General features: G+C 43.1%; 50 protein-coding genes and 2 tRNA genes (2 of these 52 running past the window's edge). 22 read left to right on the top strand and 30 right to left on the bottom strand.

The window, feature by feature from the left end:
* Window positions 1–636 carry the 3' portion of a calcium/sodium antiporter gene (locus tag B3Q63_RS11810; RefSeq protein WP_296176969.1) on the top strand. The gene continues 378 nt to the left of window position 1, outside the view, so the window shows 636 of its 1,014 coding nt (coding positions 379–1,014); its start codon lies beyond the left edge, outside the window; its stop codon occupies window positions 634–636.
* Window positions 637–705: 69 nt separating this feature from the next.
* Here the strand turns inward: B3Q63_RS11810 and B3Q63_RS11805 are convergent, their stop codons facing one another.
* From B3Q63_RS11805 to B3Q63_RS11795, 3 genes are all read right to left on the bottom strand, one after another.
* Window positions 706–1,359 carry an RDD family protein gene (locus tag B3Q63_RS11805; protein ID WP_296176967.1) on the bottom strand — a complete coding sequence of 218 codons (654 nt, stop codon included), beginning with the start codon at window positions 1,357–1,359 and terminating at the stop codon, window positions 706–708.
* A 266-nt stretch (window positions 1,360–1,625) separates the two neighbouring features.
* Window positions 1,626–1,702: transfer RNA gene (locus B3Q63_RS11800), tRNA-Arg, on the bottom strand.
* 186 nt (window positions 1,703–1,888) lie between these two features.
* Window positions 1,889–1,978, bottom strand: a tRNA-Ser gene (locus B3Q63_RS11795).
* Between the two features lie 355 nt (window positions 1,979–2,333).
* On the opposite strand from B3Q63_RS11795, the gene B3Q63_RS11790 reads away from it, so the two are divergent.
* Entirely contained in the window at window positions 2,334–3,128 is a 795-nt protein-coding gene (locus B3Q63_RS11790) for a hydroxymethylpyrimidine/phosphomethylpyrimidine kinase (RefSeq protein WP_296176965.1), read from the top strand.
* A gap of 121 nt (window positions 3,129–3,249) precedes the next feature.
* Here B3Q63_RS11790 and B3Q63_RS11785 read toward each other — a convergent pair whose 3' ends face one another.
* From B3Q63_RS11785 to ppx, 5 genes are all read right to left on the bottom strand, one after another.
* Window positions 3,250–3,819 (bottom strand): YggT family protein, encoded by a 570-nt coding sequence (locus tag B3Q63_RS11785; RefSeq protein WP_201564470.1) that lies wholly within the window; start codon window positions 3,817–3,819, stop codon window positions 3,250–3,252.
* Between the two features lie 174 nt (window positions 3,820–3,993).
* The gene (proC, locus tag B3Q63_RS11780; protein WP_296176962.1) at window positions 3,994–4,827 is read right to left on the bottom strand and encodes a pyrroline-5-carboxylate reductase; all 834 of its coding nucleotides are present in this window, start codon (window positions 4,825–4,827) and stop codon (window positions 3,994–3,996) included.
* A gap of 168 nt (window positions 4,828–4,995) precedes the next feature.
* On the bottom strand, window positions 4,996–6,606 hold the full coding sequence (gene tilS / locus B3Q63_RS11775) for a tRNA lysidine(34) synthetase TilS (RefSeq protein WP_296176958.1): 1,611 nt from the start codon (window positions 6,604–6,606) through the stop codon (window positions 4,996–4,998).
* A gap of 178 nt (window positions 6,607–6,784) precedes the next feature.
* Window positions 6,785–7,588, bottom strand: coding sequence for an acetyl-CoA carboxylase carboxyltransferase subunit alpha (locus tag B3Q63_RS11770; protein WP_296176955.1), 804 nt, complete (start codon window positions 7,586–7,588; stop codon window positions 6,785–6,787).
* 314 nt (window positions 7,589–7,902) lie between these two features.
* Complete coding sequence (gene ppx / locus B3Q63_RS11765; protein WP_201618976.1) at window positions 7,903–9,438, bottom strand: exopolyphosphatase; 1,536 nt, start codon at window positions 9,436–9,438, stop codon at window positions 7,903–7,905.
* Window positions 9,439–9,949: 511 nt separating this feature from the next.
* Between ppx and B3Q63_RS11760 the strand changes: the two genes are divergently transcribed.
* The gene (locus B3Q63_RS11760; RefSeq protein WP_296176951.1) at window positions 9,950–10,354 is read left to right on the top strand and encodes a DUF962 domain-containing protein; all 405 of its coding nucleotides are present in this window, start codon (window positions 9,950–9,952) and stop codon (window positions 10,352–10,354) included.
* Between the two features lie 136 nt (window positions 10,355–10,490).
* On the opposite strand, the gene hemL is transcribed toward B3Q63_RS11760, so the two are convergent.
* Window positions 10,491–11,792 carry a glutamate-1-semialdehyde 2,1-aminomutase gene (hemL, locus tag B3Q63_RS11755; RefSeq protein ID WP_296176950.1) on the bottom strand — a complete coding sequence of 434 codons (1,302 nt, stop codon included), beginning with the start codon at window positions 11,790–11,792 and terminating at the stop codon, window positions 10,491–10,493.
* 61 nt (window positions 11,793–11,853) lie between these two features.
* Complete coding sequence (locus B3Q63_RS11750) at window positions 11,854–12,207, bottom strand: zinc ribbon domain-containing protein YjdM (protein WP_296176948.1); 354 nt, start codon at window positions 12,205–12,207, stop codon at window positions 11,854–11,856.
* 334 nt (window positions 12,208–12,541) lie between these two features.
* Between B3Q63_RS11750 and B3Q63_RS11745 the strand changes: the two genes are divergently transcribed.
* On the top strand, window positions 12,542–13,282 hold the full coding sequence (locus B3Q63_RS11745; protein ID WP_296176945.1) for a YgfZ/GcvT domain-containing protein: 741 nt from the start codon (window positions 12,542–12,544) through the stop codon (window positions 13,280–13,282).
* A 74-nt stretch (window positions 13,283–13,356) separates the two neighbouring features.
* Window positions 13,357–14,682 (top strand): D-amino acid dehydrogenase, encoded by a 1,326-nt coding sequence (locus tag B3Q63_RS11740; protein WP_296176941.1) that lies wholly within the window; start codon window positions 13,357–13,359, stop codon window positions 14,680–14,682.
* Window positions 14,683–14,754: 72 nt separating this feature from the next.
* On the opposite strand, the gene B3Q63_RS11735 is transcribed toward B3Q63_RS11740, so the two are convergent.
* Both B3Q63_RS11735 and B3Q63_RS11730 read right to left on the bottom strand, forming a co-directional pair.
* Window positions 14,755–16,977, bottom strand: a complete 2,223-nt coding sequence (locus B3Q63_RS11735) for a molybdopterin oxidoreductase family protein (protein WP_296176937.1) — start codon at window positions 16,975–16,977, stop codon at window positions 14,755–14,757.
* 124 nt (window positions 16,978–17,101) lie between these two features.
* Entirely contained in the window at window positions 17,102–17,791 is a 690-nt protein-coding gene (locus tag B3Q63_RS11730; protein ID WP_296176935.1) for a TetR/AcrR family transcriptional regulator, read from the bottom strand.
* Window positions 17,792–18,364: 573 nt separating this feature from the next.
* Here B3Q63_RS11730 and B3Q63_RS11725 point away from each other — a divergent pair.
* From B3Q63_RS11725 to B3Q63_RS11715, 3 genes are all read left to right on the top strand, one after another.
* A complete protein-coding gene (locus tag B3Q63_RS11725; RefSeq protein ID WP_201564442.1) occupies window positions 18,365–18,568 on the top strand; it encodes a CsbD family protein in 204 nt (67 codons plus the stop codon).
* 1,072 nt (window positions 18,569–19,640) lie between these two features.
* Window positions 19,641–20,303, top strand: a complete 663-nt coding sequence (locus B3Q63_RS11720) for a hypothetical protein (RefSeq protein ID WP_296176932.1) — start codon at window positions 19,641–19,643, stop codon at window positions 20,301–20,303.
* 308 nt (window positions 20,304–20,611) lie between these two features.
* Complete coding sequence (locus B3Q63_RS11715) at window positions 20,612–20,983, top strand: hypothetical protein (protein WP_296176929.1); 372 nt, start codon at window positions 20,612–20,614, stop codon at window positions 20,981–20,983.
* Window positions 20,984–20,992: 9 nt separating this feature from the next.
* On the opposite strand, the gene B3Q63_RS11710 is transcribed toward B3Q63_RS11715, so the two are convergent.
* Both B3Q63_RS11710 and B3Q63_RS11705 read right to left on the bottom strand, forming a co-directional pair.
* Window positions 20,993–21,304, bottom strand: coding sequence for a YqfO family protein (locus B3Q63_RS11710; RefSeq protein ID WP_296176926.1), 312 nt, complete (start codon window positions 21,302–21,304; stop codon window positions 20,993–20,995).
* 52 nt (window positions 21,305–21,356) lie between these two features.
* Window positions 21,357–22,013, bottom strand: coding sequence for a DNA-3-methyladenine glycosylase (locus B3Q63_RS11705; RefSeq protein WP_296176925.1), 657 nt, complete (start codon window positions 22,011–22,013; stop codon window positions 21,357–21,359).
* A 212-nt stretch (window positions 22,014–22,225) separates the two neighbouring features.
* Here B3Q63_RS11705 and B3Q63_RS11700 point away from each other — a divergent pair, with 212 nt between their 5' ends.
* Entirely contained in the window at window positions 22,226–22,666 is a 441-nt protein-coding gene (locus B3Q63_RS11700; RefSeq protein WP_296176922.1) for a hypothetical protein, read from the top strand.
* 105 nt (window positions 22,667–22,771) lie between these two features.
* Here B3Q63_RS11700 and purC read toward each other — a convergent pair whose 3' ends face one another.
* The 4 genes from purC to B3Q63_RS11680 all read right to left on the bottom strand — a co-directional run bounded on the left by purC (window position 22,772) and on the right by B3Q63_RS11680 (window position 27,033).
* Entirely contained in the window at window positions 22,772–23,485 is a 714-nt protein-coding gene (purC, locus tag B3Q63_RS11695; RefSeq protein ID WP_271133796.1) for a phosphoribosylaminoimidazolesuccinocarboxamide synthase, read from the bottom strand.
* A 135-nt stretch (window positions 23,486–23,620) separates the two neighbouring features.
* Entirely contained in the window at window positions 23,621–23,941 is a 321-nt protein-coding gene (locus B3Q63_RS11690) for a hypothetical protein (RefSeq protein ID WP_201618962.1), read from the bottom strand.
* A 123-nt stretch (window positions 23,942–24,064) separates the two neighbouring features.
* Entirely contained in the window at window positions 24,065–24,970 is a 906-nt protein-coding gene (gene dapA / locus B3Q63_RS11685; RefSeq protein ID WP_201564411.1) for a 4-hydroxy-tetrahydrodipicolinate synthase, read from the bottom strand.
* 608 nt (window positions 24,971–25,578) lie between these two features.
* The gene (locus tag B3Q63_RS11680; RefSeq protein WP_414706352.1) at window positions 25,579–27,033 is read right to left on the bottom strand and encodes a Do family serine endopeptidase; all 1,455 of its coding nucleotides are present in this window, start codon (window positions 27,031–27,033) and stop codon (window positions 25,579–25,581) included.
* Between the two features lie 886 nt (window positions 27,034–27,919).
* Here B3Q63_RS11680 and B3Q63_RS11675 point away from each other — a divergent pair.
* Window positions 27,920–30,220: a cation:proton antiporter gene (locus tag B3Q63_RS11675; protein WP_296176916.1), complete on the top strand. Its 2,301-nt coding sequence runs from the start codon at window positions 27,920–27,922 to the stop codon at window positions 30,218–30,220.
* A gap of 127 nt (window positions 30,221–30,347) precedes the next feature.
* Here B3Q63_RS11675 and tmk read toward each other — a convergent pair whose 3' ends face one another.
* Window positions 30,348–30,980: a dTMP kinase gene (tmk, locus tag B3Q63_RS11670; RefSeq protein WP_296177055.1), complete on the bottom strand. Its 633-nt coding sequence runs from the start codon at window positions 30,978–30,980 to the stop codon at window positions 30,348–30,350.
* 209 nt (window positions 30,981–31,189) lie between these two features.
* A complete protein-coding gene (mltG, locus tag B3Q63_RS11665) occupies window positions 31,190–32,488 on the bottom strand; it encodes an endolytic transglycosylase MltG (protein WP_296176914.1) in 1,299 nt (432 codons plus the stop codon).
* A 171-nt stretch (window positions 32,489–32,659) separates the two neighbouring features.
* On the opposite strand from mltG, the gene B3Q63_RS11660 reads away from it, so the two are divergent.
* Complete coding sequence (locus B3Q63_RS11660; protein WP_296176912.1) at window positions 32,660–33,424, top strand: DpnI domain-containing protein; 765 nt, start codon at window positions 32,660–32,662, stop codon at window positions 33,422–33,424.
* Here B3Q63_RS11660 and B3Q63_RS11655 read toward each other — a convergent pair.
* On the bottom strand, window positions 33,416–33,913 hold the full coding sequence (locus tag B3Q63_RS11655) for a hypothetical protein (protein WP_296176909.1): 498 nt from the start codon (window positions 33,911–33,913) through the stop codon (window positions 33,416–33,418). The genes B3Q63_RS11660 and B3Q63_RS11655 overlap by 9 nt on opposite strands.
* A 242-nt stretch (window positions 33,914–34,155) precedes the next feature.
* On the opposite strand from B3Q63_RS11655, the gene B3Q63_RS11650 reads away from it, so the two are divergent.
* Window positions 34,156–34,353: a DpnD/PcfM family protein gene (locus B3Q63_RS11650; RefSeq protein WP_227673547.1), complete on the top strand. Its 198-nt coding sequence runs from the start codon at window positions 34,156–34,158 to the stop codon at window positions 34,351–34,353.
* Here the strand turns inward: B3Q63_RS11650 and B3Q63_RS11645 are convergent.
* A complete protein-coding gene (locus tag B3Q63_RS11645; RefSeq protein WP_296176905.1) occupies window positions 34,350–35,369 on the bottom strand; it encodes an aminotransferase class IV in 1,020 nt (339 codons plus the stop codon). The genes B3Q63_RS11650 and B3Q63_RS11645 overlap by 4 nt on opposite strands.
* Before the next feature lie 15 nt (window positions 35,370–35,384).
* Window positions 35,385–36,056 (bottom strand): hypothetical protein, encoded by a 672-nt coding sequence (locus B3Q63_RS11640; RefSeq protein ID WP_201624469.1) that lies wholly within the window; start codon window positions 36,054–36,056, stop codon window positions 35,385–35,387.
* A gap of 533 nt (window positions 36,057–36,589) precedes the next feature.
* Between B3Q63_RS11640 and aroE the strand changes: the two genes are divergently transcribed.
* Window positions 36,590–37,450, top strand: a complete 861-nt coding sequence (gene aroE / locus B3Q63_RS11635; protein ID WP_296176903.1) for a shikimate dehydrogenase — start codon at window positions 36,590–36,592, stop codon at window positions 37,448–37,450.
* A gap of 123 nt (window positions 37,451–37,573) precedes the next feature.
* On the opposite strand, the gene B3Q63_RS11630 is transcribed toward aroE, so the two are convergent.
* Window positions 37,574–38,701: an FUSC family protein gene (locus tag B3Q63_RS11630; RefSeq protein ID WP_296176901.1), complete on the bottom strand. Its 1,128-nt coding sequence runs from the start codon at window positions 38,699–38,701 to the stop codon at window positions 37,574–37,576.
* Window positions 38,702–39,155: 454 nt separating this feature from the next.
* On the opposite strand from B3Q63_RS11630, the gene B3Q63_RS11625 reads away from it, so the two are divergent.
* The gene (locus tag B3Q63_RS11625) at window positions 39,156–40,976 is read left to right on the top strand and encodes an acyl-CoA dehydrogenase C-terminal domain-containing protein (RefSeq protein ID WP_296176898.1); all 1,821 of its coding nucleotides are present in this window, start codon (window positions 39,156–39,158) and stop codon (window positions 40,974–40,976) included.
* A gap of 317 nt (window positions 40,977–41,293) precedes the next feature.
* The gene (locus tag B3Q63_RS11620) at window positions 41,294–41,770 is read left to right on the top strand and encodes a hypothetical protein (RefSeq protein WP_296176895.1); all 477 of its coding nucleotides are present in this window, start codon (window positions 41,294–41,296) and stop codon (window positions 41,768–41,770) included.
* Window positions 41,771–41,846: 76 nt separating this feature from the next.
* Here the strand turns inward: B3Q63_RS11620 and B3Q63_RS11615 are convergent, their stop codons facing one another.
* On the bottom strand, window positions 41,847–42,221 hold the full coding sequence (locus B3Q63_RS11615; RefSeq protein WP_296176893.1) for a 5-carboxymethyl-2-hydroxymuconate Delta-isomerase: 375 nt from the start codon (window positions 42,219–42,221) through the stop codon (window positions 41,847–41,849).
* Window positions 42,222–42,260: 39 nt separating this feature from the next.
* A complete protein-coding gene (ybaK, locus tag B3Q63_RS11610; protein ID WP_296176890.1) occupies window positions 42,261–42,749 on the bottom strand; it encodes a Cys-tRNA(Pro) deacylase in 489 nt (162 codons plus the stop codon).
* Between the two features lie 303 nt (window positions 42,750–43,052).
* On the opposite strand from ybaK, the gene plsB reads away from it, so the two are divergent.
* Window positions 43,053–45,899: a glycerol-3-phosphate 1-O-acyltransferase PlsB gene (plsB, locus tag B3Q63_RS11605; protein WP_296176887.1), complete on the top strand. Its 2,847-nt coding sequence runs from the start codon at window positions 43,053–43,055 to the stop codon at window positions 45,897–45,899.
* 136 nt (window positions 45,900–46,035) lie between these two features.
* Here plsB and ettA read toward each other — a convergent pair whose 3' ends face one another.
* On the bottom strand, window positions 46,036–47,697 hold the full coding sequence (gene ettA / locus B3Q63_RS11600) for an energy-dependent translational throttle protein EttA (protein WP_201565938.1): 1,662 nt from the start codon (window positions 47,695–47,697) through the stop codon (window positions 46,036–46,038).
* Window positions 47,698–48,230: 533 nt separating this feature from the next.
* On the opposite strand from ettA, the gene B3Q63_RS11595 reads away from it, so the two are divergent.
* On the top strand, window positions 48,231–48,521 hold the full coding sequence (locus tag B3Q63_RS11595) for a GNAT family N-acetyltransferase (RefSeq protein WP_201565939.1): 291 nt from the start codon (window positions 48,231–48,233) through the stop codon (window positions 48,519–48,521).
* A gap of 384 nt (window positions 48,522–48,905) precedes the next feature.
* Window positions 48,906–49,199 (top strand): 4a-hydroxytetrahydrobiopterin dehydratase, encoded by a 294-nt coding sequence (locus tag B3Q63_RS11590; protein ID WP_183619515.1) that lies wholly within the window; start codon window positions 48,906–48,908, stop codon window positions 49,197–49,199.
* 172 nt (window positions 49,200–49,371) lie between these two features.
* Here the strand turns inward: B3Q63_RS11590 and B3Q63_RS11585 are convergent, their stop codons facing one another.
* The gene (locus tag B3Q63_RS11585; RefSeq protein ID WP_068407724.1) at window positions 49,372–49,527 is read right to left on the bottom strand and encodes a DUF1328 domain-containing protein; all 156 of its coding nucleotides are present in this window, start codon (window positions 49,525–49,527) and stop codon (window positions 49,372–49,374) included.
* A gap of 434 nt (window positions 49,528–49,961) precedes the next feature.
* On the opposite strand from B3Q63_RS11585, the gene B3Q63_RS11580 reads away from it, so the two are divergent.
* Window positions 49,962–51,260, top strand: a complete 1,299-nt coding sequence (locus B3Q63_RS11580; RefSeq protein ID WP_296176876.1) for a saccharopine dehydrogenase family protein — start codon at window positions 49,962–49,964, stop codon at window positions 51,258–51,260.
* Between the two features lie 484 nt (window positions 51,261–51,744).
* A complete protein-coding gene (locus B3Q63_RS11575) occupies window positions 51,745–52,200 on the top strand; it encodes a hypothetical protein (RefSeq protein ID WP_296176873.1) in 456 nt (151 codons plus the stop codon).
* A 208-nt stretch (window positions 52,201–52,408) separates the two neighbouring features.
* Here the strand turns inward: B3Q63_RS11575 and B3Q63_RS11570 are convergent, their stop codons facing one another.
* The gene (locus tag B3Q63_RS11570; RefSeq protein ID WP_296176871.1) at window positions 52,409–54,943 is read right to left on the bottom strand and encodes a Tex family protein; all 2,535 of its coding nucleotides are present in this window, start codon (window positions 54,941–54,943) and stop codon (window positions 52,409–52,411) included.
* 444 nt (window positions 54,944–55,387) lie between these two features.
* On the opposite strand from B3Q63_RS11570, the gene ompR reads away from it, so the two are divergent.
* Window positions 55,388–56,152: a two-component system response regulator OmpR gene (ompR, locus tag B3Q63_RS11565; RefSeq protein WP_201565950.1), complete on the top strand. Its 765-nt coding sequence runs from the start codon at window positions 55,388–55,390 to the stop codon at window positions 56,150–56,152.
* A 91-nt stretch (window positions 56,153–56,243) separates the two neighbouring features.
* Window positions 56,244–57,377: a CobW family GTP-binding protein gene (locus B3Q63_RS11560; RefSeq protein WP_296176867.1), complete on the top strand. Its 1,134-nt coding sequence runs from the start codon at window positions 56,244–56,246 to the stop codon at window positions 57,375–57,377.
* Between the two features lie 141 nt (window positions 57,378–57,518).
* On the opposite strand, the gene B3Q63_RS11555 is transcribed toward B3Q63_RS11560, so the two are convergent.
* Window positions 57,519–57,671, bottom strand: the 3' portion of a protein-coding gene (locus B3Q63_RS11555) for a DksA/TraR family C4-type zinc finger protein (RefSeq protein ID WP_183619498.1). Its footprint extends 114 nt past the window's final position; 153 of the gene's 267 nt are visible here — the last part of the coding sequence; its start codon lies beyond the right edge, outside the window; it ends in the stop codon at window positions 57,519–57,521.

The following is a 57,671-nucleotide window of genomic DNA, read 5'->3' as shown; positions in this document are numbered from 1 at the left end:
AATGATGGATTGGTGCTGTTGGCATTGCTTGTGGTGGTTTTGGCTATTCAAATCGTGATGAGCCTACGTGAAGGCAGCTCAAAACACGTAAATGAAATCAGTAACGGTAATATCGTAGATAGTGAGTTATTAGAAAGCCAAGCAGGAAAATCAGATAATACCGAACCCAGTTTAATACGGGGTTTGGGTGGGCTATTTCTTGGATTATTGATGTTGGTTGCCAGCTCACGGGCGATTGTTTGGGGTGCGGTTGAATTGGCGACTTTTTGGGGATTGAGCGAGCTGATTATTGGCTTGACCATCGTCGCTATCGGGACGTCATTGCCTGAACTGGTCGCAAGCTTATCCGCCGCTCGTAAAGGCGAGCATGATATGGCATTGGGCAATATTATTGGCTCTAATATCTTTAATACCTTGGGCGTTGTTGGGCTTGCAACACTCATCGCACCAATTACCGCCAATCCAATCATCTTATCGCGTGATGTGCTGACGATGGGCGTCATCACCTTATTGCTTGTCGTTTTATCTCTCTTTGCCTTTATCAGCAAACGCCCATTTGGTCGCACATCTGGCGCAACGCTGATGCTGTTCTTTGTCGGCTATACGCTATGGCTGATGCAAACCGCTAATCTGTAAAGCCGTTTGATTTTATAACCTTTTAACATTAAAGCCGTTTGATTTTATAACCTTTAAATACTAAACATATTATTTATTGGCTTTGCGATTTCTAATCACCCGCCACAGCCCTTCATTTTCGGTTTTTGGCATCTTTAAGGTGATGGTATTCGAGAGCATATCTTGTACCGCAAGACCGCGGCGGTTAAACAGACAAAAGGCATAGTTAAAAATAAAGCCCAAAAAGGCACTGGTCAATAAGATAGCCCGTGAGCCGCCGATGACACTACCAATAAGGCCAAATATAAGCGGCATCAGACTTGCGGCCAAGATACGCTTAAACGACTGCCCCCACGTTAGCAGGTGACCACTATTATTGACCGTCTTTAAGCGCCACGTTTGCATACCTAATGTTTGCCCGCCGCGGCGCCAAAACAGCCCATAGAAGCCCACTAGCGTCAGTATAAATGACGGTGTCATTATGGCATTCTGATACCACGTCGGCAGCGATCTGGCTTGTTGCGATTGCGTGCCCGTCTCCATCGTCAATAGCGTACCAATCACGGTCAGTATGGTCCCGACCAAAAACAATAAAGCCAAAATCAACATACCATCATAAAGAATAGCCGCCAAGCGCGTGCTAGGTTTGGCAACCATCGCTTCTTCAACGGCAGAGGTTTGATGCGCTGATTGTTTGCGTGGCGATTTTGCTTTAGGAGCAGCTTTTGGTGACGATTTTGACATGATACAAGCCCATAACAAGCGGAAAATAGAGCGCTCATTGTACCGTAATTCAGGCACTTAGCGTACATTATGATAAGACAAGACTTCTGATGCAAAAGGCTGTTGACTGAAACTTAGAAGGAAGGCTACAAATTGAGATAGAAGCTCATTAAAATAGCAACTCTACAAAAACGACAGACATAAAAAAATCGCCAAATTGTCATAAGACAGGCGATTGATTTAGTTTTAGCTTAATAGTTACATGAACAAATAAGCTAGTATGCAAATGGTGCGCTTGGAGAGATTCGAACTCCCGACCCCTTAGTTCGTAGCCAAGTGCTCTATCCAACTGAGCTACAAGCGCGTACTTTGCACATTATCTACTGAATTATTCAAGAACAATTGCAGTAAATTAGGTTGGTCATTATATAGATAATCTCGCTTGTGTCAACATCTTTTTTAGTTAAATTCAAATTATTTTTAAACTTGATACTAAAAAAACCATTAACGCCAATTTCTGCGTTATTACTCTTTATAACAACTGAATAAATGGCGGTGAAGGAGGGATTCGAACCCTCGATACGCTTACACGTATGGTTCCTTAGCAGGGAACTGGTTTCAGCCACTCACCCACTTCACCGAACGATTTAAGACACTTATCGGAATATTCTTATTAAAAGATGCTTTTTAAGCCAAATATCCTTTTAAACACAGTATCGATGCTAATGATACGTCTTATGCCGTGGGCGGTATTATAGCAAAGCCGAAACGAATTGCAAGCGTTGTCTACAGATTTAACCCTACATTTGCCATAATTATCGATTTAAATGGCTTTATTATTTTTTAAGGGTGAAAATCACCTAGTTTAGCCATAAAAAGCCAATTTTATTTTAGGTTTTACTATTGATTGACGAGAATCTAATGGCTATGGCTTTTTGGGCAATGGATGGCTATAGTATTTATGATTCATTGTAGAATAAATAAAAGGAAGGCTTATGCGACCAGTGGTACTGTGTTTTTCAGGGTTGGATCCGTCAGGCGGTGCTGGATTACAAGCGGATATCGAAGCGATTGGCCAAGCAGGCGCTCATGCTGCCATCGCTTGTACAGCAATCACCATACAAAACTCGCAGCAAGTATTTGGTTTTGAGGCTTGTGCTGCCGCCTTGCTGGAAGCGCAGGCGACCACAGTGCTCGATGATTTACCTGTGCGCGTGATTAAGTCAGGTATGCTTGGCACCACTGACAATATCGCTATGCTGACGCGTTTATTTGCTGAACAGGTTATCGCTGCTGACACGCCGTTTGTACTCGACCCCGTATTGGTTGCCAATAGCGGCGGCAGCTTAGGTGATGAGCAAACCTTGGTAACGGCGTTTCGAGAGCTGCTCCCTTATGCCACATTAATCACCCCAAATACCCATGAGCTACGGGCTTTAAGCGGTGAGCAAGATTTGCATATCGGTGCGCAAAAACTATGCGCCAAAGGGTGTCATGCGGTATTGGTTAAGACCTCACACGACTTTGATAGCGGTGATATCGAGCAGTATTTATATATCAAAGGCGAGATGGTACATAAAAGTGTCTTACCACGCCTAAAAGGCGAATTTCATGGCTCTGGTTGCTCATTAGCAAGCTTTATCGCTGGACGCTTAGCGATGGGCGATGCGCTTGTCGAGGCGGTAAAAGCGGCGGATAGTTGGATTACCCAAACGCTGCGTGCCGCTGATGCGCCGCACCCTGATAATGCTAACGCCCAATTGATACCCAATCGTTTTGTAGAATTTTAGAATAATCTATAGATGGTAAATAAAAAAAGGCGCTCTATATTTTATAGAGCGCCTTTTTATTCAGTGTTCGATTTTATACTAACTTTAACTTAATGAATTTAACTTAGCCCAACATTGGCATTTAGCCCAACATTGGCATAAAGCTTGATGCCAATCCACCGATAAATATCTCAAGTAAATAAAAGGCGAAAAAGGCAACCATCGGTGATAAATCAATCATACCTAAGTTTGGCGTAATGCGGCGAAACGGCGCTAAAATTGGCTCCGCTAAATTAACAATAATGCCAATAATCGGATGCTGAGATTGGGTAAACACCACAATCCAGCTGACAATGATAGAACCAATAACCAGATAGCGGCACATACGCAAAAAGTCTAATACCAAGCTGATAGTACCAGTAAAAAATAGCGGCACAGGCGCAATGCCTTTATGTGTCAAAGCCGCCTTACCAGAGATATCAATCAGACGAATTAAAAACATCAATACAATGGCAGCAATACTAATACGACCTTGGGCGACGGTTGGGAAAATACGCCCGAACACATCGACGATATGGGTGGCTTTATAAGCAGGGGCAACCATAGGATTGCTAGCATCCATTCCAGCAAACTGCAGCATAAAACGGATAAACACCAACATCATGGCGAAGGTAGTGACCAAATCAAAAATTTGCAATAACAGGTTGTTCATGAAGTGCTACTCAATGTGACATTATTAACGGGATTTAGGATGACGAATGTCATTATCAGGCATTTTTATGACTTTAAGTTTTTTATGACTTTAAATTTTTATAATTTTAAATAGGGTATCTCATAAATCATGATATACCCTATTTATAAAGGGTTAATGACAAGTAGCGACTGGCTATTTACTCATCTCTTCACTCAGCGCTTGGCTACGGTCATAACAGGCTTGCATAGCTTGAATTATTTGACGACTGATGTCATTGGCTTGCATGGATTCAATGGCTGCTTGGGTCGTGCCGTTTGGTGATGTGACTTTACGACGTAGCTCGCTTGGTGCGTCTTCACTACCCAGCGCCATTTTTGCCGCGCCTAGCATGGTTTGCATCGCCAGTGCTGACGCTTGCTCTTTATCCAATCCTAACGCCACTGCGCCATCGACCATCGCTTCGATAAAGTAAAACATATAAGCGGGCGCTGAGCCTGATACGGCGGTGACCGCATGCATGTGTTCTTCATTATCGACCCACATGACCAAACCTGAGGCTTCCATCACTGCGGTTGCCAATTGTTTTTGTTCGGCAGAAATATCATCCGTACCGTACAGACCAGTCGCGCCCATTTGAATCATCGCCGGCGTATTTGGCATCGCACGGACGATATTGCCATAGCCACCTAGCATATTTGATAACAGCGCAGTCGATAATCCTGCTGCCACTGAAATCACCAGCTGCGTGTCCAAAACATCAGCAAAACCACTGACCACTGCTTTCATGACTTGCGGCTTCACCGCCAATACCACGATATCAGCACCGATAACCGCCGCTTTTGCATCGGCAGTTGGATCAACCGTATTCAATCCTTTAGCAGCCAATTGCTCGCGCGCTTCACTACTCGGATCAGCAACGGTAATCAGACTCGGTTTGACGCCGCAGCTGACTAGCCCGCTAATCAAAGCCTGCGCCATATTTCCGCCACCGATAAAGCTGATTTTCTTATTATCTAATACTGACATACGTGTCTCCTATTCAAAAAATGCAAAGGCATTCAAACTAACATAATGATAGGTAAAATGACACTCAGTTTACCATACTGCTACTGGCGTCGTTTGATAAATTGAAAGGCTCAGTAATGGCGTTGCTGTTTAAGTAATCATCACTATAGAACGTCGCATATTTATTATTTAACAGGTTTTATGCAGAGTTAAATGGCTGTTGATAAATGCGACAAGCTGTTTTACATCTACATTAATATTCGCCTGCTCAGCATTCAACGCCCAGTTTTCAAAAGGTGATAATAATAAAATAGGCAGTTCTATCGGGCAATCGTTCTCTAAAAGCTCATTTTCACTACTTTCCTTATTCATAAAAGCCACGCTGACTACTACCAAGCTCTCACGCATCCATAATGGAATAGCCAAGTTTTGATAGAGCTTTTTGCTCGCTTGTGGACGCGACGCCATTGCGGTTTGCACACGCTGATTGCGACCTAATGGCGCAAAGGTAATCTTAAGCTTATCTTTATCGCTTTCTACGTTATAGCTTTCTAATAGCGGCGCTACTTCATTTGGCAGAATCTGTAATTGCCAAGTAAATTTATCATCATTACGTAAATTAATTGGAACAGGTTGTCTTCCAGTTGCATGAACACCAGCCCCAATAGGATTAGATTGAGTAAAATTAAATAAGGTTTGCGTCTGCTCGGTAAGCGGCAACTCAAGCCATTTGAGCCAATCGCTGCTGAGACGAAAAAGCTGCTGACGATAGCGGCGAATGGTATAAGACGCTTTGCGACCTTGCCAAAACAGCGCCGTTTTATGGTCATTATCATCACGTTGGCTTAGACTTAAGACATCATCGACGAGCTGCTTAGCGGGCGGTAATGGCTCATCTTGAGCGAGCCAATAATGCAATAATTGGCGCTGACGATAAATCGGTAGTTTTTGCAATTTATCTATATTTAGCGCGCGCTGGGCAGGTGGTAGCTGTAATGATGCAATCTCTATCTGTTGCAAATCCTCGCCTGCTTGGGCATTGATTATTAATTGCGCATCACTTAGTAACTGCGCGCTACGAGCAATATTATCAATAACATTGGAGTTATAGCTCGCCAATATCGGCATAATATCTCGACGTAGGCCGCTACGCACATTATCACCAGCATCGTTGGTCGGGTCATCGATATAGGGCAGCTTTAAACACTGGGCATAGGCGCTGATAGTGGCGCGTTTGATAGTCAGCCACGGTCGCCATAATGCTATATGATGCGTGCCCTGCGTTTGAATGCGCCACGGCTGCATACCAGATAAACCATTTACCCCGGCGCCTTGAATCAGGCGCATTAAAACCGTTTCCGCTTGGTCATCAGCATGATGGGCTAATAATAAAACATCATCTTGATTAAGTTGCGCGCGTATCACATTATAACGCGCTTGCCGTGCCGCTTGTTCATCATGGCCGTCCACTTGGGCGCGTAAAATCCGACAAGGTATATTTTGCACCTTTGCCCACTGAGCCACATGTGTTGCCCAAGCGCCACTATCTGCTTGCAGACCATGATTGACATGCAGTAATTGCGGTAAAAATGGCAATTTACCTTGGCGATAGAGCTGTACGCAAAGTGCTGCCAGCGCCAACGAATCACGCCCACCACTACAGGCCAGCCAAAGTCGTCGACCATGTAGTTGCTCACCATATTCAGCCAGACTGCTTAATAACGCTTCTGCTAAAGCATTATCAATAGGCAGGGTGGCTATCGGCTCAATAGGATGGGAAAGGATTGCACTACTTGTCATAATCATTCTTATTTATTAGGTAGCTATATTTATTACGTACAAATCAATTGACATATAAATGAATCGGCACAAAAAAACGCGCCATAAAATGACACGTTTTTATTTTAACATTAAGCGTAAATCGATATCGTTAAAAGCTAAGTTTAAGTAACCTAGCAATATACTTTCATATAAATGCTTAGCAAGGCAACATCACTTCTGAGTTAAAGGATTTCAGCTTCTCATAACGCAGCTCGCAACGCTCATGCGCATCCATATCTTTAATCTCATCCAATTGATCAACGATTAATGATTTTAGCGCCGTCATGACTGGCTGCGGCTGGATATGTGCGCCCTCACCTTCGTCGATAACCGCATCAATTAAGCCCATTTGATAGAGATTAATGGCATTTAATTTTAATGCTTCACTGGCATCTTGGGCTTTTTCAGCGGTTTTCCACAGGATAGACGCACAGCCTTCTGGAGAGATAACCGAATAAATACTGTTTTGCAGCATATTTACCTTATCGCCAACGCCTATTGCCAATGCGCCGCCTGAGCCACCTTCACCGATAATGGTGACGATGATAGGGACTTTCAGGCTAGAAAATACCGCAATGCTTTCAGCGATGGCTTGCGCTTGCCCGCGCTCTTCCGCACCAATACCAGGGTAAGCGCCTTGGGTATCGATAAAGGTCATCACCGGAATGTTAAAACGCTCAGCCATTTTCACCAAGCGAATAACTTTACGATAACCTTCGGGGTTTGCCATGCCAAAATTATGGGCGATACGCTCGCGCGTACTACGACCACGATGCTGACCAATCACCATCACAGGCTGGCCGTCTAGGCGCGCAAGACCGCCAAGGATAGCCTTATCATCTGCATAAGCACGGTCGCCATGCAACTCATCAAATTCGGTAAACAGCTGATTCACATAGTCCATAAACAATGGACGTTTGGCATGCCGTGCAAGCTGAACGCTATCCCAGACGGTACTCATAGACGCTTCCCTTTCGTAATTCTATATAATGTAGTGATGTTTAATAATGACACTGTTAAACGACAATGTTAGATGACAAAGCTAAATAACAGGATTGTCGGCGTTATCGGCTTTTGGACAATCGATTATCAAAGTACAGTTGTAAACTCAATAGAAGCTATAGTAGCACATCTTAAATAGCATGACATTACTGACAACGCCGCTTTTGTTACGTTAATCTGTAGCGCAATTATTACAATAGTAACGGCTTAGCGTTAAACATCAATGTTAAAAATCAGTGTTAAAAGCCAGTATCAAGAATTAGCACTGATGCCTCAATCACACTCGGCCTCAACCACGCTCAGTTTCACGCCCCATTTAGCAAACTGCTCAACCTCAGTATGCAAATCTGATAATAAGAAAGCATAGTGCTCACTACTCTCGCCAACTGTGATTTGCCAGCGATTATCATCAATCACTTTCAGCTCTAATTCTGGTAACTCATGATCGCTGCGACTATGATGCGCCAGTACCGCTAAGCGTAGCAGCAAACACAGATAAACGAGCGAATCACCGCCGATGGTACACGTCTGCTCTAGCATATCAGCTTTAAGCTTACGGCGATGATTAAGCATCAATTGCGCCATACGCTTTTGATCCACTTGCGAAAACCCTGGAATATCAGAGTATTCAATCAAGTAAGCACTGTGCTTATGGTAGCTGCTATGGGCAATCGCCAAGCCTATTTCGTGTAAGGACGCCGCCCGTCTGAGCAAATCGCCATCTTCGCTATTGAGTGCAAGCTTGGCTTTGACTTGTTCAAATAAATTAAGGCTGGTTTTAACCACTTGTTTGGCTTGTTTTTTATCGCCTGAATAGCGCTTTATCAGTGCCAAAACACTGCGGTCACGCACGTCTTCACTAGCAAAGCGACCGAGCATATCGTACATGACGCCTTCGCGTAGCGCGCCATCTGAGTACACCATGGTCTCGATGCCGAGCACCTTCATGATGGCTCGCAATACCGCAACGCCCGCTGGAAAGACGGCTTTACGGTGTTCTTTCACGCCTTCTAAATCAATGTCATCAACGTTGCCAATTTTAAGCAATAATTTCTCTAACTTTTTAACACCTTTATAAGTGATGCGTTCTTGCTCGTCTGCCCAACCTTTTGAAACAAGGACGTTGCGCACCGCTTTAATCGTGCCACTTGAGCCAACGACACTACTCCAGCCGACTTTTTGATAGCGCCCATTAATCGCTAGCACCTCTTTACGCGCAGCTGAGATGGCATTATTAAAGGCGTCTTTGGTAATCAAGCCATCGGCAAAATACTTCTGGGTAAAGGCGACACAGCCCATCTGTAAGCTTTCAGTCAATAACGGATCGAACTCTTGCCCAATGATAAATTCTGTCGAACCACCACCAATATCAATGACCAAGCGTTTGTCACTACTGGCATTGGTGTGCGAGACGCCCAAATAAATCAAACGCGCCTCTTCTCGTCCGGCGATAATTTCAATCGGTTTGGGCAAAATTTTATTGGCACGAGTGATAAAGTCATTGGCGTTTTTGGCTTGGCGTAAAGCGTTGGTCGCGACGACGCGAATACGCTCAGGTGGCACCGAATCTAAACGCGCGACAAAGCGGCTTAAACATTCAAGACCGCGCTTTTCAGCAGCAGCCCCCAAGATGTTATTCTCATCGAGTCCTGCAGCAAGCTGCACCTTTTCAGACATAGACACCACTTTTCGCACCTCACCATGGTCGAGGCGTGCAATGGCTAAATGAAAACTGTTGGAGCCAATATCAATGGCTGCCATCATTTCATCATCAGCAAGTGGTGGGTTTTTCAGGTAGTCTTTGGGCATAAGCGAGATCGTTACCGTGTCAGATAAAAAGATATTTAAGAGCGCCAAGGCTTTTAAAATAGAGAATACATGGAATGGAACTTAAGTTTTTTATATAAGGGTTTTTATATAAGGTTTTCTTATATAAACCAGAGCTTTTATAATAAGGCTTTTGTATATTGAAACTATTATTATGCGGATTATAGCAAGTTTTGCCATTAAAACATTTATGCAAAACGCTGGCAAGTAAGACGCTAGCACTACTACCTACGGATTAAACCGAAAATAAACAGTCTTTCACCTTAAAAAACAGCGGCCACTTCTGATACTTTTTTAACATAGCCTATTTAACAATATGGGCTTGCTACCGCCGCAATTCTCTATATTATAATAGAGAACAAGCACTTACTTATGGCGATAAGTGTTCGATAGATATAATTCGATATATATAATAAGCACCCATTTTTACCATTAAAGCCCATCATGGAATGATGACGCGCAATCAATAACAACCTGCAAGGAAGCAGAAATCATGAATCAGACAACCGCCCAAGCCTCAAAAACCAACGCTCCTGCTGGCACGGAAAAAACCAGTCATAGCAGCCTTATCCATATAAAACGTCCAGCTAAGCTGAAATTTTACGATTTTTATTTAAACGAACATCAAAATATCGCTTGCCGCCGTTTGCATTTCGCCGGTAGTAGCTTTGGACTTTTGGGATTGGCAAAGTCTGTTAAAAACCGCTCGGCAAAGCCACTACTGAAAGGTATTGCGGCAGGATATGCCTGCGCGTGGGTCGGACATTTTTTCTTTGAAAAGAACAAACCGGCCTCTTTTAAATTTCCTCTACAAAGTTTTGCCAGCGACTTTCGCATGTATAGCGACGTGCTACGTGGCAGACTCAGCTTAAAAGACCGTAAGTTTGATAAAATTTAATTGGCCTAATTCAATAGGCTCAATTTAATTGACTTAATTTAACAAACACGAAAAAGCCAGCATAATAAATCATGCTGGCTTTTTATTTTTACCATTAAGAGCCAAATACTCTTAATGTAGTCCAATAGTTTTCAAACTAAGCGTTTGCCATTTCAGCAAAAATCTCATCAGCGGCTTTAATAGACGCTTCAATGTCTGCATCACTATGTTTGATTGACATAAAACCCGCTTCATAAGCAGATGGCGCGAGATAAATACCGCGGTCTAGCATGCCATGGAAGAAGGTATTAAACACGTTCATATCGCATTCGGTGACTTCATCGAAGTTTTGCGGTACGTTTGTTGCCTTGTCTTTAACAAAGAACATACCAAACATGCCGCCCAATTTATTGGTGCGCAAGTTAATACCATGCTTATCTGCCGCGGCTTGAAAACCATCAACAAGCTGATCTACTTTCGCTGATAATTCCGCATAAAAACCATCGACGGTTAAGTCTTCAAACATCGCAATACCGGCTCGCATTGCCAATGGGTTACCTGATAACGTACCCGCTTGATAAACGCCGCCAAGTGGCGCGATGCAAGACATCACTTCTTTTTTACCACCGAAAGCACCAACCGGTAAACCGGCACCGATGATTTTACCAAAGCAGGTTAAATCAGGGTCAATGCCAAAATACGCTTGCGCGCCGCCAAGTCCGACGCGAAAACCGGTCATCACTTCATCAAAAATCAATACCGCGCCATTGGCGGTACATTCTGCGCGCAAAGTATCATGGAATTCTTGGGTTGGAATGACCATATTCATGTTGCCAGCGATTGGTTCCACAATCACGCAGGCAATCTCACTACCCCATTTCTCAAAGCACTCTTTAATCGCTTGCGGGTCATTATAAGGAATGGTAATCGTATGCTTAGCAAAGTCCGCTGGCACGCCTTTTGACGTTGGTTCGCCAATATCCAGCATCCCTGAGCCCGCTTTTACCAGTAAGCTGTCTGAATGCCCATGGTAGCAACCTTCGAATTTAACGATTTTGTCACGCTCAGTAAAGCCGCGCGCCAAACGAATCGCACTCATAGTCGCTTCTGTACCTGAGCTTGTCATCCGAATCATCTCAACGCTTGGGACGATTTCGCAAATCTTATCAGCAACGGTGGTTTCAAATGGCGTTGGCGTACCAAAACTCAAACCATCATCAGCGGCTTTTTTAACGGCATCAATGACTTTTGGATGTGCGTGACCCAAAATCATCGGCCCCCAAGAGCCGACATAATCGATATAAGCATTGTCTTCGGTGTCATAGATTTTGCTGCCGTTAGCACGGTGCATAAAAATAGGCGTACCACCGACACCGGCAAAGGCGCGAACCGGTGAGTTTACGCCACCAGGGATATGCTTACGTGCTTGCGCAAATAGTTGTTCATTTTTAGTGCTCATAATTATTCTCTACTTATTCATTCGGTCTTATTTTATTAACAATCACTTAATTAACAACAACTTAGGCTTTTTTAACCACTGATGATTTCAGCTTCATTGGTCCATAACCATCCAGTTTACAGTCGATATCATGACCATCAGACGCATCTGGCAATAGGCGGATACCTTTTGCTCTCGTACCGACTTTGATAATGGTTGATGAACCTTTGACCTTTAAGTCTTTAATCACGGTGACGGTATCGCCATCTTGCAGCTCATTACCGACCGCATCACGAATGACCACATCTTGCGCTTCAGCTTGCGCCGCATCGGTTTCAGCCGCGGTCCACTCATGCGCACACATCGGACATACCAGTAACGCACCATCTTCGTACGTATATTCAGCATCGCATTTTGGGCAATTGGGTAAGCTCATAATTTCCTCGTCAGCCGTGATAAATTGGGTGTATTCTAACGCTAACATTGTACCGTAACTCGCCAGCTTTAACCAATCGCTTCGGCTGTGAATACTGTGCTGTGCTCAATTGTCATATTTGCTTATGCGGTAAAGCGGACATTTTTTATCACGTGGTTTTTTATGGTACTCTGCTTTAACCAAATTTGGTTTGATAGCCACTTGCCTTTAGATGGTGAAAACCTCAAACACTACTTTAAGTATTATTTTAACAACTACGTGAACAACCACTTTAATAACTCAGTATTAACCCTAATATCTGAGGCTATAGCGACTGATAAATAGGACAACAATAATGACTCAATCAACATTGCCACAATTTGCCCAGCTAACCATTCAAGGTGAGGATGCGGAAAAATTCTTACAAGGGCAGCTGACCTCTGATGTCACCAAGCTCGGACTTAGCTATCAAGCAACGGCGCTTAGCAATCTAAAAGGTCGTATCGATTTTGGGCTATGGATTAAAAAACAAGAAGAAAAGCATTTTGACGTGGTCATCAGTGCCGATTGCGCTGACGCTTTTCAAGCGCATTTAAAAAAATTCGGTGCCTTTTCAAAGTTTGATACCAGTGTGCCAACGCCCATTTATCCTTGCGTGGTTGCCGACGAGCCGACCTTTAGCCATAAAGAGGAACATAATACGCCCGCAGACACCCAAGCGTGGATGCAAGCAAGTCTTGCCATTGGTAACTATTGGATAGTTGCTGCAACGCAAGGACTGTTTCAACCGCAAGAGCTGCGTCTGCATCAGCGCGGCGGTATGGACTACGATAAAGGCTGTTACTTGGGTCAGGAAGTCATTGCCCGTATTTACTTTAAAGCGGCACCAAAAGCGTTTTTACATTATGTTAGCGGCACAGGTGATGTACCAGCAGCAGGTGATAAGTTAGAAAAGATTCAGGTGGTTAATGCGATTGCAGATAAGAGTGGCTTTAAGGCATTGGTTGTTGCCCGCCCTGAGCATCTAGCAGATAGCGAGCTTACGATATTAGACTTACCACCAGCACTGCAAGCGGATGTCGCCCGTCAAAAATAACGCGACATAATCGATAACCCAAAACGGTAAGCATCTCTTAAAGCCCTTTTACTAAAAACGCAGCAGAGCAATCTATGACCCATATTGCGGTACTCGGAGCAGGCGTGGTGGGAGTGACCACCGCATGGTATCTTCGCCAAGCAGGCTACGATGTGACCGTGATTGAGCGTGAGCCAGCCGCCGGTATGCAGACCTCATTTGCCAATGGTGGGCAGATATCCGTCTCGCACGCGACGCCTTGGGCCAATCCTGCGGCTCCTATGAAAGCGCTTAAATGGCTGTTTAAGGAAGATGCGCCGCTGCTCTACCGCTTGCGTGCTGATAAAGCGCAATTTAAATGGGCGATGCAGTTTTTACAAGAATGCCGCACAGATAAAGCCGATGCCAATTTGGTACAAATGGTACGCTTAGGATTGTATTCGCGCAATGCCCTACAACAGCTGCGTGCTGATATCGATATCGATTACGAGCAGCAAACGCGCGGTATCATGCACTTTTATACCAACCAAGCTGAGTTTGATGCCGCCATTGCGCCAACGGCACGTATGCAAGAGCTCGGCTGTGAACGTCATATCATTGATATTAATAACGCGGTTAGCCTCGAGCCTGCGCTTTATCCTATTGCTCATAAACTCAAAGGCGCAACTTATACCAGCCGTGATGAATCGGGTAATGCCCATTTATTTACCCAACATTTGGCTCAGCGCTGCATCGATGCTGGTGTGCAGTTTTTATACGATACCGACATTTTGGCGTTAAACACCGACGCTCATTCTGCTCGCCCGCATATGCATAGTATGACCATTCGACCCAAAGGTGAAAACGCGCAGACCTTTAGCGCCGATAATTATGTACTGGCACTTGGCAGCTATAGCGTATCACTCATGAAACCGCTGCATGTTCACCTGCCAATTTTCCCTGCCAAAGGCTACTCGGCTACTTATGAAATCAATCCGCGTGCACCGCATTTAGCTCCCTTTGTTAGTCTCATTGATGATGAGTTTAAGCTCGTAACCTCGCGCCTTGGCGATAAATTACGCGTAGCAGGAACCGCAGAATTCAACGGCTACAATTTGGATTTGAATGCCACCCGCTGTGAAGCTATCACGCGCCGTGTGCAGCAGTTATTCCCCAAAGGCATCATTGCCGATTCTGTGCAATATTGGACAGGGCTGCGCCCAATGACCCCATCCAATGTACCGTTAATAGGACGCGCGCATAGCGGTCAAGTCCGTCACGGCAGTCACAATACAAATGCTAGTTTTGATAATTTATGGCTCAATACTGGTCATGGCACACTTGGCTGGACCCATGCTTGCGGTTCGGCAAAGGCTCTCAGCTTATTGATACAGGGTGAGACGCCGCCAGTCGACTTTGATTTTGTTGGCTTAAGAACGTAAAAATAAGAAACGTAAAAAAAGGCACTTTTATAAGTGCCTTTTTATTTATATTAAAGACTTTTTAGAGCTATTTTATGCAGCGCTTCCTGATTTAATATCGGCATTAACGTCAGAATCAACGCTTGAATCGGTAATCTCCAAATTAGCCACTTCTAGCGGAATTGCTTCCAATTGCACAGGTACGCCATTGACCGCTGCATTACCACTTAACTGATCGATTAAGGTATCGTCCGTCAAATCATTGACACTGACGCCGGCATGCGCTTGCGCAATTTTTTGCTTCACGCCTTTACGGTCGTGACCCCAGCCATGAGGGATGCTCACCACTTTTGGCATCAGCTCATCGGTTACTTCTGCGGTAATAATCACGCTACCAACGCGCGAGGTAACTTTTACGTTTTGACCGTCCTCAATACTGTATTCTTTAGCCGTTTCAGGATGCAACATAAGCGTACAGCGCGGCTTACCTTTTACCAAGCGATAGCTATTATGTAGCCACGAATTATTACTACGGACATGGCGACGACCGATTAATAACACCTGCTTATCGTCATAGTTCTGCATCATCTCCCGTACCCGCTCTAAATCAGCTTGATAAAAATCAATATTAATATGAATCTGCTTATCTTTATGCTTTAATGCTTGCGGTAGCATCCTTTTGGGGGGCCCTAAGTCAATGCCATGCGGATTTTTCTTAAGTTTATTCAATGTCATGCCAGCATAAGGTCCACGTCTTAATCCTTGATCAAGCATAAATTTCGGTCCTAATGTCCTGACTATTCGGCGCTCGATTTTGGTTGCAAGCGCTGCTTTTTTATCTAGACGTTTTGCTAATTCTAAATAGATTTGCCAGTCATGTTTGGCACTTTTTTTCTTAGCAAACAATGCTTTTGAATACTTAGCGACGTTATGCACAGCAAAATTATTAAAGGTAACATCATAATGGTCACGCTCTAGTGGCGATACCGGCGGCAAAATGATATGGGCATGACGACTGGTTTCTGTCACAAAGTAATCAATCGCAACCATAAAATCCAAGTTGGCAAAAGCCGTATCTAACTTTTCACCATTAGGCGTACTGAGTACAGGATTGCCAGCGACGGTCATAAAGCCCTTTAACTGCCCCGCGCCTTCTACCAACATCTCATCCGCCATCGCCACGACGGGATAATCGCCATTAAAATCAGGCAAGTTACTCACGCGGCTATGACGTTTACCTAAATAACCTGGGCCTGAGTTATTGACCACATCGACCGCAGGATTGGGGAACATCAAGCCACCCACTTCATCCAAACGTCCGGTGACGATATTAATCACCATAATCAAATACTGGCTTAATAAGCCAAATTCCTGCACCGATACGCCCATGCGCCCATAGCAGACGGCGCTTTCGGCTTCGCAAAACTCTTTGACCAGTCTTTTAATCTCATTTGCGGCAATGCCAGTAATATCAGCAACTAACTCTGCGCTATAGTCTTTAGCGAAATCTGCCAAGCGCGCAATCTCTGGCGCAAGCGCCGCCGCTCTATTATTAGTCTGTGCTTTATCGGCGTAACCTTGGGCATAGATTTCATTGAGCATAGCAAGCAAAAACAAAACATCGGTTGCTGGACGTATAAAATGATGCTCGCTGGCAATGTCAGCAGTTTCGGTACGGCGTGGATCAATCACTACTACTTTGCCATCGCGGGCTTTGATGTCTTTGAGCTTTTGGCGCATATTTGGCGCGGTCATAATACTACCGTTCGATGCCAGCGGATTGCCACCAATGATGAGCATATATTGGGTGCGATTGACGTCAGGCACGGGGATACGCAGCATATGCCCAAACAGGTGCATGCTGACGATATGGTGCGGTAATTGATCGACCGAGGTTGCAGAAAAACGACTGCGGGTCTTGATACTGCTTAATAGATGCTTAATGGTCAGCATGCCGCCCAAATTATGGACGTTAGGATTGCCTAAATAAACACCAAAAGCATTTTGGCCATGTTTCTTTTGTACTGACTGTATGCCAGCAGCTACTTTATCAAGCGCCTCATCCCAGCTGACTGTTTTCCAACCGTTAGCCGTCCTCTCGATGGGATGACGCAGGCGATCTGGGTCTTCATGTAAATCTTGTAAGGCAGTTGCTTTTGGGCAAATATAACCTTTAGAAAATGGGTCATTTTTATCACCTTTAATCGATAATACCTTTGTTCCATCGTGCTTTATCTCAATACCGCACATCGCTTCGCACAGATTGCACGTTCTAAAATGTGTTTGCTCATTCGTCTTGGTTTGTTTACTGCTCATGGTCACGCTCCCTGTGATCGTTACTATCGCTTTCGCTAACTAAATTCCGTTTTATGGTTTTACGATATCAATCGATTCGTAAGTCTTAAAAATTCTGCGAGCTCCGCATTCATTAATTTGCTCACTAGCTACTTATTACTTGCTCATTATTGATAAAAAATCCGCCAAAAAGCCCATCAAAGTTTTTGCACAACATCGCAATCGCTTGCTGCTGTGAATAACGTCCTTGATGACAGCCTAATATCAACTCATGAACCTGCGCGCTCGCGCTATCCACGCAAAGATGAACGTCAGATTCTTCAAAAGAGCACTCAGCTGACTGTAATCCTTGGATAAATATCTTTGTCCATTCCTCACGTACGTCAGTAATAAGACGGCCTAAAACTTTATGTTCAGTTGGCGAACCGAGGCACAAACTGTCTTCGATTAAACGTTGGAATAACACAATATTTTGGCAGGCAGCCGCAAAAATCATTGTCAAGCAGTGCTGACAGCGTTGATTAAATTCCTCTTTAGACAGCGCTGCATAGTCTTTCAGCATATCTATCCACGCCATACGCATAGGCGACAAATAATTGTCTTTTAATTGCCTACTCAATTCACTTTGAAGCTCCTCTACGCTGTCAAAATGATTATAGAAGCTTGGCTGTGCAATTCCTGCTCCTTTAGCAATCTTATTCATGCTCATGCCGCAAGCGCCCTCTAAGCTATAAAGCTGCAACGCACTTTTTAATAAGGCACGACGGGTTTTGGCTTTTGCCAGCTCACGCTTCGTATCTAATCTTGTCGCGTTTACGGAATTAATTGGACTCACTGTTATTCTGTCCTCATTGTCTAAGGCTTATTATTTCAGCTATAAGCTTATAGTCATTTAAATAACAAGTCTATAACCAGATGCGTAAAAGGTTTGTTTGTTATCAACAATCTCAGCATCAATAGATATAAAGGAATGAAAAAATAAAAGATTCTACATATAAACGCCTGATTTCTACTTTTTTATAGAACGCTATTAGTTTGACCATCGACTTTCAACTAACTTCTACAACTTGTATTCTTTGTCATTATTAAAAAACCCTCGTTATCTTTACGTATCGCCCTGACAAAGTACCCCATCTATTACACAACTACGCCCTTCATAACAGAGCAGCGCCATTTACCATAATTAAGCAACACTACAAACATTGGCCATACAGACAAGGCGCGCTGAAATTCATATATTGGTAGCACAAGTTAGCCACTGGCTAGTTGTAGAGTACTGAAACGCAGTACTGAAGGTGTCATAAGAATCATAAATAATAATCTACATACTAAAGCGTCATACAAACTGTTGATTTAACTTTTATAACAGCTTTATCAAGACGCAATAACGAGAATAAGGAACATCACAATGAATGAACATACCCTAAAAGGTGATTGGAATCAGATGAAAGGTACAGTAAAGCAGAAGTGGGCTGACCTGACTGATGATGACTTACTACATATCGAAGGTAGCCGTGATAAGCTTGTGGGTAAAGTCCAAGAGCGTTATGGTCATAGTAAAGATGACGCTGAGCGCGAAGTTGACACATGGCGCAATGAAAACAAATATTAATTAATAATTGCTCTTATAAGACCTTGTCGTAAATACAGATTTTTATAAGTAATTAATTAAAAAAACCGCATTGATTATAATGCGGTTTTTTATTGTTCATTATTCTTTTATAGTTACTTATCTGTATCGATAAACATCGTAATCGATACATAGCACTGTCAATATATAGAAGGCTTGCTAGCTTTCATGACAGGTTTGAATAAAAAACAAACAGTGTAAAATAATTAACACCCAGACACGATAAAACCGCATAGCAATTAATTGTTATGCGGTTTTATTGTTAACGATCCTTGTTACCCATCACCACTCTAATCACTGCATCCTTGCAGGATATTGAGTACATTGTGATAGCCGGGCATCCTGCCCATTTCTTCACACTACTATTGGCATTATCTGCCTGCAACACGGGTCATGTGTCCTTATTCCAATTGCTATTATCATCCTGATGCCAGCAAATCGAACTATTATCCTTAATACGGTCAACTCAATCCTTGAGTCACATTCCCTTATGCCGTGTGTGTATAGTGTCAAATTATAAGGCTGCTGTTAAGTCGCGTAAGCGTCATTGCGTGTAAGCATATGCTTACGTCAGTTATAAAAATGGCCGATAATATCAGCCAAGTTATTGATAATAATATTATTATCGTTAAATAATATATTTAATGATTTTCTATAAACTATTTAAATACTAAAAGTGTTATCGATGTTTGCTAACGTTAGCAACACCTTGGTCACCTAAAGTGTCGAATGCTTACGCAAATATTTGCAAAATTTACAACTTATTAACACCAAAGACATGTATTAATGAGTTTTAAGTCTTACTATGTTTATGTAAGAAAATATTTCAAGATTAAGAGACAAATATCGATTCTATAAGAATGTTGTTCCGTAATCTTTTGCTTCATAACCTTTATAGAGTCTTTAGCTCTTTATATATGACAGACATATAACCAGTCACTATTAGAAATTTAAGCCCGATAAATACCAGTCTAACAAATACAAGCTGGATTATTATAAGGCTGATTAATAACAGTGCCTTACTCAGATATGCTATACCAAAGGAGATTTTATCGTGAAAATTCTACCCGCTTTCTCATTTAAGACAGCAATATCTGCCGGTCTGGCGCTGACGATGTTGGGGACGGTTGCCGGTTGTGCCGTTGTCGGTCCAGGTTACGAAGATTACCCAATATATGGCGGTAACAGCGATTATGGCAATGTTGATTATAAGCGTGTTAACCAAACCCTGCGCAATGACCTACGCCGCAAAGGCTATCAGGTTATGGATATCCGTGCTGATAACTATCGTGGCAATCGAGCCATCACTGCCATTGCTAGAAAGAACAATCAAACTTATGAGTTGAAATATACCTATCCTGACTTAAGACTCATTAGCTCAAATAAAAGAGCCTCTACTAGCATCTGGCAAGATGATAGATATGATAAAGACGACTATAAGAAAGACAAATATAAAAATAATGGCAAATATAAAAATAACAAGCATTATAAAAACGATGATATTGAAGACAGCATCAAAAGAGATTCGCGCTATCCAGCCATTAAACAACGTGCTATTAACAAGGTAAGATCGATGGGTTACCGCGTCGAAGATATTGAGCTGGAAGAAAAGAACGGTCGCGGCGTGTTTGAGATTGAAGCCAAGCGTGGTTCGCAAGAATATGAGATTTTACTTGGCTATCCAAACTTAAATGTCATCAAGGTTGAGAAAGATTAGTATTCAAGCTGTTTAAAATTTTGTGAGAAATGTTTTAAGCAGTAAGTGAGATAAGCAATAAATGCATTAGCTAGAGATTTTGGCATCGTTGACTACTTGGTGCCTTTGGTCACATAAGCCAGCCCTTGGTTTATGTGACCATTTTTTATAGCATGGCTTTTGATAACATAGCTTTTGATAACATAGCTTTTGATACCATAGCTTTTGATACCATAGCTTTTGATACCATGATTTGTATGGCAAGATTTTATATAGCACAATTTTGCTTAGCATCACTGCTAACGCCTTTAACATCATAAGAGGATATTATGAAAAAATTTACTTTATTAAAAACCACCGCTGCGAGTAGTACGATTGCCGCGTTATTAGCCATCACGACAGGCTGTGTCACCGCACCCGGTTACAACGCTTATGGCGACCTTTACGAGGACATTTATAAAGACACCAAGGTCTACAAGAAACACAAAAAAAACATCAAATCCATTGATAAAGAGCTTTATCAGCCTGCTATCGAGCAACGTGCGGCTAATAAAGTCAGTAGCATGGGTTACCGAGTCAAAGACGTCAAATATAAAAAAGGCGACAGTAAAATAAAAGTAAAAGCCCGACGCGGCAGTGAAGACTATAAAATCGAGCTTGGCTATCCGAGCTATAACGTGATTAAAATCAAAAAAGATTGATAACAGGTGTTAAAAGTCTAGCACCTCAATCACATCATAAGCAGGCGTCTCATAAGGATGCGCCTGCTTTAATGCCTCGATAACTGCTTTAATACAAGCAGTAGCAACGACCATCTCTACCCGCCATTCATCAACGGTTTCAAGTTTATCTTGCGCTCCAATATTTGGCTGACTGCCTGCCAGTGGCATAAACTGTCCGCTCCCCTGCACTTGCCAGCAGCATTGTTCATAATTGCCAATCTTGCCAGCACCCGCTGCAAACAAGGCAGATTTTACTGGTTCTAACGCCGAATCTGGAATAAAAACGGTTAATTTATACATAGATTACTTCCTTTGAGCCTATTTAGAAAAATTACTATCAGCTATAAACTTACTATTTTTTAGATAATGAAGGATGGTCGGTCCAGATATAGCGCAATAACCAATTTTTCGCCTCGCCTGCATAATCAATCCCAATCCGTGGACGCAGTGATATTGGCGGCTGACAGCCATCGTCTTCAATCCAAACTTCTGACGCAGGTGTAATGGGTTCGCCGTATAAATCACGGTTGATTTGCAAGTGTTTGGTCAACTTGCCGGGACCGGCCAATTGTTTTATTTCTTTTAGAGCATTTAATATTTTATCTGCGCTCAGTAATTGCTCGTCAAGCAAGCGCTCACTATCCTCTGTGAAAAAACCTGCCCGTATCAATACGGCTTCTGGTGACTCTGCCGGCCCACTTACTAAATTAAGCATATGATGGATACCGTAAGTCAGATAAACGTAAAACACGCCGCCTTGGTTATACATGATCTCAGTACGTGCAGTACGAGTACCAGCGTGAGCATGACAGGCGGCATCACCCTCTCCAATGTAGGCTTCAGTTTCCGAGATACGCATGCGCAGGATTTTTTGCTTGCCGTCACTATCGGTTAGCTGTCGACATAAAACCTTACCAATCAAGTCAGCCGCGACCACGCAAGTTGGACGACTAAACCATGCAGGTTCTAAAATCATGGATTGAATATCGGATGGCTTAGGTGCTAGCATCTATGATGACCTTTTGATTTATAACGGTATTTTTATATTAACAATATAAATTTAGCATAAAAACTTACCGAAAGACGTTAGGTGATAGACGCTATTACCTATTGCAACTGATGCTATACAGACAGTTAACTCATTCTAATAGTAATCTTGACTCTCGCTATTTAAGATTAAAAACATCCAATACTAAAATACATAATCAAAAGGATATAACAATGAGTAACTCTAATGCGAGTGATAATAAGCACAATAATGATGAAAAGGACACGGATCAGAACGCAGCGATGAAAGATAACGATGCTGCTAATGACTCTAAAGACAACAACGCTAATAAAAACGATAAACAGAACAATCAGTCAGACAGCAAAGACAGCAAAGACAGCAAAGACAGCAAAGATGATAAAACGTCAGATAAGAATGGTAATAAAGACGATAAATCATCAAACAAAGACAATAGTAAAGATAAAGACGCTTCTGATAAGGAAGATAAAGACAGTAAAAACAATGACTCTAAGTCTAAAGACGATAAAGAATCCTCTTTAAAAGACACTGCGACAACTAAAGCTAAAGAGGTAGTCGGCTCATTAGCTGATAAAGCCGCAGATGCGATGGAGCTGGCAGCGAAAAAAATCAAAGAAGTGCGTAAAGACAAATAATATAGCTGTCTTTAACATAACCGTTTTTAAAATGATTACCCCCATAAAAAAACTGAGCTCAGGGCTCAGTTTTTTATTACTTAAATATTGAAGGGTTGGATATATTTAGCTTAATGGCACGCCAATACGTTTTGCAACTTCTTCATAGCCTTCAATCACGTCACCCAATGACTGGCGGAAACGGTCTTTATCCAGTTTTTTCTTGGTAGCTTTGTCCCAGATACGGCAACCATCAGGCGAGAACTCATCACCTAAGACGATACGGTCATGGAATACGCCAAATTCAAGTTTAAAATCTACCAGTATTAAATCACCAGCATCAAACAAAGTTTTTAATACTTCATTTACTTGATGGCTCAGCTCTTTCATCTTCGCCAATTGTGCCTCATTAGCCCAATCAAGAGAGATAGAGATTGACTCATTGACCATCGGATCACCAAGCGCATCATCTTTATAGAACAGCTCATAAGTAGGCGGTGTCAATGCTTGCCCTTCTTCTAAACCTAGACGACGCACTAAACTGCCAGCGGCAAAATTACGTACCACACATTCAACCGGAATCATATCTAAGCGCTTAACCAGCACTTCATCATCTGATAATTGCTTTTCGAAATGGGTTTCGATACCAGCATCAGCCAATTTTTGCATGATAAAGGCGTTAAAGCGGTTGTTCACCACGCCTTTACGGGCGAGCTGCTCGATACGCTTGCCATCAAGCGCTGAGGTATCGTCACGGAAATGTAAAATCAGCAGATCGTTGTCTTCTGTTTCATAAACAGATTTGGCTTTGCCTTTATACAGCAGTTCTTGCTTTTGCATGAGGGGAGTTCCTGTTCGTTCAAGCTTATGTGGTAAAAACGCGCAGCGACCGCTAAGCGCTTTATATTAAGGTGTTAAGAAAACATGCTTAACCATAATAAAAAACCAGCGGTACAGATAGGGATAAAAAAGGGTTTATTCTGAAACTTGGGTAACGGCAACCGCACGCTGAGGTTTCGGCAATTGATACTGCTTACCTGACTCGTTTTGCAACTTTAGCGTATTTGTGCCCGCACTAGGGGTTGGGTATAACGGCACAAATGGTGCGGTTTCTTGCTCAGCAGGTAGCTGTAGCGGCGCCAGTTTTTTGCTTTGCTGATACTCAAGACTACCGTTATCACGCTTGCCAAACACTTCTTTTGTCGCTTGGCAACCGCTCAATACCAACGTACTACCCAAAACTACCGTTAGCAGCGCCGGGAATATCTTTGCAGGGGTTGATGATACTGTCATCATATTATCTCTCTGAGTTAGCCGTTATTGCTTATTTGGTGCGTATTTGGGTAATGCGCTTATAGTTAAAATACTTAATAGACTCTTGCTAAGCTATAAGCGACACTTTACTGAATTGCCAAAAATCTAGAGTAAGTTGGCACGAATCAAGGCTTCATCAATCGTTGCATGGTGCTTTTCAGCCAGCCATACCAATGGCAGACGAATACCTGTGTCTATCATGCCCATTTTATGTAGGGCATATTTGGCAGGGATAGGACTTGACTCGATAAATAGGTCGCGGTGTAAGTGTTTTACCACGTCATGGACTTTATGAGCGGCATCAAAATCACCGCGTAAACCCGCACTAAAGGTCTCGCTCATGGCTTTTGGGGCAACGTTGGCAGTCACTGAAATATTGCCTTTACCACCCAATTTCATCAATTCAAGGGCAGTACCATCATCACCAGATAACACCACCATTCTGTCACCGACCGCTTTGATTAATTGCTCGCCGCGAATCGTAGAACCTGTAGCATCTTTAATGGCGACAATATTATCGATATCAGCAAGGCGTTCAACCGTTTCTTGAGCAATATCAACAACGGTACGACCCGGTACGTTATAAAGCATCTGCGGTATTTTTACCGCTTCTGCGATGGCTTTATAATGCTGAAATAAGCCTTCTTGTGGCGGCTTATTATAATAAGGAGCAACCAATAGCGCACAGTCCGCACCCGCATCCGCTGCATCTTGAGTCAGCTTAATGGCTTCAGTGGTGTTATTGGCACCAGTACCTGCAATCACGGGGACGCGACCTTTGACATGCTGCACAAAATAGCGAATCACATCGCTGTGCTCTTGCATCGACAAAGTCGCTGATTCACCAGTGGTACCGACAGCAACAAGGCAATGCGTGCCCTGCTCAATCTGCCAATCTATGAGGTCTGCCAGACGTTTATAATCGACCGTGCCGTCAGGATGCATGGGCGTTACCAAGGCTACCATTGAGCCTTGTAGTCGGGTTTTGATATCGTCGTATGCTGTGCTCATAACCGTGCCTTACTGTATTATCCTAGCTTTTATTAAAGCTATCACATGATAAGTCGTGTGCAAGTGCCCTGATAAAGATAATCGTCATAAACACAAATGCATAATGATTTATGTTTATTGAAAATAACGTTAAAGGTCATACCTTGCTTGATGGTGATATTCATGATTTATAATAACGTCATGAACGCTATTTTTATCGGCTGCCAATCTGATTGATGCTTAGCCATAAAAACGCCTGTTAGTGTAGCATATTTTGGCTCTATCGCTATCAATCAATTAACCCCTAAGCTCTTTATAAAGCAAAAAATCGCCTGTCGATTGAGAGGATAAGCGCTACTTTATTATGCCAATTTTGCAGCAAACATCGAGAGGATTTCAATGTAAGCTTGGCATTATTTGGGACTCAAGCCTAGCCTGAAAACTAAACAGTTAGTGTAGCGTAATTACGGATTACCGATAAAACCTTTTCCGGTATTTTAACGAATCGTCAACACATCGATGGTCGGGCGATACAAGCAAGCCAATTATCGCCGTATTATTTATCTTAATCATCATCTATGATTCTAATAGCTCAGATTCTCTACTCTCTACTCTCTACTCTATATTTTCTACTCAATCCGCAAACCAATAATACCCGGAATACCTTGACGCATCATCTCAAGCGTCACCACCCCTTTTTTGGGTAATAATGAAACGGCGCTAGAAAAATCGTTGACTGTTTTAATAGGCTTTTGATGCAAGTTAGTGATAACGTCGCCCGCCAATATGCCAGAGCGTGCTGCCAATCCTGTCGGCTCAATAGCGGTGACCAATACACCCGTCTTATTATCAGACGCCAGCTCTCTTTGCTCCTCTGGCGTTAAGTTGCGCAGCGCCAACCCTAAGCTTATGCCGTTAGTTTGCTGAGCAGAACTTTGTGATTGGATATCGTTTGAGGCGTTACTGAGCTTGCCTGTTATGATAGATTGCTTACCATCGCGCTGAATCTGGACGCGAAATGTATCATTAGGTCGGGCCCGATTAATCAAGTTTAATAAGTCTGATGCTTCCACAATTTGGATATCATTATATTTTAGAATAATGTCGCCTGATTTTAGCCCAGCCTTTTGCGCTGGCGAATCTGGTGACACGCGTGTCAATAACGCCCCTTGCGGACGCGCCAAGTTATAGGCTTCAGCTAAATTACGGTCAATATCTTGGGGATAAATACCCAAATAAGCGCGTGCGACCTCACCATTATTTTTTAGCTGCTCATAAATATCCATCGCCGCATCAATCGGGATGGAAAATGACAGCCCCATATAACCGCCTGTACCACTAAAAATACGCGAGTTAATGCCAATCACTTCGCCGCGCTGATTAAATAACGGACCACCTGAATTTCCAGGGTTCAAGGCAACGTCAGTTTGGATAAAGGGCACGCTGGTCTCACGCGAAAAATTACGGGACTTGGCACTAACAATACCCGCCGATGCCGAATAATCAAAACCAAAAGGCGACCCAATTGCCAATACCGGCTCACCCACTTTTAAAGCATTGGAATCACCGATTGGCAACGAAGGGAACTGACGACCCGTGACCTTTAATACTGCCACATCAGAGCGCTCATCACTGCCTACTAAAGTCGCATCAAGCTCGGTTCGGTCATTAAGCGTGACGCTGATTTTGTCCGCGCCCGCCACCACATGATGGTTGGTCAGCATATAACCATCAGCGGTGACAAAAAATGCCGTGCCATAAGCATGCTCAATCGCTGGCGTCGCTGCTTGATCAGGAATACGCAAACGATCACCAAAGAATTTACGCAGCAGCTCAGCGGTCTGCGCTTTGGCAAGCTCAGCCTCACTAACGGTTTTGGTCACATTTACGCGCGCTACCGCTGGGGTAACTTGCTGAACCAAACCCGAAAAATCTGCGGTGGTAACGGCAGCTTCAGCATTCGGTACGGTAGCTATATTGATACCCGCAACCATGGTAGTGGCTACGGCAAGTGCCAACGTGCTCTGTTGTAACCAACGCGTCAAATTGCGCGTATTCGGTACTTTAGACATATTGATAGGCATATTTTTAGGCATGTTACCCTCCATATAATGGGTCTTATAGTCGTTATAAACTAATTGTTATAAACGGTTTAAATAGGACCGTTATTAAGCATAATTTTGGCGTATCTCATCAAGGTATCGTACTAATTTATTTATTCTAATAACTATGGCTTAGCTTGCTTATTCACTAAAATCTAAAGAAATGGTCTTTATATTTTTAGATTAAAAATATACTGAATGCTTTTATCGCAGGTTTTTATCATCAACTTTTAATAATGCAAGCTTGCAAAGTAGACTGTTTGTTAGTTTACAGTCCATTTTAGACTTATGGTATAAAACTTTCTCTTTTCTCTCATAAGGATGGTCAATGTCATTACCTACTTCTGTTTTAAAGTGAATCCACTATATGCTAGCAATGCTAAAAAATAACGCAAGCCTGCCTTATTTATAACATGCGCTTAGTAGCTGCTTTGATAAAGCTTTATGGGCAGATAGTAAAGCCGCTCAGAGCGCTCAGAAAAAGAGCCTCGAAATACATAAAATAAAACCATGTTATGATAACAAGCCAAATAATTTATATGGCAAACAAAAGTTAATTTTTGTAGGTCATTAGGTTATCAGATTGGCTATCATCACCTTATTTTTCATCTTTTGCTTTTTTAGATTATGCTTACTAATCTGGGAAAGCTTTTGTCTTTACTGCGATATCGTATATATATCATATCTCACTTTGTTTTGAGCAATGCTATGGCTCATGCTGCCATTGACGTTACTGATTGATACTTTGATTTATATGCGACAGCTCATGAAGGCGAATTTTGCCACAGCTTATGACAGCAGCGTCTATAGCCTGTGGCACGCCTCTTAATAGATATAAAATATGACAAGATTATAAAAGGATTAATTTATGGATACCGCCCTATTGTTATCCGGCGTGGTTGGGCTTGGCATCGCCGCCCAATGGTTGGCTTGGTATTTAAAGCAACCGTCCATTTTGTTTTTATTACTGATTGGTATTATTGTTGGCCCGATATTGGGCGCTTTTGACCCTGACTTGGTGCTCGGCGAGCTGATGTTCCCTTTTATCTCGTTGGGCGTGGCGATTATTTTATTTGAAGGCTCGCTGACTTTAGAGTTTGATGAGATTAAACAGCACGGCTCTGTGGTACAGATGCTGGTATCGGTCGGCGTGCTTATTACCATTGCGATTGTGGCGCTATCGACTTACCTGTTGTTTGATGTCGACCCCTTGATTGCTTTGCTATTCGGTGCGCTGGTCTGTGTGACTGGCCCAACGGTCATTATGCCGTTACTGCGCAGCGTGCGTCCCAATAAAACCATTTCTAACATTTTGAAATGGGAAGGTATTATCATCGACCCTATCGGCGCGATTGCGGTGGTATTGGTCTATGAATATATCATCTCAGGCGGTGAAGCCAGTAGTATCTTGCTGTTTGCTAAAATTGTGGTATTGGCAGTAGCGATGGGCTTAGCGGGCGCGTGGGCATTGGCATTTTTAATGCGTCGCCATATGATTCCTGAGTTTTTGCGCAATGTCTTTACCCTTGCCTTTGTGCTGCTACTGTTTTCTATCTCCAACCATTTAGAACACGAGTCTGGCTTATTAACGGTCACCGTACTTGGGGTGGCGCTGGCTAACTGGCCAAAATTCCCACGTGAGACAATTTTAGAGTTTAATGAATCGCTGACCATTTTATTGGTATCGGTATTATTTATCATTCTTGCTGCCCGTGTTGAGCTTGAAAGTTTGCTGAGCGTTGGCTTTGCTGGACTGGTGCTGCTGGCTATTGTGATGTTTGTCGCACGTCCTTTATCAGTATGGGCGTCGTCTATTGGCTCCAATCTAAAAACCAATGAAAAGCTGATGATTAGCTGGATTGGCCCACGCGGTATCGTTGCCGCTGCTATCTCATCCTTATTTGCCATTCGCTTGCAAGAGTATGATATTCAGGGCGTTGAGCTGCTAGTACCCTTGGTCTTCCTCGTCATTATTGGTACGGTAATGATTCAGGGTTTAGGTGCAAAAATGGTTGGTAATTTCTTGGGCGTACGTGAGCCTGAAACCAACGGTATCTTGGTCGTTGGCTCCAATCCTATCGCCTTATTGGTGGCGACCTCTTTAAAAGATCAAGGTTTTGATGTCATCGTCGCCCACAATAACTACACCAATATTGCCCGCGCGCGCATGAGCGGTCTGCGTACCTACTTTGGCAACCCCATCTCTGACCATGCCGACCATCACTTAGACCTTATCGGTATTGGGCGCCTGTTTGCCATGAGTATGGATAAAGAGATGAATACCTTGTCCGAGATTCATTATCGTCATGAGTTCGGCGAGCGCAAACTGTATCGCCTTAAATTTAGTGATGAAAAAGTCAAAAGTGAGCGCGATGATAAGCAAGGCAACTTTCATTCGCAGTGGTTATTTGGCAAAGATGTCACTTATACCAAGCTTGCCAGTATGCTGTCGAAAAAAGCGCGTATTAAAATCACCAATATCACGGATAGCTATAGCTTTGAGCAATATAAGGCTGATAATAAGCAATTTGTGCCGCTTTATACGGTCGACAAAGAAGGTAAGCTACACGTGATTACCGATAATTTTGATGGCACGGTACCACGTGATCGTAAGCTGATTTCATTGGTCGTTGACGATGAAGTGCAACCAAAACCGGTCGACGTAACACCGAAACAAGAACAAGCACGGGCGGCGGCAGATGCCAGCTTTGAGTCGAGCTCGAAAGCGCCTGAAAAGCGTCAAGAAACAGAGCTCACGGATGCTAGTAATGAATCCACAATGCCGGAATCTACCTCAGCAACGGCGAAAGAAGTAGATAATGAGGTCACAAAGGATACTGATATAAAAGCTGCGCAAGAAAATCAGTCCGATACTGTTACGCATACGCCTAATAAAACTCAAGCATTAGAGGTTAATGCTAAAAAAACAGATACTCAAACGGCAGAGTCTGATGCTACTGGCGCTGCTAATTCTACTAACGTTACCAATGCTCATAAAACTAAAGGAGTAATGTCGGATAATTCGACCGCAACTTCGAAAACCAAGACCTCTAGCAATACCAATGGTAATGGCAGCGCACCAAAAACCAAAAAAGGCGCGCTTGACCCCAATCGTTTACCCGACTCCAGTGGCGATAACCTTGATAGCATTGATATAAATAAAGACTAGCGCAGTTTTTAAAAATTTCCCATAAACTATAAAAGCCCCAACTCAGCAGTTGGGGCTTTTTGCTTAATTGCTGTAGGCTAACAATAATAATGCTAAATAGTATTAATCTGTTCGCTTTAAAACAACATCAAACTAATGCAAATTTTTCCTGAACGGTTTGCCAGATACGTTGACTGACTTCCTCGGCGCTACCTGACGCATCAATACGCTGGATACGCTCAGGCTGCTCGCTGGCAAGGACACTAAACCCTTGATGCACTCTAGTAAAAAACTCCGTCGCTTGCTGCTCAAAACGGTCAGCGGCGCTGCGTTTATTGGCGCGCGCCATCCCTTCTAATACTGGCAAATCCAACCACAAAGTTAGCTCTGGTAACTGTACGACAAACTGACGGATAAGCGACTCAATTTTAGCGCGTACAGCACTATCACCATGCGCACGCCCAAAACCTTGGTAGGCAACGGTCGAATCGGTAAAGCGGTCACATATCACCCAAGTACCGCGTTGCAGCGCTGGTAAAATCACTTGCTGCAAATGGTCACAGCGCGCGGCAAACATGAGTAGCAGCTCAGTATCATCGTTAATTGTGGTATCAGGGTCTAGCAAAATAGCACGTAATTGCTCAGCAAACGGACTACCGCCCGGCTCGCGAGTTCGCAGATAATCGATGCCCTTTGCTTGCAAATGGTTGCAAAGTTGCTCGATAGCGGTGGTCTTGCCAACGCCTTCAGTACCTTCAAAGCTAATAAAGCGCCCTTGAATGGACGCTGTATTAGTAGACGCTGGATTAATAGAGTGGCTAGGCGCGTTTACTTGCGATGATTTTTCTTCTGGTAATGCTGACATGATATGACCTTATGTCATTGATGAGCGTTATGCAGTTAGATAGATAGTTATATAAATAGCTATATAACTACATAACGACATAACGCTCAGTACACGATAGGTTTTTGGAAATATAGAGGACTAAATTACGGCGGCGGCGTTTGTGCTTTCTTCTGACGCATGACGCTCAGATATTCTCTGACCGCTTGGTTATGCTCATTTAAGCTATTGGTAAATTTGTGCCCGCCGTTACCGGTCGCCACAAAATATAACGCTTCGCTATCGGCAGGATGCAAGGTTGCTTCAATAGAGGCCGCAGATGGCAGCGCAATTGGCGTAGGCGGTAAACCATCGATTTGATAGGTATTATAAGCCGTCTTTTCGTCGATGTCTTTGCGGCGAATATTGCCTTCATAACGGCTACCCATACCATAAATAATGGTCGGATCGGTCTGCAAGCGCATACTTTTATTCAAACGATTATTAAATACCGCCGATACCAAAGGACGCTCTTCTGCCACACTGGTTTCTTTTTCGATAATCGACGCCATCACTAACGCTTCGTATGGACTGTTATAAGGTAAGTTAGGGGCACGATTCTCCCACGCCTTGGTCAATGCTTGCTGCTGGCGCTTATACAAGTCGGTCAGTACCTGCTTATCCGTGCTCCCTTCACCATAATAATAAGTATCAGGGGCAAACCAACCTTCAAGATTGTGATTGACGATAGGGTCATTACTATTGACCACCGAATCTGGCAAGATTCCAACCAAATCCAAGGCCTGCGCAATACCGGCATTGTCTCTATCATTACCACTCTCATCAATCAGCACTTCTTTTTTGATGCCTTTATTATCACGTAGCGCCTGATATAAATCTTTTGAGGTTTTGCCTTCGATGATTTGCACTTTTACCATCGCCGCCTTTACCCCTTGCCCAAGCACGTGCAGCGTTTCAGCAAAGGTCGGGTTTTCTGGTAATTGGTAAATACCAGCATGCAGCGGACCATCGACTTGTGATTTGATATACAGCTTAGCCACGCTGGCAGAAAACAGCGGTATCTGCTGTTGCCACTGCGGCAGTAGCCCATAATACGTCTGACCCGCCTCAATCGTCACCATCTGCTGCGGCTGCTCAATACGTCCAAACAACGTCTGATAAACCATCACCAAAAAAAACGCTGCAATCAGCCCAAGCACCAGTAATACCTGATAGCCGCGCTGCATAAAAAACGACGGATTATCGGCTTTATAGTGGCGCGGTTTATTATCACCGCTAATGAGCGAGATATCCGTCGCCGGTACTTCTTCTGTGGTAACGTCGTCAACGACGGGTTTTTTGTCCAACGATGTGGTATCGACAGGCTGATCAGCTGTGCCGTCATGGTCGTTTATTGGTGGCTCATCAGGACGTTCAGGCGGTATTTCAGGGGTTGGCTTGCTCATGGCAACTCGCGAGGCAGAAGTTTGCTAGAATTTAGCACTGAACTGGGTGATTTTCAATGGTATTTGCTTAGCTTATCGATTAACTTACTATTTGGCTTGAGAGTGATGGCTTAATATTCATCCTCTTTTATTATTATTTCCCCGCTTGCCCATTGGTCACGAAAACTTATTATGAATCTAAATTTCAATCAAAGTCTTGCCAAAAACTATCAGTCACCAAGCCAAATCATTAGAGTGCTTAGTGAAGATTGGGTCGCTAAACAAAGTTATTGCCCTAATTGTAATGCCGAACCATTGGCTGAATTTACAAACGGCAAGCCTGTTGCTGATTTTTATTGCAGACATTGCAGTGAGGAATATGAGCTAAAAAGTAAAAAGGCAAAATTAAGTCAGATTATTAATGATGGCGCTTATGACACCATGATTGAACGTATCAACAGCGACAACAATCCAAACTTTTTCTTTTTAACGTATTCTCAAGCATTGAGCGTGAATAACTTTTTAATCATTCCCAAACAGTTCTTTAAGCCGGACATGATTATAAAACGCAAGCCTTTATCCCTCACTGCCAAACGTGCCGGCTGGGTTGGCTGTAATATTGATTTGCGTAAAGTACCTGAATCGGGAAAAGTATTTTTGGTCAAAGACCAGCAAGTCATACCACGCGATGATGTCACTGAGCAATTTCAAAAAACTTTGTTTCTGCGTCAGCAATCACAGCAGACACGCGGTTGGACGTTAGATATTTGGCAGTGTATCGATAAACTCGATGCTAATTTCTCTCTCAATCAGGTTTATGCGTTTGCCGACTTATTAAAACTCAAACATCCTGAAAACAACCATATTAAAGATAAAATCCGTCAGCAATTACAAGTATTACGCGATAAAGGCATTATTGAATTTACCGGTCGTGGGCGCTATCGCAAATTATATTAAACGCTTTTCATTATAACGCTCAGCTCTCGGTTGCCCTTTCTTATCGCGATAGACATCAGCTATCAGCTCATCTCTATCGTCCCATAATGGTAAACGTGCCGTTGCAACTAAACGGTCATGAAACTTATGCGGTGGATACTCCCAATCAATTTCATCATTTATTTTAAAAAAGTGCTCTTCCCGATAATCTACATAAGCTTGCATTCTATTTTTAACATAGTTATTCCAATGCCATACTAGCTGCAATGATGTGCGAGCAGGCTTAGTAAACTGCTTTAAATTGACCGTTAACGCACGCCTTACTGGTTCATCATTAGGAAAGACTTTAATACGTTGCTCGATAACTTCTTCTTGTGTTTCTGCATACTCAAACACACCGCCAAAGGCAATAAATCTCTTAAAGTCTTTTAAATACATAACGCCGAGCGATAATTGGGTATAAGGCGATAAATGAATAATTTCATCAGGTTGTTCTTTTGCTAATTTCATCAAAAACCATCAAGCGACGAATTTGTATTGGAATTCTGCTTTCTTCATAAATTAGACGCATCGATATCTCTCCCTTTAAAAGGCGCTATTGAACCTTTATGATTGAGAAAATATCATTGATCGATTTGCCTGAGCGCACAAGTCTTTGTCACAAAAGACGATCACTTCTTTTTAAGCACCTTTGCTAAGCTAGCGGATATAAATCCTCAAGAAATTTTGATAAGCGTGTATTGAGAATAGTGATGATAAAAAGCGATAAGAAAGTGGAGAAAGTCTTTCAGATAGAGATTGTCGAGACGCTAAGTAACCTCGTGGAAATTAGCGCAGAAAACGAGCAAGAAGCACTATTAAAAGCGCAAGAACTGTATCGCAATGAAGATATTGTTTTATATCCTGATAACTTAATTGACACCAAATTTAATATTTTTAAATACGGTTAAATCGCTTCAAAACTTACCACTTCACCCGATAATAAAGCCAGACTGGTCATTGGCATAATACCGCGTAGCGCGTTGCAAAAGAACAGCTGGCTTAAATGGGGTAAATCCTCATCTTGTAACGACCTGATGATAACGGGGTTATTGCTAGTCGATAACCCATTGATAATGACTTGCCGCATTACCCCTGCGACGCCCGATTGCGCCATTGATGGCGTATACCATTGACCTTGGGTTAAATAGTTTGCTTTGTCTTTATTAGTGTTGCCTTTATTAGACTTATTTTTTTCAGCGTTGCCTTTATTAGCGTTAACGGTATCGTTTATCTCTGATGATGGTGATTCTAGCAAGCGTGAATCGGATAGCTGATAGAACACATTGCTCATCGTTCCCTCAATCCAGTGTCCGCTCATATCGCGTAGCAGACCTTCGCCGATGCTTGGTTTGATATTGTCTTCCAATGCTTTGGCTTTGATAGCGTGCAGCTCGCCGCTTGCCAGCACATTATCCAAACGATTTAAGCTTTTTAATCCAGCTAGCGGTGGCGGTAGGCAAGCAATTTGAGAAGACAAGCAAATGGCGGTGGCGGTAGGTTGTAGCGGAATGAATTGCCCATTAGGCAGAGACAGCGATTGCGCGGTAGCAATACTCATTGGCGAGGATTTCAGCCAAATCTCGCAAGCACTGCCGGATTTGCTTGGTGTATAACCATAACCGCGAACTTCTTGGGCAGCACGCGTCACGATAAGTTTTAGCATACCTTGCTGTAATTGCTTGGCATGCATTTTTAATATTGTTAATAATGCGTCGCTGTCCAGCTGCAGTTGTAAGGCTGTCGCATGGGAGACTAGGCGCTGCTGATGATGGTCCAACCACAATATCTGTCCATCAATCACGCCCATAGTGGTAAAAAAACCATCGCCATATGCCAGCCCGCGATTGTCTAATGACATAGCGAGCTTTGCAGCATCTGTCGTAGCGTTTGATGCATGTAAGCATATCCAGCTATTGGGCGACATCAAGGCTAGCCCCGCTTATTTATCAGCGGTTTGAGCAGCGGATTTATTAATCACCAGCATACAGCTATAAAACTCGCATTTTGCCAACTCTACTTTTTGACCGCCGATGACTTTATTTTTGACGATTTGACCGTTGAGCATATCAGCGACCAGCTTACCGCCTTCATCACCCATCAATTGGCGCGCCAGCTGATAAGACTTTTTGGCATGGTTTTTACTAAGCTTTTTTTCATTATCGGAGTCTGTCGGATTGGCAAAATACCAGCCAAGCTCGAGATATTTTTCAGAATCAATCAAGTCTAAATACGGCGCATCGGCCTTCATAAAGCGATATTTGGACGCCGGATTACTGGCATAATCTAAGCTGTTTTCATCGGTGCTGACCACTTTACCAAACGCCGATTTTATCTCGCTCAGCTCATCGACGTTGAGGGTTTTTACTTTGCCCGTGCCCCATGAGGCGACATCATATTTTACTGGCGTACCTTGCTGGGCAGTTGCGCCATCTAAGTCAGCGTGCGCGGTGGTATTTTCTTCTTTAGTCGTCTCAGCGACGGTCTGCTCGCTCTTCTCAGCGCTGGCGTCTTCAATTGTGACGCTCTCTTTGTTGCTATCACAGGCGCTCAAAGACACGCCAACTGCCATTATCGTACTGACCATAAGGGTCTGTAGGCTATTATTCCACATGGGCAATTTACTCACACTTTTATAAAGGTCTGAAAATGGTATTAACGAGCGGACAGCGATGCCGCTGATAATGAACAATGTCTGTTAAGATTGTATCGTGATACGTTTTATTATTAACCTGTTGATACGCGCTTTTTTAGCAACTGGCTTTTTCTCATATTCTTATATTTTCTTATCTTGCTTTTACACTTCTACAATTCATTGGCTTGTTCACAATGGCTTTTTTATCATGGCTTGTCCACAATAACTAGGGCAGCCTGAAACCTTAATGCTCCCTAGTTTACCCAACTGCTTAACACTTGACCACCCTTTACGTTACGGATAGCACTCCCACAGAGTACAGATTTGTTAAAGACCTCACGAGGTAAAAACACTCTTTATTTCACGATTTATTGGCGCAGCACAAGTTTGTCAAAGATAGCGTTATCCCTTATGATAAATGGGTTATCTATTTTTTATAAATTATCGCCTGTTAATTTTGTCACTGTTTTGCCTCTTTCACTATTTTGCCCCTTCTAGCCAGCGGACCTTTTATGACCCAGCATTTTATCGTTATCGGCAATCCAATTGCCCACAGCAAATCCCCTGAAATCCATACGCAATTTGCAGCGCAGGCAGGTATCGAGATTAGCTATCAACGTCAGTATTGTCCTGATGATGCGGCGAGTTTTACGGCGGTGATTGAGGCGTTTTTTCAGGGCGGCGGCGTCGGTGCCAATGTGACCGTCCCTTTTAAACAAGTTGCTTATGATTGCTGCGTGGCGCGTGGCGGCTTATCTGAGCACGCCAAGGTCGCTGGCGCAGTCAATACATTGCTGCTGAATAAAGCACTGTTAGAAACTGGCACGCCGATAGCTGAAGCCATATATGGCGATAATACTGATGGCCAAGGCTTGGTCAATCACATCACAAGCTTGGGCTGGCCACTAAAGGGCGCACGCGTGGCGCTTATCGGCGCAGGCGGCGCGGCGCGCGGCGTTATACTGCCATTGATTGAAGCCGGTATCAGCGATCTCACCCTTGCCAATCGCACATTGAGCAAGGCGACAAACTTGGTCAACGAGCTGAGCGCAGCAAGTGAGACGATTGCTCAGCAGCAGATTAAAACCTGTAGCACTGATGAATTAAGCGGCACGTTTGATATCATCATCAATGCCACCTCGATTGGTTTATCGGGCGATACGCTGCCACTTAGCGACGAGCTCAGCGGTCATTATGCTTACGATATGATGTATGGACGCGCTTTGCCGTTTTTACAGCATTTTGCCAAGCGCGGCGCACAAACATCAGACGGTTATGGCATGCTTATCGGGCAAGCGGCGTTAAGTTTTGAGCGCTGGACGGGACATACGATTGATGTGGTAAAAGTCACTAAAACCTTACAAGCACTTTGATTGCTATTTTTAAACGTTTTTAAAGTATTGAAGGTATTAAATGTGACGATTAAAAAGGTCGTATAAATATTACTTATACGGCCTTTTTTAATCATGTATATCTTCTTTTATAAAGGTATTTATTTAGCCAAAACGCGCCAGTAACCAATTTTCCATCCGGCGCATTGGCACCCGTAAATTGGTAGAATGTATCACTACCCCGCCGCTTAGGCCGACCAAGCAACCAATAATAGTATCAAACAAACGCGCCAAAATAACTTCTTGATAGGCTTGCTCAGTAAAGGGTAAACCACTGCCGTATTCAGCAATAAATATCGTCAGCGGCGTAATAAATATCACGGCTAAGCCATAATGGCGGTCGACCAATGTTTCGATACAGAGCATCAAGCCCAATATCGCCAGCGCCACACCCCATATCGATAAGCCCCATGAGAGCATCCAACCCGCCAGCCCAACACCTAATATCGTCCCAAGCAAGCGATGGATTTGTTTAATCCACATGGTACGCAAATGGATACCTTGGACAATCAAAAAGCAGCTAACCGCCGCCCAATACGGATTGGATAGTTGTAGCGTGATGGCGAGAAGTAACGCTAAGCTGACAAAACCGGCGACAATAATACTTTCATTAATGGTATCGGGCTCATAACTATAAGTGGGCGTTGGGGTTGCCGGACGCGTCGCTAATAAAAACAGCGAATATAGCAGCGACATCACTAAGGCAAAACCACTACCGAGCATCACCAGTCCCGTGGCGGGCATAATGTCTTCTAAGGGCAGCGGTATAAATAGCGCAATCGCCCCCGCCATCATCACGAACAAGCCTGCGGGCGGCGGCTGGCGATAATAACGCCCAAAAATAACAATACCAAAAGCCATCAAGGTAAATATCGGCAATTTTAATATTGGAATCTGCTGCGCTATCAAGCCGAGGGCAAAACACAGCGACATGGCAAAGCCCCACGCCATCACCGTCACCAAGCGATACGGCAGCTTACCCACTAGCGGGGTATTTAAAATCACCATCGCCCCCAAAGATGCCTTGATACCGGAAGGTAAGGCGTCAAAGTAAGCACCCGTAAACACCGGGAAGCTAATCGCAATCGCGGCGATAATTGGCATATGCCACGGGCGCTTGCTACGATTGACCGTTAGCAAGTGATTAAGCTCACCGTCGATAAGACTTTTTAGCCGAGCAAATAGTGCTGTTAGCCAAAATGCTGGCGTTGCCTTGCGCTTTGATGCGCTCATAATTGGCTTTCCTTTATTCATTCATCATTCATCTTATTCATTCATGTAAATCATATTCTTAAATATTTTTGCTACTATCATCTATCTTTAAACCACATTATACGAGTTATAGACAGTTCAAAATAAAAAGGCTCATTCAAAACAATATTCTACATTTATAACCAAATGTTTTGTTTTTATTATCTAATAATGAATATTAGTTATTAGTTGTATATTTGTGGCTATAGAAGATTTATACTGAGCTCAATGCTACAACAGCTGTTTTTTATCAAGGACGCCTTAATGGTTATCAAAATGGACAAGCTGTTCTTAATAAACCTAAACGACGACCTGTGATATTGTCTACTTTTATCCCAAATAATTAAACTGCCGTTTACATGAACCGTGGCTCAAGTAGCGAGTCCTCAGTCTGTGCTAACGAATTATGCTAACGAAATAATCAAAGAGAGCGACTATGTTAACTTACAAAGCACCTTTGCGTGATATCAAGTTTTTGATCAATGATGTTTTTGATTACCAAACACACTATAAAAGCCTAGACAATGGCGAAAACGCTGACCCTGAAACGGTCGATATGATTTTGCAGGGCATGGCCGATTTTGCCGAAAACGTCCTTGCACCACTTTATCAGCCAGCAGATGCAGAAGGCTGTCATTTCGAAAATGGTGTGGTCACCACGCCAAAAGGCTTTAAAGAAGCTTATGATCAGTTCGTTGAAGGCGGCTGGCAAGGTATCTCGTACCCTGAAGAGTACGGCGGTATGAACTTACCGATGTCAATCAACCTTATTAAAGCTGAGATGATTGGTACGGCTAACTGGCCATGGGCGATGTATCCTGGTCTATCAACGGGTTGTATCAATACTTTACTACAGTATGGTACGGACGAGCAAAAAGCGACTTACTTACCTAAATTGGTCGAAGGCACTTGGGCCGGTACCATGTGTTTGACTGAGCCACAGTGTGGTACCGATTTGGGACAAGTTAAATCAAAAGCTATCCCGCAAGATGACGGTACTTATAAAATTAGCGGTACAAAGATTTTCATCTCAAGCGGTGAGCATGACTTAACCGATAACATCGTCCATATCGTTTTAGCCCGTCTACCAAATGCGCCAGAAGGCACACGCGGTATCTCACTATTTATCGTACCAAAATTCTTGCCAACTGCTGAAGGCGAATCAGGCGAGCGTAACGGCGTGGCTTGTGGTTCTATTGAACACAAAATGGGTATCAACTCATCATCAACCTGTGTTTTAAACTTTGATGACGCGGTTGGTTACTTAATCGGTGAGCCAAACAAAGGCCTAAAAGCCATGTTCACCTTTATGAACACCGCCCGTATCGGTACTGGTATCCAAGGGTTGGCGCACACTGAGCTGTCTTTCCAAAACGCCCTACCATACGCAAAAGACCGTCGTTCTATGCGTACCTTATCAGGTACCAAAGACCCTGAAAAAGTTGCTGATGCGATCATTCATCATGCTGACGTTCGTCGTATGCTATTGACCCAAAAAGCCTTTGCTGAAGGTGGTCGCTCGATGATTTATCACTCAGCGCGCTATGCCGATAAAATGTCGCAAGGCGTTGCCAACGGTGATGATGCTGAGTTTGAAAAATGGGATGATAAACTAGGCTTCTACACGCCTATCCTAAAAGGCTTCTTAACTGAGCTTGGTATTGAAGCGGCAAAACACGGTCAGCAAATCTACGGTGGTCACGGCTATATCAAAGAATGGGGCATGGAGCTTATCGCTCGTGATGCTCGTATCGCCACTATGTACGAAGGTACCACTGGCGTCCAAGCGCTTGATTTGCTAGGTCGTAAGGTTATCTTGCAGTCTAAAGGTAAAATCATCCGTGATTACACCTCAAGCATCATGAAATGGTGTGGCGAGTACGCGCTTGATAAAGACATGCGTAAATTCGTTTGGGCACTGACCAAACTATGTGCTGAGTGGAACACTTTGACGGTACGCTTGATGCTGATGGCACGTAAAGACCGTGAAATCATCTCAGCGGCTTCAGACGATTTCTTGATGTACTCAGGCTATGTAATGATGGGTTATCACTGGGCGCGTATGGCGGCTGTCGCTTATGACAAGCTTAAAAATGGCGGCACTGAGTCTCCAGAATTCTATAAAGCCAAAATCCAAACCGCTGAATTCTATTTCGATAAACTGTTGCCACGTACTTCAGGTCACGCTGAGGCCATGGTCGCACCAAGCGATAGCATGACAGCGATGAAGATTGAGAACTTTGCTTTCTTAGATTAAAATTATGACTAAGATTGCAAACGCATTAATTGACTGATTAATTGGTTAATAATTAATAAGAAAAGCGCCTATTATTTAGGCGCTTTTTTATGCTTAACTGAAAGTTAGAAAGTACTAGAACTGGAAATACTAAAGCTAGAAATACAGTCAATTCAAAATACAGTCAATACGTTATTATCCTCGTGCTATCAGGATAAATTTTTCTTGCTTGCTGTTCGCAAGCGTGACAGAGGCTACAAAAAACTTATCCCACCAGCAGTTTGCTTCGGTTTTACATCGAATAGACTACAGCGAATAAACTTAGTTAGGAGACGATGATGTTTGCCATTAACAAAAAAACTACTTTATTAAGCGCACGAGTGATAAAAACACTGTTGCTTAGTGCCACATTGATAGGCGTTAGCGCAAATAGTGCGTTGGCTAAAAGTAGCGACAGCCCTATTCATTTCGCAAAAGGGGCTATCAGTAGTACGGTGACTGGTAAATTAAAACCCAATGAAAACGAACGCTGGTATCGCTTTGATGCCAGCAGCAGGCAATATGCCATTATTAATATTGCGCCACTTGCGGGCACGCCTGAGACGGCCAATGTCGGGGTATTGCATATGCCAAACGGTACGCAAGATGGCACCAAAGGCGGTATCATTTATCAAGGCTGCTTACCTGCAACCGGAGAATATCGCTTACGTATCGCGCGCAATCTAATGGCCACTCAAGGTAAAACGGCAGGTTATAAGGTTGAGGTGATGATATTGCCTAAATATGCCAGTGAATCCTTATGCAAGTCTTTATAAGTTTATCAAAATACTAACGATATACTAGCGACGGAAAAGCGCGTAGTAAATACTCGTAAGCACTCATAAGCAGCCATTAGTCATCAAGCATTTTCTTATGATAAATCGCGCTGATTTCTTCCACCTCAACACAGATTTGTATGCCTACGCGCCCTGATTGCTCGGTATCTAATGCCTCTTCTATAGCAGCCGTTAATAACTCGGCGAGCTGATGGCGTATGACCTCGTCACGACCGCTCATTATCTTTAGATACGCATAAACAAAACCATTAACTTGCTCATCGTCTGCAATACCAACCAAAAACGTCTCAATCGGTACGATACGCGCTTTGATATCAGCGGGCTTAGCAAAATGCCCACTGTCCCATAATGCTTGATTTAATGCTTTAAGAAATGACGCTTCATGAGCAATCGTGACATTTGGCGTTACTTGAATGGTTAAATGCGGCATAGTTAAAATCCTTAAAAAAGTAGCAAAACTTGTTAAACACTAATCATCGACAATATCTGCAAAGCGCGCCGCAAGGGTGGTTGCCAATTGCTCAGGCGGCAGTTCAATCTCCAAACCTCGGCGACCGCCACTGACATAGATACTACTTTGCTCTTGCGCCGAGGCATGTATGAGAGTCGCTAAGCGCTTTTTTTGACCTAAAGGACTGACACCGCCGAGCACATAGCCGGTAGTTCGTTCGACTTGCTTGGGGTCGGCCATTTGCACTTTTTTGCAGGGCAGCATTTTATGAGCAGATAGCGCCTTAGCCATTTTTTTGAAATTTAAGGTTCTATCCACGGGTAAGATAGCCACCGCCAGCACGCCAGTATCAGTTGTGACCACCAAGGTTTTAAACACACGCTCGGCAGCAATGGCCAGTTTTTCAGCGGCTTCCAAACCAAAAGACGCAGCATTACTGTCGTGAGTATATTCGTGTAATTTATAATCAAGGTGATGTTGTTTGGCAAGTTTGATAGCAGGCGTCATAATGTTTTAGCTTCGATAAAGAAAGGGTAGAGAATAAATTTTAAAAAGATTTAAACAACAATGTACGATTTCATTTTAATTCTGGCTTAATCTTATCGCTAGTTTAGCAGATATAGTATTGCGCGAAATGGTTGATATTTCTACCTATGACTTCAAGTAATTGCGCCTCTTAATAGCTATCTTAGCTGATATATTCTCTGGTGATATTGTTAATATTAACAGTATATACAGACACCATATATCGCTTTGATGGCTTTTATGGCATCATAAGCGCAACACATTTGACTAATTTTGATACTCATTATGATACTGAAGTTCTTAAAAAAACGGATTTTTAAAGCGCCCGTAACGACTGGCGACACGGCAACTACTAAAGACTTAGACAGCGCTATCAGCCCAGTCGTGCCAAAGCCTTATTCTAATGCCCCGATTAATCAGCTATATCGTAAGCTCTCGGGGCAGATGCTTGATGTTGCCGTCAAGCCAAAGCTATTGGGCGAATTACCTGAGTTTGATGACGACGACAACATTCTCAGATTTTATGTGCTGCAAGACTATTCGCGCTCCAACAGTATTTTGATTGACCTGCAAACACAAGAGCATAATCTGCCACCCGCATTGGTCGGGGTACAAGATATTGCCCACGATATTAAAGAAAACGCGGCGATTATATTTTTACATCATCCGCATGCCAAAGACAGCCAGCTGTCACCTCGCCTATCGCGCTTGGTCTCTGCCGTTTTACAATATCCAGAATTAAAGGTGCGTTTGGTACCAGTCTCCATCCTGTGGGGACGCGCGCCAGAAAAAGAAGACTCGTTATTTAAGCTTTTGACTGCTGACAACTGGCAAGACCCCAGTATCACCAAGCAGCTATTTAATATCGGCGTGATGGGACGCGATACCTTTGTCCAATTCCATCCACCGCAAGATTTGCGTACCCTTATCAATGATAGCCTGAAAGGCGATGGCGAAGGATTCTCTGTCTTTGATTCAGTAGCCGGCGATTTAAGAGACAGTCTTGCACAAGATACTTTATTAACAGAAGGTGCTTTAGAAGATAGCGAATTAACAGCTAATATTCTAAATGACAGCGCTGCAAAGAATAGCAACAGTATCACAAATGAAGTCGACGAAGCGCCAAGCTATGCCATGGTTGCCGCAGCCGATGGCAACCGTGAACTGGTGCGCTCGTTGCAACAACAGCTTAATATCTATTTAGACAAGCAGCGTGCCAGTATGCTTGGCCCTGATTTGTCAGACAGACGTAACTTGGTCGATAAATTGGTATATTCGCCAGCCATCAAGAACGCCATAGAAGCCGAAGCTGAGGCCTCTGGTATCAGCGTCCGTGAAGCCCGTGCCTTGGCAAAAGGCTATGCCAATGAGATGGTTAATGACTATTCGCACTCTATCGTGCGCGGTTTTTATAAGTTCCTTACTTGGCTATGGACGCAACTTTATGATGGCGTCGAAGTGCATCACTTTGAGCGTGTACGCGAGCTGGCAGCAGATTACGAGCTGGTTTATGTACCTTGTCACCGTAGCCATGTCGACTACCTGTTGCTGTCTTATGTCATCTATAAGCGTGGCCTGAGCATTCCTTATGTTGCCGCTGGTGACAATTTAGATGTGCCAGTATTAGGGCCGTTATTGCGCGGTGCGGTTGCCTTTTATATTCGTCGTAGCTTCCGTGGCAATGCACTTTATACCGCGGTACTCCGTGAATATATGCATACGCTGATTACTCGTAACACGCCGATTGAGTACTTTATCGAGGGCGGACGCTCGCGTTCAGGACGCTTATTACCGCCAAAAATGGGTATGCTGGCGATGACTGTCCATAGTCAATTACGTCACTCTGAGAAGCCGGTGGTATTTATACCGACTTATATTGGTTACGAGCGCATCATGGAAGGCGGCACCTATGTCGGTGAGCTAAAAGGCAAACCAAAAGAGTCTGAATCATTAATAGGCTTATTGAAAGTTGGGCGTAAGATTGAGCGTATCTTTGGCAATGTACATCTAAGCTTTGGCACACCGCTGCATCTTAGCGACTTTATGCAAAAATTTGACGTACCAGCCAATAGTCTGCCTGCCGATCGCACCGATACCGCGCTCGATGATAAAGCCAGCGCCATGGTCGATAATATCGGCGTCAAAGTCATGCAGCATATTAATAAAGCAGCGGTTATCACCCCTGTATCACTATTGTCGTTGGTATTATTATCCGCACCGAAATCGGCGCTTGACGAAGATATTTGCCGTGAGCAAATTGCCCTATATCAAGGTCTGGCTCAGCAGCTACCTTACTCAGCTGATACCGTCATCACCGATATGTCGCCGCAGCAAATCATCGATTATGGTATTAAGCTGAAGCTTATCGAGCGTAGACCGCATATCTTGGGTGATATTATTCAGATTGCCGGTAAGCAAGCTGCCTTGCTTAGTTATTTCCGTAACAATATCCTGCATGTCTTTATTTTATTATCATTCCTATCGGCCTTGGTAGCACGTAATGGTCGCATCGAACGCAGTCGTCTAAATAGCATTGCCGAACAATTATATCCGTTCCTTCAAAGTGAGCTGTTCTTATACTATCCAGCCCACGGTCTGACAGAAACGCTCAACAAAAAAGTCGATAGTCTGCTGGCAAATGGCCTGATTGTAGAATTGAGCGATGGCATGCTGAGCGTCCCTGAGACAAATAGTAAATGCTATCAGCAGCTACAAGTGCTGGCGACGCCTGTTGAACAAAGCCTTGAGCGTTACTTTATGACCCTTGCTTTACTTGCCCAGCAAGGTTCAGGCAATCTGACCGAAAATGAAGTCGTTGACCTCTGTCATCTGCTTGGACAGCGTTTGTCGGTATTGTATGCCGATGATATTCCTGATTTCTTTGACCGTGCTTTATTTACCAGCTTTATCAGTGCCTTGACTCGTCTTGACTACTTGCAGAAGGATGAAGAAACGGGCATCTTAACCTTTGATCAGCGTATCGACCTTATTGCCCATCATGCAAAATATGTATTAAGTCCTGATATGATGCAAATTTTACAGCAAGTTGCCAGCCTCAATGAAGAAGAGATTGCCCACGCCATTACTGAGATTAGTAATAAGAAGCAGCGTAAATTTGGTCGCAAACGTTAATTTATAGCCAGCTAAATTCAATCATTTAGCAAAAAAAAAGACCTCTAATCAATTAGAGGTCTTTTTTATATCAATTTTAAATTTCTAAACAGCCAATTTTTTATCAGCTGTTAAATAGCTACCTTAGGTAGATGTCCTAGGTACTAATCTTTTTATACTTCATGCGCTTAGGACTGGCGTCATCACCCATGGTCTTTTTGCGATAGGTTTCAAACTCAGAATAGTTACCATCGAACCAAACTGGGCCTTCATCTTCAAATGCCAAGATATGGGTTGCGATACGGTCAAGGAACCAGCGATCATGCGACACGACCATAACGGTACCTGGGAATACTTGAATCGCATCCTCTAGTGCACGTAAGGTTTCGATATCCAAATCGTTTGATGGTTCATCAAGGAGCAAGACGTTGGCACCTTGTTTTAGCGTCTTAGCAAGCTGCAAGCGGTTACGCTCACCACCTGATAATTGACCAACGTGCTTTTGCTGGTCTGAGCCTTTAAAGTTAAAGCGCCCGATATAAGCGCGGCTTGGCGTGGTATAGTCGCCAACCGTGATGATATCTAGGCCGTCAGATACTTCTTCCCAAACGGTTTTACTGTCATCTAAGTTGTCACGTACCTGACCAACATAAGCGACTTTGACACTTTCACCCAATTCGACTGAACCAGTATCTGGCGTATCACGTTCGGTAATCATGTTAAATAGCGTGGTTTTACCCGCACCATTTGGACCGATAATACCGACTATAGCGCCCGCTGGCACGTTAAAGCTAAGGTTTTCATAAAGCAAACGATCGCCAAACGATTTAGAAATATCGTTGACTTCGATGACTTTATTACCTAAACGAGGACCCGGTGGAATATAAATCTCAGAGGTCTCGTTACGTTTTTGGAACTCTTGCGAGTTCAATTCTTCAAAGCGCTGGACACGAGATTTAGACTTGGCTTGTTGGCCTTTTTGGTTTTTACGAATCCAATCAAGCTCTTTTTTCAGTGCTTTAGCAAACGATTCTTCTTGCTTATTCTGCTGCTCTAAACGCGTGTTCTTTTGCTCGAGCCACTCAGTATAGTTGCCTTCGTACGGATAGCCATGGCCACGGTCAAGCTCCAAAATCCACTGAGCAACGTTATCCAAGAAATAACGGTCATGGGTAATGGCAACGATGGTACCGCTGTAGTTCTGTAAGAACTGCTCTAACCATGCAACGGACTCAGCGTCCAAATGGTTAGTCGGTTCGTCTAGTAATAGCATATCCGGACGTGACAATAGCAGGCGGCATAGTGCCACACGGCGTTTTTCACCACCTGATAGTTTGCTAACATCAGCATCCCATGGTGGCAGACGCAATGCATCAGCGGCTTTTTCTAGCTGGGTATTTAAGTTATGCGCATCCCATGCTTGAATGATATCTTCCATCTTGCCTTGTTCTTCAGCAAGCTTATCAAAGTCTGCATCAGGCTCAGCATATTCTGCATAAATAGCATCTAAACGAGCAAGCGCATCTAACGCTTCACGCATACCGTCTTCAACGTTACCACGGACGTCTTTGCTGTCGTCAAGCTGTGGTTCCTGCGGCAAATAACCAATTTTGGTGCCAGTTTGCGCGCGTGCTTCACCACTAAATTCCGTGTCCACGCCCGCCATGATGCGTAGCAAGGTTGATTTACCTGAACCGTTGATACCTAGGACACCGATTTTGGCGCCAGGGAAAAACGATAGGTTGATGTTCTTTAAGATTTCACGCTTAGGTGGAACAAGTTTTGACACGTTGTTCATCGTGTAAATATATTGAGCCATTAACACTCCGATAGACTGCATAGACGAGGCTGACAAACCCTATTCAGCAATAATGCCAAATGGACTGCGCCTCAAAAATCAGGGTTATAAATTGTCTGCCATTATCGCATTGTGGCGCAACCCCTGCAAGCTAACAGGCTGTTTTACCTGTCGTTTTGCGCCTTTTAACTTTTTTTGCGGTCTTTTTGCTGATAGCAGCCCGTTTTATTAACTATCTACGCTAAAACTTTTCTTAAAAACCCATTCATTACAAACCCTTGCAGCAATGTTTAAGGTAAAGTAAATCTATTAACATTTACCCTATCTAGCCTTACGGTTGATGACTAGAAACTTCGCTTAAAAAAGCCCACAATAAGCAGAGTAAGCCACTAATTAAGATACTAATGATAAGAGCTAACTTGATAAAAAATAGCTTAGTCATACAAATTAGCAAGTACAAGTTTAATAAGCACAGATTAATAACTACCATTAAATTAATAAGCGTAAAAGCACTAGCTACGAACAATTATAAATATTAATAACGGAGATTTTTTATGAGTAATGATAATAGCAAACCAGTAGATATCACCCATGACGAGCAAGCAAAGCGTTTTGAGACCTCAATCGATGGTCATACCGGATATATCAGCTATCAAGAGCGTGATGATAAATTGGTCTACGACCATACTATCGTTCCGCAAGAATTGGGCGGTCGCGGTGTCGGTTCAGCCTTGGTCAAACACGCCTTAAATTATGCACGTGATAATAATAAAAAAGTCGTGCCACAATGCTCTTTTGTGGCTTCATATATTGATAAGCACCCTGAATATCAGGACTTGCTTTAATCTAAGATGAGTCAGTAAGCTCAGGCAATCATTAAGGCTTTATGACTAGAGCGATGCTATAAAATAAAAATTGCGCGTTAAAAGCGCTTGTTATTTATCGCTACAACCTTACGATATTATAAGCATTAATAATCTATTACTACCCTCCTATTTATCTGATGTTCTTTATTATATTTTTGCCTACAAATATATAATAAGAGATTAGAAATAGGTGGGTTTTTTGCCCTATACTGCTTATATTATTGACGGCTAATCTTGTTTACTACTTATATCAGTTATCAGTCGTTAACATAAGACGGCTATCATAAAGTAATTAGCATAAAACAGTTCCTAGACAGCAATCTTGTCATCAAACCCTCCACTATAATAATAAAGGATATCACCATGAGTAGTTTATCTAATCAACAAGTTGATTTGCAGTTGGAAGAACTGCCAGGCTGGCAGCGCGATGGTAATGCTATCGTAAAAACCTACCACTTTGGCGATTTTGTTGAAGCCATGAGCTTTATGAATCAAGCAGCTTTTCATGCGGAAGCGCTCGAACATCATCCTGAATGGAGTAATACCTATAATGTGGTCGAAGTTCGCCTGACTACTGGTGATACCGGCGGCATTACTAGCCATGATGTTCGTTTGGCAAAACGGATGGAGCATATCATCCAGCCTAAAACCTTTTAGCATTTAGCATTTAGCATTTAGCATTTAACAATATAGTCCAGAGCGCATACAGCATTTGAAAGCACTTAACTTTTGAAAGTACTTAAATTTTGACCATAAAAAAGTCCTCTATTGAGGACTTTTTCTTGTTATGAGCATGAATACTTAAAATCTAAGCAGTCACTGTTCTCTATTACATACGGCGACTAACAAATGCGACAATGAATAGAATCACAGCAATGGCTAGTAGAATATAGGCAAAGTTTGCAGATAGGCCAGCAACACCGCCGAATCCTAGGAAACTTGCAATTAACGCGATTACAGCAAAAATAATAGCCCAACGAAACATAATAATTCTCCTCAAATAATAGTTTAGAACGAAATACTAAGACCGCTTTGGTAAACACCAACAATCCCTTTATCAGTTAAATCGTCTTACCTTAATAGTCTTCATCATCCAATATTTTACTTTTTGTTTTAATACTGAACGGCTTACGAATATAGATTAGCAATGATTGGCTGTAGAAAACGTTCATTTTGGTAATAATGTCGATAGGTTATGTAAACTTTGTAGCAAATCTTACCATTTTGCAGTTTTTACTTGGCTTTTGAAGACTTATGTGTAGAGATAGTGAACGTTTGCTTACACTCAGCTATTTTTATGAGAAAATTGGCAGTACTTTTAAACCTTAATGTCCTACTTTGTATTTTTAGAACAAGCGTTTCATAATAAGCGTTTAACAGACAACATCTAACAACAACGACCTAATAAGGAAGATAAATATGAATACGGATACTTCAAACCCTAGCAATGCAGCAAATGATAAGCCATCCACTTCTAGCGACAAACGCCCTTATGCAGTGGTTCTTTATGGAGCAACCAGCTTTGTTGGACAGATTACAGCACACTATCTAACAGAGTTTTTATCGAATGCTAAAGATAAAAATGGCGCAAACTTTACTTGGGCGATAGCCGGTCGTGATGAAGAAAAACTCAATGAGCTGCAATCTAAACTTGCTAGCAAAGTCGATATTATCATTGCTAATAGCCACGATGCAGCGAGTCTCGATAAAATGACCAAGCAAACCCAAGTTATTATCTCAACCGTTGGCCCTTATCTAAAATATGGCGAGCCTTTGATTAAATCTTGCGCGGAAAATGGCACTGATTATGTCGATCTGACCGGTGAAGCCATCTTTATTAAAGACATGATGGATAAGTATCAGGATACGGCAAAGCAAAGCGGCGCGCGTATCGTCAACTCATGTGGTTTTGACTCTATCCCATCAGATTTGGGCGTTTACTTTACCCAGCAGCAAGCAGAAGAAAAATTTGGCAGCGCCTGTGATGTGATTCATATGCGCGTCAAAGCAGCAAAAGGCGGCTTATCGGGCGGCACGATTGCCTCTATGGCGACTATCTTTGAAGAAGTCGGTCAAGATAAATCCCGCCGTAAGCAAGTAGCAAATCCTTATTTACTCAATGATGATAAAGATGCGCCAAACGTGCGCCAAGCCAATGTCAGTAAGCCAGAATACGATGACGAGCATAAACGCTGGTTAGCCCCCTTTGTGATGGCAAGCATCAATACTCGCATCGTGCATCGCAGTAACCAATTGCTGGGCTATGAATATGGTCGCAACTTTAAGTATGACGAAGCGATGTGGATGAAAGATGGCCTTAAAGGCAAACTATCGAGCTATGCGATGAGTGCAGGCTTATTAGGTTTTGCCACTGCCATGATGATTACGCCAAGCCGCGAGCTTTTATCTAAGCACGTATTGCCCAAATCAGGCTCGGGTCCTTCTAAAGAAGACCAAGAAAATGGCTATTTTGATATTCGTCTATTTGGCCAGACCGCCGATAAAGATAGCATCAATACCAAAGTCACCGGTGACAAAGATCCTGGTTATGGCAGCACCTCGCGCATGTTGGCACAAGCAGCATTATGCTTAGCACAGGATATTAACAAAGAAGAGGTTGGTGGCGGTTTTTGGACGCCCGCCTCCGCCATGGGCGATAGCTTATTAACGCGTTTAGAAGCGCACGCTGGTCTTAGCTTTGAAGTGGTCGACGCTTAATAACATTCATGATTAAAACCAAAGTCATGTAATTTTAACTAATATAGTAATGACCGCCTCTTAGTAATAAGAGGCGGCTTTTTTATTGCCTATCTTTTTTCGGCTTATTTTTTATCTGACAATAACCATACAGTAGTTGCACAAAGTCACCTATAAACATCCATCTGTTAGACTTTTAATTTATGTACTACTGAATCAACGCTTGTTTAGTTGGTATTCTCCCCTCTAGATTTTTATAACTGCTTTAATTGGGCTTATAAAACTCTTTATCCAAATCGATCATGATAATCGCTTACTGGTTATCATGATTTTATTTTTCCTAAAAATTAGATGTTAGTTATATTAAATATATAGATTCAAAATATTAAATAAATCTCGATATTTGGCTGTTATATACCTCTGTTATATACAGCACGCAAAATAAGCGTCAAGTTTGAAATGCTTTGAACTGACATGATAAGACTATAAATTAAGGAATTAATTCATGAAAAAAAGTACTTTATCTTTATCGCTACTCATTGGCGCTGCACTCACTATCCCAAGTTTGGCTATGGCAGCACCTGCTGATAAAGCAGCAGCAGAAAAGCAAACGGCGGTTGCTGCAACCACACTTGAGCCTGCAAGCGAAAACACCAGTAGTAAGTCAGTAGCCAATCAAGCTAATCCAATTCAAATTAGCGAAACTCAAACTATCTCAAGATCAAAGGTCAGTGTTAACAATAGCGCTAGCCAACAGCCGATGACCACTGAGCTACAAGCTGAGCAAGCGTCTATGCAAGATGCCATGCCATTACAACAAGCGGCTATGCAAAAAGCGGCTATGCAAAATCCAGAAGATGCGCTGCAGCCACAAGCACAAGCACAAGATGAAATGCTAGAAGAAGAAGCTGTATTAGAAGAAGAGACAGAAGAAGACGTAGAAGTAACGGAAGATTTATAAATTATAGGTCAAACGCTTGTATTAGTAGATAAAACCTTAAAGTTCTTTATTACCAACAAAGCTATTACCAACAAGCCAAACCATTCTTAAAGGGATTCCTCCCATATATTCCCAATAAAAAAGGCAGCCATCGATGGCTGCCTTTTTTAGTTGTTTATCGTTAAATAAAACCCTTATAACCATAAACAGTCATTACTTTAAACAGACACTACTTTTTAGCTTTGGTCACGCCAGCTTCTTGTAATAATGCCCCAAGCGTACCCATTTTACTAGGTGCTTCTGCTTTCTCAGCTCTAGGCGCTTTACTGCGGTTATTGGCGTTGTCTTTATCTTGACGATTGCCACGCGGTTTTGTTGCACGCTTATCAGCAGCTGGACGGTTACTAGCTGGACGATTGCTGCGTGGACGGCTAGCCTTATCGTCATTACCTGTACCTTCTGCAGTCGACTTCGCAGCTGGGCGTACTGGTTTTTCAGACTCAGGCTTCATACTAAAGCCGATACGGCCACGTTTTTCATCGATAGAAATCACACGTACCGAGACGATATCGCCTGGTTTGACGCGGTTCATTGGGTCAGCAACGAAGTCATTGGCCATCTGTGAGATATGCACGAGACCATCTTGATGGACACCGACATCAACGAAGCAACCAAAGGCTGTGACGTTGGTCACCACGCCTTCAAGCTGCATACCTTCGCTCAAGTCTTTAATACTATTAACGTCTTCACGGAAGTTAGCCGTTTTAAACTCAGGACGTGGGTCGCGTGCAGGCTTGGCAAGCTCTTCAATGATAGCTTTAACACTGATATTGTCATCGTTAGCAGCAAGCGCAGTGGTATCGATACTGTTTAATACACCATCGTTACCGATGACTTCTGGCAACGTTTTACCGGTTTGCTCAAGTAAGCTGTCAACCAGCGCATAGCTTTCCGGATGCACGCCTGTCGCATCAAGAGGATTGCTACCACCATGGACGCGTAAGAAACCTGCGGCTTGCTCAAAGGTTTTAACCCCTAAGCGTGGGACGTTCTTTAATGCTTCACGGCTATCAAAGGCACCATGCTCTTTACGATAAGTGACGATTTGCTGGGCGACGTTTTTATTCAAACCAGCAATATGCGCCAAGATAGCAGGACTTGCCGTATTTACATCAACACCAACGGCGTTTACGCTGTCTTGCGTGACTTTGTCCAAACTGTCTGCTAGCTGGGTTTGGTTGACATCATGTTGATATTGACCAACGCCAATCGCTTTTGGGTCAACTTTAACCAATTCTGATAGCGGATCTTGCAAGCGACGGGCTATAGAAACCGCACCGCGTACAGAGACATCTAAATTAGCAAGCTCGTCACTGGCAAGCTCACTGGCAGAATAAACTGATGCGCCTGATTCATTAACGATAACGGCTTTGGCTTTTAACTCAGCGTTGGCGGCCAAAATCTCTTTAATCATCGCATCTGTTTCGCGGCTCGCCGTACCATTACCAATAGCGACCAAATCAACGTTATAAATACTTAATAGCTGATCGATAACAGATTTGGCTTCAGTCATTTTGTTATCAGGAGCAAATGGATAGACAGTTGCCACGACAGGCTTATCTTCGCCGTCTAGCATGACATGACCTTGAGCATCAACAATCGCCATTTTTACGCCATGACGAATACCTGGATCAACACCTAAAATCACTTTACGACCGGCAGGCGCTGACATTAATAAATGCTGTAAGTTATTAGCAAATACATCAATGGCATCGGCTTCAGCGGTGAGGCGCTTCTCAGTTAATAAACGATGTTCGATATGCGGACGCCATTTGTCTTTCCACAAACTGGTCGCCGCTGCTGTTAAAAACTCTTGACGCTCGGCTGGTGCTTTTGTATCAACGTCAAAATGCTTAATGATTTTTTCAATAAAAGGCGCATCTTCACCTTCAATTTTTATACCCAATACGTTTTCTTGACGACCACGTAACATCGCCAATAAACGATGGTTTGGCAAACGCGCAAGGCTTTCGCTATGCTCAAAGTAATCTTTAAACTTCTCGCCAACTTCACGTTTTTCATCACTGGCAACAGCAGAGATGATAGTCGCTGTCTTAGCAAAGCCACTACGTAGGTTATCAAGCAAATCAAGCGCTTGCGTCCATTCATCAACGATGATGGCTTGTACACCCGCAAGTTGCTTTTCGATATCGCTAAAATCGACTTCAATCTCATTACCACTTTCATCGGTAATAGTAGATTGAGCTTGATATTCTGCTAATGCGTCAGTTGGCGTAATCTCTTGCGTCAACACTGCTTGAGCAGCAACGTCTAAACCCGCGGCACGTGCTTTGGCAGCAGGAGAGCGGCGACGCGGACGATATGGCAAGTAGATGTCTTCAAGCTCAAGTTTCGACGTCGCATTATCAATACGCGTCTGTAGCTCGTCAGTCAAGTTGCCCTGCGTGCTGAGCAGCTCAGTAATTTTGAGGCGACGGGTTGCCATGTCACGCTCATAATTGAGCGACTTCTCTAAAGCTCGCAGCTGCGCATCGTCAAGATTCTGCGTCTTTTCTTTACGGTAACGGGCAATAAACGGAACGGTCGCGCCTTCATCGTAAAGTTTGACAAACGCATTGACTTGAGCAGTCTTAATGCCAAGCGCGCGAGCAAGCTTGTCGTGAATATTCGCGTGTGTGGTTGCATCCAAAACCTGTGCATTTGTCGAGGTTTGAGATGGCGTTAAGGTATCAGTGCTACTCATAGACGTATCAATCGTTGAGAAATGTAGTTTTGCATTATAGCAAAAGCTGCATGAATAAAAATCCTTTTTATCTTTTCGTTATTTATCGCCTATTTTATGGCAAAAATCGTCTGATATCGTTCTTTCTAACGCCTTGTTAAACAAACGCATACAGCATTTATCCGTATCAGTGATGCAATTGCGCCTGCAATCTTATACACTAAAGTATCAAGGGCATAAATATGGCTAAGCCCTGCCATATTGAACAAAAGTCTTTATTTTTATAGGTTTTTTCGACGACTATATCTTTTATGACCACTAATGGTTTGCTAATCATGATTTACTTATCAACGGATTGATCATTAAATAACAATAAGATTTTTACCCGCGTTTTTAATGGTATTTTTATAAACGTTTTTTACTAAAAACTGCTACTAATAATAATTTTTATAAGAGGATGACTGTATGACAGATAACAACAGCCCTGACACCTTAAACCAGCGCATTTTGGTCGTTGATGACGATGCACGCTTGCGCTCTTTATTACAACGCTTTCTAGAAGACGATGGTTTTGTCGTCCGTACGGCCCATGATGGCAATCAGATGGACAAATTGATGCAACGTGAGCTGTTCTCATTGGTGGTTTTGGATTTGATGCTACCAGGCGAAGACGGTATTAGTATTTGTAAGCGCTTGCGTGAAGATAATGGCGATATCCCGATTATCATGCTTACTGCTAAAGGTGGCGATGCCGATCGTATCGCTGGACTTGAAGCCGGCGCTGATGACTATCTGCCAAAGCCATTTAACCCAAAAGAGCTATTGGCCCGTATCAAAGCGGTGCTGCGTCGTCAAAATCGTGAGCTACCGGGTGCGCCAAGTCATCAGCTTGAAGTGGTTGAGTTTGGACCATGGACGCTTGATTTATCGACCCGTACCCTTAAACGCGATGGCAATGTGGTCACTTTGACGACCGGTGAATTTTCAGTATTAAAAGCCTTGGTTCAGCATCCACGTGAGCCATTAACGCGTGATAAATTGATGAACCTTGCCCGTGGTCGTGAATGGGGCGCGATGGAGCGCTCTATCGATGTACAAGTATCACGTTTGCGCCGTCTGATTGAGGACAATCCTTCACAAGCGCGTTATATTCAGACTGTCTGGGGCGTAGGTTATGTGTTCGTGCCCGATGAAGCAGAAGTTGAAGCGGCCAAAAATGAGTCGTTATAAACTCATAAATGCTCCTTGCGGCTATTGATACCTCAGATGGTTAATATCTCATCCTATTAATATCACGGGCGCAACATTGAAATCACCTATTATGCTTCAAAACATACCCTGCACCTTGGTGACAGGGTTTTTGGGTTCTGGCAAAACCACCCTCATTAATCAATTAATTGCGACCAAACCACTGGGTGAACGCTGGGCGTTATTAATCAATGAGTTTGGTCGTATCGGGATCGATGGCGCACTACTAGCCAGCTCACAAGATAGCCATACGACAAATGACATCGCCATTCGTGAAGTGAGCGGCGGCTGCATTTGTTGTACCAGTCAGTTGCCACTACAAATCGCTCTGAGTCGCTTGCTCAGTGACCATCATCCAAAGCGGCTGCTTATTGAACCAACAGGACTTGCCCATCCGCGTGAGCTTATCCAACAGCTGAGCGCGCCGCATTGGCAAACGGCTTTAAAGATGCAATCGGTCATAACGGTGCTTAGTGCGCTGCAATGGCAACAAGAAAAGTATCGTACTCATGAGGGTTTTCAGGCGCATATTCGCGATGCCGATGTTTTGGTCATTAATCGCTATACTCAATTAAGCGCTGACGAAAAACAAGCGTTACAAGCATGGGTAGCCAAGCTCAATGCACAGATTTCTATTATTTGGGCAGAATCTGACAGCCAGACAACCACTCATAAGATAAATACATCCACAGGCTATTCAGCAGCATTAAGTGCACAGCTCTCCAAACCCAGTTTTGTCATCTCAAAGCAGCAAAGAGTCAATATCGCTGAGCCATACAGATCTGTTGTGGGCTTAAAGCCGCTGAGTCATTCTTTAACAGCGAATACCTTCCACAATCCTGAAAGCAATGACGATAATAAGCCTGATACAAGTGTAGAGCTGCCCTATCGTTATCATGAGCAACAGCAAGATATTCTACTGGCAGGGTGGCGACTACCAGCAGAATATGTATTCAATGCCGATAAGTTACAGGATTGGTTGTTAACGCTGCCAAATTGGCAACGTATCAAAGGCGTTGTGCATACCTCTCATGGCTGGATACAAATCAATTTTACTCCTGATAGCTTGTCTACAAAGACAGTGAGCGCACAAGCAGATAACCGACTAGAGATTATTTTACAAGCAAGTACTGGGCAAGAAGATGCGACAGCGGTTAAGGTAGATTGGGAAGTGTATGACCTTGAGCTCATGGCATTGATGTTATAGATAGTTATAGTTATTGATTGCCTAGCCATCTATCGGCAGTAATAAACAGATTATTGATAATTATTGACAGTCACGATAGTACCGATAAAGATAAAACCGATAAAAAAATCCCCCACTATTAAAATAATGGGGGATTTTTTATTAACGCAATTGGCTGTCTTTACTACCGCGGCGATTAAATAGCTCAGTCGCCTTTGCTTCTTGTTCAAGCTCCGTTTGACAGCCGACGCAGTGTTGCACACCTGGCACAGCAATACGGCGCGCTTCTGGAATGGGATTGCCGCATTCATCACA

Source organism: Psychrobacter sp. UBA2769, from assembly GCF_002352555.1.
In the GTDB taxonomy this organism is placed as follows: Bacteria; Pseudomonadota; Gammaproteobacteria; order Pseudomonadales; family Moraxellaceae; genus Psychrobacter; species Psychrobacter maritimus.
Note: the sequence above shows the minus strand (reverse complement) of the source record. Positions and strands in the feature narration are given on the sequence as shown.

Coding starts and splice junctions, on each gene's coding strand:
- B3Q63_RS11735 (WP_296176937.1), bottom strand. CDS start 16,977: ATGAGCAGTAAACAAACCAAGACGAATGAGCAAACACATTTTAGAACG.
- B3Q63_RS11715 (WP_296176929.1), top strand. CDS start 20,612: ATGAAAAAATTTACTTTATTAAAAACCACCGCTGCGAGTAGTACGATT.
- B3Q63_RS11760 (WP_296176951.1), top strand. CDS start 9,950: ATGAATCAGACAACCGCCCAAGCCTCAAAAACCAACGCTCCTGCTGGC.
- B3Q63_RS11575 (WP_296176873.1), top strand. CDS start 51,745: ATGAAAAAAAGTACTTTATCTTTATCGCTACTCATTGGCGCTGCACTC.
- B3Q63_RS11630 (WP_296176901.1), bottom strand. CDS start 38,701: ATGAGCGCATCAAAGCGCAAGGCAACGCCAGCATTTTGGCTAACAGCA.
- plsB (WP_296176887.1), top strand. CDS start 43,053: ATGATACTGAAGTTCTTAAAAAAACGGATTTTTAAAGCGCCCGTAACG.
- B3Q63_RS11705 (WP_296176925.1), bottom strand. CDS start 22,013: ATGCTAGCACCTAAGCCATCCGATATTCAATCCATGATTTTAGAACCT.
- B3Q63_RS11770 (WP_296176955.1), bottom strand. CDS start 7,588: ATGAGTACCGTCTGGGATAGCGTTCAGCTTGCACGGCATGCCAAACGT.
- B3Q63_RS11655 (WP_296176909.1), bottom strand. CDS start 33,913: ATGAAATTAGCAAAAGAACAACCTGATGAAATTATTCATTTATCGCCT.
- B3Q63_RS11585 (WP_068407724.1), bottom strand. CDS start 49,527: ATGTTTCGTTGGGCTATTATTTTTGCTGTAATCGCGTTAATTGCAAGT.
- B3Q63_RS11615 (WP_296176893.1), bottom strand. CDS start 42,221: ATGCCGCATTTAACCATTCAAGTAACGCCAAATGTCACGATTGCTCAT.
- hemL (WP_296176950.1), bottom strand. CDS start 11,792: ATGAGCACTAAAAATGAACAACTATTTGCGCAAGCACGTAAGCATATC.
- B3Q63_RS11570 (WP_296176871.1), bottom strand. CDS start 54,943: ATGAGTAGCACTGATACCTTAACGCCATCTCAAACCTCGACAAATGCA.
- B3Q63_RS11590 (WP_183619515.1), top strand. CDS start 48,906: ATGAGTAGTTTATCTAATCAACAAGTTGATTTGCAGTTGGAAGAACTG.
- purC (WP_271133796.1), bottom strand. CDS start 23,485: ATGCAAAAGCAAGAACTGCTGTATAAAGGCAAAGCCAAATCTGTTTAT.
- ppx (WP_201618976.1), bottom strand. CDS start 9,438: ATGCCCAAAGACTACCTGAAAAACCCACCACTTGCTGATGATGAAATG.
- B3Q63_RS11560 (WP_296176867.1), top strand. CDS start 56,244: ATGCTTCAAAACATACCCTGCACCTTGGTGACAGGGTTTTTGGGTTCT.
- B3Q63_RS11675 (WP_296176916.1), top strand. CDS start 27,920: ATGGATACCGCCCTATTGTTATCCGGCGTGGTTGGGCTTGGCATCGCC.
- B3Q63_RS11645 (WP_296176905.1), bottom strand. CDS start 35,369: ATGTCGCCCAATAGCTGGATATGCTTACATGCATCAAACGCTACGACA.
- B3Q63_RS11595 (WP_201565939.1), top strand. CDS start 48,231: ATGAGTAATGATAATAGCAAACCAGTAGATATCACCCATGACGAGCAA.
- B3Q63_RS11785 (WP_201564470.1), bottom strand. CDS start 3,819: ATGAACAACCTGTTATTGCAAATTTTTGATTTGGTCACTACCTTCGCC.
- B3Q63_RS11625 (WP_296176898.1), top strand. CDS start 39,156: ATGTTAACTTACAAAGCACCTTTGCGTGATATCAAGTTTTTGATCAAT.
- dapA (WP_201564411.1), bottom strand. CDS start 24,970: ATGAGCACAGCATACGACGATATCAAAACCCGACTACAAGGCTCAATG.
- B3Q63_RS11650 (WP_227673547.1), top strand. CDS start 34,156: ATGATAAAAAGCGATAAGAAAGTGGAGAAAGTCTTTCAGATAGAGATT.
- B3Q63_RS11790 (WP_296176965.1), top strand. CDS start 2,334: ATGCGACCAGTGGTACTGTGTTTTTCAGGGTTGGATCCGTCAGGCGGT.
- B3Q63_RS11745 (WP_296176945.1), top strand. CDS start 12,542: ATGACTCAATCAACATTGCCACAATTTGCCCAGCTAACCATTCAAGGT.
- B3Q63_RS11620 (WP_296176895.1), top strand. CDS start 41,294: ATGTTTGCCATTAACAAAAAAACTACTTTATTAAGCGCACGAGTGATA.
- B3Q63_RS11725 (WP_201564442.1), top strand. CDS start 18,365: ATGAATGAACATACCCTAAAAGGTGATTGGAATCAGATGAAAGGTACA.
- B3Q63_RS11750 (WP_296176948.1), bottom strand. CDS start 12,207: ATGAGCTTACCCAATTGCCCAAAATGCGATGCTGAATATACGTACGAA.
- ompR (WP_201565950.1), top strand. CDS start 55,388: ATGACAGATAACAACAGCCCTGACACCTTAAACCAGCGCATTTTGGTC.
- mltG (WP_296176914.1), bottom strand. CDS start 32,488: ATGAGCAAGCCAACCCCTGAAATACCGCCTGAACGTCCTGATGAGCCA.
- proC (WP_296176962.1), bottom strand. CDS start 4,827: ATGTCAGTATTAGATAATAAGAAAATCAGCTTTATCGGTGGCGGAAAT.
- B3Q63_RS11740 (WP_296176941.1), top strand. CDS start 13,357: ATGACCCATATTGCGGTACTCGGAGCAGGCGTGGTGGGAGTGACCACC.
- B3Q63_RS11680 (WP_414706352.1), bottom strand. CDS start 27,033: ATGCCTATCAATATGTCTAAAGTACCGAATACGCGCAATTTGACGCGT.
- aroE (WP_296176903.1), top strand. CDS start 36,590: ATGACCCAGCATTTTATCGTTATCGGCAATCCAATTGCCCACAGCAAA.
- B3Q63_RS11640 (WP_201624469.1), bottom strand. CDS start 36,056: ATGTGGAATAATAGCCTACAGACCCTTATGGTCAGTACGATAATGGCA.
- B3Q63_RS11700 (WP_296176922.1), top strand. CDS start 22,226: ATGAGTAACTCTAATGCGAGTGATAATAAGCACAATAATGATGAAAAG.
- tilS (WP_296176958.1), bottom strand. CDS start 6,606: ATGACAAGTAGTGCAATCCTTTCCCATCCTATTGAGCCGATAGCCACC.
- B3Q63_RS11690 (WP_201618962.1), bottom strand. CDS start 23,941: ATGATGACAGTATCATCAACCCCTGCAAAGATATTCCCGGCGCTGCTA.
- B3Q63_RS11805 (WP_296176967.1), bottom strand. CDS start 1,359: ATGTCAAAATCGTCACCAAAAGCTGCTCCTAAAGCAAAATCGCCACGC.
- B3Q63_RS11710 (WP_296176926.1), bottom strand. CDS start 21,304: ATGTATAAATTAACCGTTTTTATTCCAGATTCGGCGTTAGAACCAGTA.
- B3Q63_RS11660 (WP_296176912.1), top strand. CDS start 32,660: ATGAATCTAAATTTCAATCAAAGTCTTGCCAAAAACTATCAGTCACCA.
- ybaK (WP_296176890.1), bottom strand. CDS start 42,749: ATGACGCCTGCTATCAAACTTGCCAAACAACATCACCTTGATTATAAA.
- B3Q63_RS11580 (WP_296176876.1), top strand. CDS start 49,962: ATGAATACGGATACTTCAAACCCTAGCAATGCAGCAAATGATAAGCCA.
- ettA (WP_201565938.1), bottom strand. CDS start 47,697: ATGGCTCAATATATTTACACGATGAACAACGTGTCAAAACTTGTTCCA.